Genomic DNA, 46,327 nt, shown 5'->3' with positions numbered 1-46,327 from the left:
GGGGGGGGGGGGGGGGGGGGGGGGGGGGGGGGGGGGGGGGGGGGCGGGGGGGGGGGGGGGGGGGGGGGGGGGGCGCCTGCGGCGGGCCTTCACCCCACCCCGCCCCTTCCCGAAACCGGGGGCAGGCCCCCGGCCCCCTACGGCCTTCGGCCGGGTCCTCGGACGCCGGGCGGGCTGAGTTTCCCGCCCCGCGGGCGGCAAGCCGACCGCGGGGGAAACCCGGCCCCGCCGGCGTCGGAGGACCCGGGGGCCCGGGGGCGGAGCCCCCAATTCCAGCCCCGCCGGCGCTTGAGGCGCGGGGTTCGGGGCGGAGCCCCGGTTACGGGAAGGGGCGGGGTGGGGAAGGAGCCCCGCAGGGCAACCCGCACCCGCACCCGGCCGGCCACACCCCACCGGCTTCCGACCCCGTACCCCTGGCGCTACTCCTGCTTCTTGCGCCGCGTACCGAAGACGATCTCGTCCCAGCTGGGAACCGCCGCCCGCCGCCCCGGCCGTACCCCGTCCGCCTCGGCCTGCCGGTCCGTCGCCCCGTGCAGCCGGTCCCGGTGACCGGACACCGCCCGCGGCATCAGCACATCGGCGTACGCCGCCCCCGCCCCCGCCGAAGCGGCCGGCGCCGGCGGCTCCTCCACCTCGGCCTCGTCGGTCGGCTCCGTCTCCGGAGCCTCGGGGACGACCATGTCGCCGCGGAAGCTCGGCACGGCCTCCAGGAGGCTCGTGAGCGAGTCCCGTTCCTCCTCCGGTTCCGGGGAGGGCGCCGGCGCGGGGGCCAGACGGTCGAGCTGGCGGTCGAGGGCCCGGTCGAGCGGCCTGTCCCGGGGCAGCCGGGCGATCCGCGGCACGAACGGGAAGCTCGGCTCCGGCGACGCGGCGATCGTGTCGTCGGTCTCGCCGATCAGCGCCCGCGCCTCGTCGTCCACGGCCTGCACGAGCCGGCGGGGCGGGTCGTACGTCCAGCTGGCGGTGTGGACCTCGCCCGCGACGCGATAGACGAGCAGCACCTCCCAGGTGCCGTCGTCGCGCCGCCAGGAGTCCCACTGCACGGTGTCCTTGTCGGCGCCGCGCAGCAGCAGCCGTTCCTGCACGGCCTCGCCGAGCGGGGGGCCGCTGTTCTCCCCGGGCCTGCGGACGGAGGTCTTGCGGGCCCGCTCGGCCATGAAGGCGCGCTCCGCGAGCACGGGACCCTCGAAGCGGCGGACGCGGTCGACGGGGATGCCGGCGAGCTGGGCGACCTCCTCGGCGGAGGCACCGGCTCGTATCCGCGCCTGGATGTCACGGGGGCGGAGGTGGCTCTCGACCTCGATCTCGATCTGTCCGAGGCGCGCGCGGTCGTTGCGCACGGCGGCGCGGAGCCGCTCGTCGATCGGAAGTGTGTACTCCGTGCTGTCAGCAGCCTTGAGCACCAGTCGTGTGCCGTCGTTGGAGACGGCCACGACACGCAGTTCGGGCATGGGGACCTCCCGGGTGGTGCCTGCCGACGTCACGTGCGTCGCTGCTTCCGCTAGTCGAGTGTGGCCTGCCCGGGTGCAGCCTGCCACTACCTTGCCGAGTTGCCCGGCGTGTCGGGCATGGACCCTGGGGCGCCGTTATGGCACGGTTACCAGTTCGCCACTCAGAGTGACCGAAGGTCACGCTGTGCGACGGGTTCCCGCGCGCTGCCGTGGCGCCGCCGGTTCGAGCGCCGTGTTCGGCCCCCTCCCCGATCCCGGGCACCCGTGAGGGCGTCCGGACCCAGGGTTCGCCAATGTACTCCATTCGGGCCACTTGGGTGGACCGGCGCGCCGCCCAACTTCTCGGGCGGTACGGGAGTTGAGTCTCCGCGATCTTGGCCCTCGCGTGTCCCTCTTCACAGAACCGGCGGAAGCGGAACTATTCCCTTCGCCCATTTGTCCCTTCTGTGTGCAAGGCGAACGGATGAACCATCAGGGGTTGGCGATGCGGCACACGCCGGAGACCGGCACGGGGACCGTCACGGAGCACGGCGCGGTACCCGTCACGGAGGACGACGACACGAAGGGAGGCGACGGGGGCAGGAGAAGGATCGACCTGAGCGTGGCCCAGGTCTCGGGCAGTGCCGTGGCCGCGGTCATCGCCGCCAAGCTCGCCTCCAGCCTCGGCGTGTACGGCACGATCCTCGGCGCCGGCGTGATCAGCGTCATCGCCACCTGCGGGGGCCCGCTCTTCCAGTACTTCTTCAAGCGCACCGGCGAGCAGATGCGGGACGCGACCGCCGCCGCCAAGCCGAAGGCCCGTCAGGTGCCGCTCCCGGCCGCACGCCAGGAGCAGGGCGGCGACCGGCACACGATGATGCTCGGGACGGTCTCCTACGCCGTCCCGGACGGCTCGCACCCGTACGACGAGGCGTTCGGCGAGGCGACCACCCACGGCAGGAGCGTGCGCGGCTGGAAGCGGTGGAAGCGCCCGGTCGTCGCGGCCGCGCTCGTCTTCGGCGTCACGATGGGCGGCATCACCGCGTACGAGCTGGTCGCGGGCAAGGACTTCAGCGGCACCCGGGGGACCACGACCTTCGGCTCGGTGGTCCGGGGCGAGGGCGATTCCGGGAAGCGGACGCCCGACGGGGGCGAGAGCCCCGCTCCCGCGACCTCCGAGGGGCAGGAGCAGGGCGAGGAGCGGAAGCAGGGCGACGGGACCGGGACCCGGGACCCGGAGAAGAGCGGCTCCTCGGACTCCTCCGACGGCGGCTCGACGACGGCGCCCACGCCGACGCCGAGCGGCGACCCGACGACGGGGCCGACGACGGGGCCGACGACCGACCCGACCACCGGTCCGACGACGGAGCCCACCACGGAGCCCACGACGGAGCCCACCACGGAGCCGACGACCGGGCCGACCGAGGGGCCGGCCAAGGAGCCGACGCAGGCCCCGAGCACCGGCGTCGCCGAGCCGCCGGCCCAGGCCCCGACCCCGGCGACGGCCGGCGCGGGCACGGGCGGCGGCACCGAGTGACCCTCAGCCGGCCGACCCTCGGCCGAGCGGCCGTCAGCCGACCGACCCTCAGCCGAGCGGCCGTCAGTCGCCGAGCACCCGCCGGAGGTAGTCGTTCGCGAACCGCCGGTCCGGGTCGAGCCGGTCGCGCAGCGCCGTGAACTCGGCGAAGCGCGGGTAGGCCTCGGCGAAGTAGGCGGCGTCACGGGTGTGGACCTTGCCCCAGTGGGGGCGCCCCCCGTGCGCCGTCATGATGCGCTCCACCGCCGTGAAGTAGGCCTGGTGGGGCGTGCCCTTGTAGAGGTGGACGGCGATGTACACCGTCTCGCGCCCCGAGGCCGTGGACAGCGCGATGTCGTCGGCGGGCGCGGTGCGCACCTCCACGGGGAAGCTCACCTTGAGCGGCGAGCGCTCCACCATCGCCTTGAGCTCCCGCAGCGCGTCGACGGCGGCCCCGCGCGGCAGCGCGTACTCCATCTCCAGGAAGCGGACCCGGCGCGGCGAGGTGAAGACCTTGTACGGGATGTCGGTGTACGTGCGGGCCGACAGGGCCCGGCTGGAGACCTTGGCGATCGAGGGGATGAACGGCGGCACGGCCCTGCCCAGTGAGCAGGCCACCTGGAAGATCCCGTTGGAGAGGAGCTCGTCCTCGATCCAGCCGCTGACCTTCCCGGGCGGGGCGGCGGGGCCCGCGCTCCGGTTGTTGCGCTTGGTGTTGCAGTTGTCCGTGTGGGGGAACCAGTAGAACTCGAAGTGCTCGTTCTCGGCGTGGAGCGCGTCGAAGTCCGAGACGACCCGGTCGAAGGTCATCGGCTCCTCGCGCGCGGTGAGCAGGAAGACCGGCTCCACGGCGAAGGTGATCGCCGTGACGACGCCGAGCGCGCCCAGGCCGATCCGGGCCGCCGCGAAGACCTCGGGGTTCTCCTTCTCGGAGCAGACGAGGAGCTGTCCTTCGGCGGTCACGAGCTCCAGCTCGCGGATCTGCGCGGCGATCGAGGCCGAGTCGCGGCCCGTGCCGTGCGTGCCGGTCGAGGTGGCCCCCGCGACGGTCTGCTCCATGATGTCGCCCATGTTCGTGAGCGACAGGCCCTCCCGGGCCAGCGCCACGTTGAGCCGCTTCAACGGGGTGCCCGACTCGACCGTGACCGTCATGGCCGCGCGGTCGATCCGCCGGATCCCGGTCAGCAGGTGCGGCCGGACGAGGACGCCGTCCGTGGCCGCGATCGAGGTGAAGGAGTGCCCGGTGCCGACCGTCTTCACCCGGAGCCCGTCCTCGGCCGCCCGGCGTATGACCTCGGCGAGCTCCTCGGCCGAGGCCGGGCTCGCCTCCCGTACGGGACGGGAGGTGACGTTCCCCGCCCAGTTACGCCACGGGCTGTTCGCCGTCCCGCTGCTCGCCGACCCCGCTGCCGTCGTACCGCTCGTCCCGCTCACGCTGCCCCTCCCGGTTGGTCTCCGGCCTGCGCAGCCGGCGGTGTCCGAGGAGACCCACCACGACCGCGAGCGCGCCCGAGACGACGGGCACCACGTACCCCGCCTCGGCCCCGGACGCGTCGACCACCCAGCCGGCGGCCGAGGAGCCGAGCGCCACGCCGATCGCGAGCCCGGTACCCGTCCAGGTCATGCCCTCGGTCAGCTTGGTGCGCGGTACGTGCGCTTCGACGAGGGCCATCGTGGTCACCATCGTCGGTGCGATGGACAGGCCCGCGACAAAGAGCGCCACGGCCAGCAACGGCAGGTTCCCGGCCAGTAGGAGGGGGATCATACTCACGGCCATGGCGCAAACGCCCAGCAGCCAGCGGCGGGACGGCTCGCCCTTGAGGTGCAGGAGTCCGAAGACGGCGCCGGCGAGGCAGGAGCCGAGCGCGTAGACGGCGAGGACGAGACTGGCGGCGGCCTTGTGGCCCCGCTCGTCCGCGAAGGCGACGGTCACGACGTCCACCGAGCCGAAGATCGCACCGGTCGCGACGAAGGCGAGGGTGAGGATCTGGAGGCCGCGGGAGCGGAGCGCGGAGGCACTCTTCTCGCCGTGCTCCTGCGGGTGCGGAGCGGGCTCCGTCGCGCGCTGGGAGGTCAGCCAGAAGACGCCGACGGCGAGGAACATCCCGGCGAAGAGCGGACCGGCCTCGGGGAACCAGGCCGTCGACAGGCCGATGGAGAGGATCGGGCCGAAGATGAAGCACACCTCGTCGACGATCGACTCCCAGCTGTAGGCGGTGTGCAGCCGCCGCTCGTCGCCCCGGTAGAGGGCCGCCCAGCGGGACCGGGTCATCGCCCCGATGCTGGGCACGCAGCCGATGGCCGCCGTGAAGACGAAGTACGTCCAGTCCGGCGCGTCCTGCTGCACGCACAGCAGGAGCCCGGCGGCGGCCACGAGCGAGACGAGGGTGAACGGCCGCAGCACCTTGCGCTGGCCGTGGCGGTCGACGAGGCGCGAGACGAGCGGGCCGAGGACGGCGGCGGACATCGCGAGCGTGGCCGAGAGGGCGCCGGCGAGTCCGTACCGGCCGGTGACCTGGGAGATCATCGTGACGACGCCGATGCCCATCATGGACAACGGCATGCGGCCGAGGAATCCGGCGACGGAGAACGCGGTGGTTCCGGGCGCGTTGAAGATCGCGCGGTAGGGGCTGGGCAAGAGGTTCTCCGGGCAGGTGACGTGGCGGGGGGCACGTGTAATTAACAGCTAAAGCCTACGGTGTTGAAGTCGATAGGTCATCCCCCTTTTTCCGGACGCCGCGGCACGGGCCGGTCACCGGCGGACCGTGATCCGCGCCGCCTCCCGCGAGTGGGAGGATCGGGCCATGTCCGATCAGCACGATCCCGCCCCGTACGACGCCCTGCTGCTGCTCTCCTTCGGCGGCCCCGAGGGTCCGGACGACGTGGTCCCGTTCCTGGAGAACGTGACGCGCGGCCGCGGCATCCCGAAGGAACGGCTGAAGGAAGTGGGGCAGCACTACTTCCTCTTCGGCGGCGTCTCCCCGATCAACGACCAGAACCGCGCGCTGCTCGACGCGCTCCGCACGGACTTCGCGGACGCCGGCCTCCGCCTCCCCGTCCACTGGGGCAACCGGAACTGGGCGCCGTACCTCACCGACACCCTCCGCGAGATGATCACCGACGGCCGACGCCACATCGCCGTCCTCACCACCAGCGCGTACGCCTCCTACTCGGGCTGCCGCCAGTACCGAGAGAACCTCGCCGACGCGCTCGCCACCCTGGAAGCGGAAGGGCTTCCGCTGCCCCGCGTCGACAAGCTCCGGCACTACTTCAACCACCCCGGCTTCGTCGAACCCATGATCGAGGGCGTACTCGCCTCCCTCGCCGACCTCGACCCGGCCGAACGCGAGGGCGCCCACCTCGCCTTCACCACCCACTCCATCCCCGACTCCGCCGCCGACAGCTCGGGGCCGGTCGCCGAGCACGGCGAGGGCGGGGCGTACGTGCGCCAGCACCTCGACGTCGCGGAGACGATCGTCGAGGCCGTCCGCGAGCGCACCGGCGTCGCGTACCCCTGGAAACTCGTCTACCAGTCCCGCAGCGGCGCCCCGCACATCCCGTGGCTCGAACCCGACATCTGCGACCACCTGGAGGAGCTGCACGGCGCCGGGGCCACCGCCGCCGTGATGGTCCCCATCGGCTTCGTCTCCGACCACATGGAGGTCCTGTACGACCTCGACACGGAGGCCACCGCCAAGGCCGCCGAGCTCGGCCTGCCCGTCCGCCGCTCCGCGACCGTCGGCGCCGACCCGCGCTTCGCCGCCGCCGTCCGCGAGCTCCTCCTGGAGCGCGCGGCCAACGAGCGGGGGACCCGGGTGGAGCGCTGCGCCCTCGGGGCCCTCGGACCCTCGCACGACCTGTGCCCGATCGGCTGCTGCCCGGCCAGGGCGGAACGGCCCGCCGCGGCCGGCGCCGACAGCCCGTACGCGTGAAGGAGCCCCGCGTGACCGACCCCCTGCTCGCAGAGCTGCTCGACCTCGCCCTGGAGGCCGCCCGGCGGGCCGGAGCGCTGCTGCGCGACGGCCGCCCCGACGACCTCGCCGTGGCCACGACCAAGTCGAGCCCCATCGACGTCGTCACCGAGATGGACATCGCCGCCGAGAAGCTGATCACCGGCTTCCTCGCCGAACACCGCCCGCAGGACGGCTTCCTCGGCGAGGAGGGCGCCTCCAGCCCCGGCACCAGCGGGATCCGCTGGGTCATCGACCCCCTCGACGGCACGGTGAACTACCTCTACGGCCTTCCCACCTGGGCCGTCTCCATCGCCGCCGAGCGTGACGGCGAGACCGTCGTCGGCGTCGTCGACGCCCCCATGCGGGGCGAGACCTACCGCGCGGTCCTCGGCGGAGGCGCGTACGCGGGGGAGCGGCGGCTCGCCGTGCGGCAGCCCTCGCCGCCGCTCGACCAGGCCCTCGTGGGGACCGGCTTCGGGTACGTCCAGGCCCGCCGCGCCCACCAGGCGGACGTGGCCCAGCGGGTCGTCCCGCTCGTCCGTGACATCCGGAGGGGCGGCTCGGCGGCCATCGACCTGTGCGACGTCGCCGCAGGCCGCCTCGACGCCTACTACGAGCGCGGACTCAACCCCTGGGACCTGGCCGCCGGAGCCCTCATCGCCCGCGAGGCGGGCGCGCTGACCGGCGGACGCCCCGGACAGCCCGAGTCGGGCGAGCTGACCCTGGCGGCCTCACCGGGCCTCTTCCCGCCCGTCCAGGAGCTCCTGGAGGAGCTCGGCGCCTGGCACGACTAGGACCTGGTCCGCCGGGGAGGCCCTGGGGCCTCCCCGCCGGGCAGGCCCTGGGCGCGACCGGGTGCCCCGGTCGTGCGGGGCGCCCGGTCGCGCAAGCCGACGAGCCCCGGAGCCGCCTGCAGGCTCCGGGGCTCGTCGTACGCGGACGGGGTCAGGCTCCCGCGCAGGCGCCTGGTACCGCGATCTGGACGCCGTGCTCGGCGGCCAGGCGGTGCAGGTCCTCCAGCTCCGCCTGCTCGACGTCCGCGAGGAAGTCGTCGCCCGTCTCACGAGCGCGCGTGAGGTCGGTCTGGGCGGCCTTGATCCGGTGCAGCAGTCCTGCGGTGAAAGCGTCCATCGTGCGCCCCCTCGTCGTGGGTCAGGTGGCACGGGGTGTGCCGGGGGTGGGTGGATCACACACGGGAGCCTCTGCGTGACAGAGGACGGTATGCGGCGCGCCGCATACAGGCGTGATCTCGGGGTGTGCAGACGTCCTCCCCACCCCGTTCCTCACAGAAACCTCAACTGGCCCGTGAATCAGGTGAATTCTTTGGCGGCCCCGCCCGCCGCCCCTTCCCGGGGCCCCCGCGCAGGGCCGTCTTACAGCCGGTTTACGCGCGTTCGGGGCAGGATGGACACGCACAGTCAGTGCTCAGGCTTTCGACCGGTCCCCCACGGACCGGGGCTCAAGGGAAGGACTACGACGTGCGCGTACTCGTCGTCGAGGACGAGCAGCTGCTCGCCGATGCGGTGGCCACCGGACTGCGCCGGGAGGCCATGGCCGTCGACGTCGTGTACGACGGCGCGGCGGCCCTGGAGCGCGTCGGGGTGAACGACTACGACGTCGTCGTCCTCGACCGCGACCTGCCCCTGGTCCACGGGGACGACGTCTGCCGCAAGATCGTCGAGCTCGGCATGCCCACGCGCGTGCTGATGCTGACCGCCTCCGGCGACGTCAGCGACCGCGTCGAGGGCCTGGAGCTCGGCGCCGACGACTACCTCCCCAAGCCCTTCGCCTTCACCGAGCTCACCGCGCGCGTGCGCGCCCTCGGCCGGCGCACCACCGTGCCGCTCCCGCCCGTCCTGGAGCGCGCGGGCATCAAGCTCGACCCGAACCGTCGCGAGGTCTTCCGCGAGGGCAAGGAGGTCCAGCTCGCGCCGAAGGAGTTCGCCGTCCTGGAGGTCCTCATGCGCAGCGAGGGCGCCGTCGTCTCGGCCGAGCAGCTCCTGGAGAAGGCCTGGGACGAGAACACCGACCCGTTCACCAACGTCGTCCGCGTCACCGTCATGACCCTGCGCCGCAAGCTCGGCGAGCCCCCGGTCATCGTCACCGTGCCCGGCTCCGGGTACCGGATCTGACCCCGATGCCCACGACCCCGCCGCACCCCCAGGCGCCCCCGAAACCGACCTGGGACCCCCGGGACCCGGTCAGGCCGCTGCTGCGCCCGACCATCCGCATACGGCTCACGCTGCTGTACGGCGGCATGTTCCTGATCGCCGGCATCCTGCTGCTCTCGATCATCTACCTCTTCACGGCGCAGACGCTGGGGGAGAGCGCGGCCCACCTGCCGTTCAAGATCGTCGAGGGCAAGGTGCAGCCCACCACCTCCTGGTGCGAGCTGCCCGTCCAGGGCACCGGCGAGCAGTTCAACGACGCCGTCTCGGTCTGTCTGCGCTACCAGAGCGACCAGGCCCTGGAAGACCTCCTCCGCCGCTCGCTCTTCGCCCTGCTCGGCCTCAGCATCATCGCCTTCGCCTTCGGCTACGCCATGGCGGGCCGCGTGCTCTCGCCGCTCGGCCGGATCACCCGGACCGCCCGCCAGGTGGCCGGCTCCGACCTGGCCCGCCGCATCGAGCTGGACGGCCCGGACGACGAGCTCAAGGAGCTCGCCGACACCTTCGACGAGATGCTGGACCGCCTGGAGCGCGCCTTCACCGCCCAGCAGCGCTTCGTCGCCAACGCCTCGCACGAGCTCCGCACCCCGCTCGCGATCAACCGCACCCTCCTGGAGGTCCACCTCTCGGACCCCGGGGCGCCGGTCGAGCTCCAGCAGCTCGGCAAGACCCTGCTCGCCACCAACGAGCGCAGCGAGCAGCTCGTGGAGGGCCTGCTGCTGCTCGCCCGCAGCGACAACCAGATCGTCGAGCGCAAGCCCGTCGACCTCGCTGAGGTCGCGTCCCGGGCGATCGACCAGACGCACGCCGAGGCCGTGGCCAAGGGCGTCGAGATCCGGGGCGAGCGCGCGCCCGCCGTCGTCAAGGGCAACGGCGTCCTGCTCGAACGGATCGCCCTGAACCTCCTCCAGAACGCCGTCCGGTACAACGTGCCGGAGGAGGGCTGGGTCTCGGTCAGCACCGAGGTCAGGGACGGTCAGGCGGTGCTCCTCGTGTCGAACACGGGACCGGTGGTCCCCGCGTACGAGATCGACAACCTCTTCGAGCCGTTCCGGCGGCTCCGCCAGGAGCGCACGGGCAGCGACAAGGGTGTCGGCCTCGGCCTGTCGATCGCCAGATCCGTGGCCCGCGCCCACGGCGGCCGTATCATCGCGGAGCCCCGCGAGGGCGGCGGTCTCGTGATGCGCGTCACTCTGCCGATCTGACACACTGCACGAGCCGACCGGTTCCGTTCGCTTTGCGCGGAATTCCGGGGCCCCGATCCTGAGATTCCCGTGTGTGATCGATCACAGGAGCGGGTGTCCGGATCTCCACTCTCCGTGACCGGGAAATCCCTCGGAAAACCTGGAAAAGTCCGGGTTTCCGGGGCCCTGGTTGACGGGAAGTACACGGGGTGGCACCCGCGAGGAGTGCCCCGCGGACCGTGTACGGTCCGGTTCGCCACCCGAAGCCGAGCACTCGCGAGAGGGCACGACGGGTGTCGATTGAGTAACAGACCTTGATGTGAGGCAAAATCTCCGCCTCAGGTCGGGCACAAGTCCGACCTCTCACGCGTTACGTGCGCTGAGACACCCGCAACTACCCAGAGGGGGAGAGCGACATGGCAACGGATTACGACACCCCACGCAAGACCGACGACGACGTCGACTCGGACAGCCTTGAGGAACTGAAGGCCCGCCGGAACGACAAGTCGACCTCGACGGTCGACGTCGACGAGTTCGAGGCCGCCGAAGGCCTGGAGCTCCCGGGCGCCGACCTCTCGAACGAGGAGCTGGCCGTCCGGGTCCTGCCCAAGCAGGCCGACGAGTTCACCTGCATGAGCTGCTTCCTCGTGCACCACCGCAGCCAGCTGGCCCGCGAGAAGAACGGTCAGCCGATCTGCCGCGACTGCGACTAGGCAGTCCGGCCGTGGCAGGCAGCGACACACCGTCCCGGAAGCGGCGTCTGCGGCTTCCCGGGAGCTCGGAGACGCGCAAGGGCGGCAAGAGCCCGGCAGAGGGCGCCCAGGAGGCCCCTGACGCCGTGCGGGCCGCCCCTCTGCCCTCCCTCGGCGCACGTGACGACGAGCGGGGCCCCTCGGCCTCGCTCGAAGCGGTCGTCGCCGACATCGAGGCGGCCACCGGGACACAGCTCCCCGCCGAGCGTGACGAGCCCACGGGCGAGTCCACCGACGTGGCGCGCCAGGGGCGCTTCGGCGCCGTCAAGCGGCTGGCCAACCCCGCACGGGCCCAGCTGGACAAGATCAGGATCGACACCGAGCGGATCGAGGCCGTCCGGCGTGGCGTGACGCGCGGCGTCAGGGACGGCATGCGGCGCGGCGGCGACGGGGCCAAGGCCGGCATCGGCTACCTGGCCGACCGGCTCATCGACCTCGCCCCGCGGATCCCCGTCCGCGACCTGGCGACCCTGCGCAAGCAGTTCCCGGGGCTCGGCCCCGAGGAGATCGCCGACAAACTCGTCGCCGGCGCGGCGAACGCCAGCTCGACCGTGGGCGCGGGCGTCGGAGCCGCCGCCATGCTTCCCGTACCGCCGGCCATGCCGGCCGAACTGGCGGCCGAGATCACCGGCGTCGCCGCGGTGGAACTCAAACTCGTCGCCGAACTGCACGAGGTGTACGGGCTGCGCCCCCCGGGCCGCATCACCCAGCGCTCGACGGCCTACCTGACCTCGTGGTCCGAGGAGCGCGGCATCGACCCCACCAAGCCCACCACGGTCAACGCGGCCCTCGGCGGGCAGCTCAAGCGCGAACTGCGCCAGCAGATCATGAAGCGCATGGTGCGCAACATGCCGAACCTCATGCCCTTCATGATCGGCGCCGCCGTCGGCGCGGTCATGAACCGGCGCGACACCAAGAAACTCGCGGCGCACATCCGCAAGGACCTCCGCGCCCGCCAGGTCCCCTGGGACGCCCTCAAGGCGCTGCCCCCGCTGGAGCAGCCCGAGAACCCCGCGACCCGCGAGGAACTGGGCCTCTGACCCGCGAGGAACCGGGCCTCTGAGAGGCCCGTCCCCGGGGGTGTTCGTGGGACCCCCGGGCCCGGCCCGCCGGACCTCCACCCGCCGGGCCTCCGCTCGTCGGACGCCAGGCTGTCAGAACCCCGCCCGTCGGACCTCCACCCGCCGGGCCTCCGCTCGTCAGACCTCCGCGCGCGCGGCCTCCACGGCCGCCGCCAGGGCCTCGGGCTCGCGGGTCGAGAGGTACACGTACGGGGTCGGGTCGGCCGGGTCCGTGACCTCGATCCGCACCGCGCGCGGCACGTAGCTGCGCATCAGCATGAAGGCGCGCGGGTCGGCCTTGTGCGTGCGCCAGGCGCGCGCCTCCTCCGCGTCCAGCGCCTCGGGCGCCCCCAGCGCCGTGACCGGGATCCGCGCGTCGCCCGCCACGAGCGAGCCCGCCACCACCCGGATGCGGGCGGAGCCGTACGAGGACACGGCCGCGCCCGCGAGGACCGCGGCGCCGATCAGGCCGCCGAGCATCGGCACCGTACCCAGCGGGAACATGATCAGCCCGCCGGACAGCCCGAGCAGGCCCGTGATCAGCCACCACGAGCGGGGCGCCGTCAGTCGCTCGTCGTGGCGCGGCGCGGCCGGCGTCGCGGACGAGGGCTCGGAGGAGGGAGCGGGGGACGAGGCGGAAGGCTGCATGAGTCCAAGCTTGGCACGGCGCGACGAGGACCTTTCCGGCGGATCGGGGTCGGACCGGTCGCGGGGTCCGGTGCGGTGCACCGCGAGGCGCCGGAGCGTCTCGCACGGGGTCTCCCCTGCTCCAGCGAAGCCGAGAGCCCGGGGAAGGAGCTGTCGGGGCGTTTCGGCGACGCCGCGAGGTGCCGTGCCGGACCCCGCGCCCCCGGCCCCGATCCGCCGGACAGGTCCTCCGGCCTTCCGCGCGGGTAAGGTCTGCGCCTGTGACCGCAACATCTCCCGCCCTCACCCCGCCGCCCTCGGCCATACCGCCGGTACGCCATCCCGATGCCCCGGCCCCCGGCGAACTGCTCGGTTCGCACTACGAGCACTGCTTCGGGTGCGGCGGCGGACAGTCCCACGGCCTGCACCTGGAGGCCAGGGCGGGCGAGGGCGTGACCGTCACCGCCGAGTTCACCGTGACCCCCGACCACCAGGGCGCTCCCGGTCTCGCGCACGGCGGCGTGCTCGCCACCGCGCTCGACGAGACCATCGGCTCCCTGAACTGGCTGCTGCGGGTCATCGCCGTGACCGGACGCCTGGAGACCGACTTCGCCCGGCCCGTCCCGGTCGGCACCGTCCTCCATCTGGAGGCCGAGGTCACCGCCGTCCACGGCCGCAAGATCTTCTCGACCGCCGTCGGCCGGATCGGCGGGCCCGACGGCCCCGTCGCCGTCCGCGCCGACGCCCTCTTCATCGAGGTCAAGGTCGACCACTTCATCGACAACGGCCGGCCGGAGGAGATCCAGGCCGCCATGTCCGACCCCGACCAGGTCCGGCGCGCCCGCGCCTTCGAGGTGAACCCCTGATGCGCAACCCTGTCGACGTACTCATCCGGCGAGTGGACCCGGAGGTGCCGATCCCCGCGTACGGGCACCCCGGCGACGCGGGCGCCGACCTCGTCACCACCGAGGCGGCCGTCCTCGCCCCCGGCGAGCGCGCGGTGCTGCCCACCGGCGTCTCCATCGCGCTGCCCGACGGCTACGCGGCCTTCGTGCACCCGCGCTCGGGTCTCGCCGCCCGGTGCGGAGTCGCCCTCGTGAATGCCCCGGGGACGGTGGATGCCGGGTACCGTGGAGAGATCAAAGTGATCGTGGTCAATCTCGACCCGCGCGAGAGCGTGCGGTTCGAGCGGTTCGACCGGATTGCCCAACTGGTCGTCCAGCAGGTCGAGAAAGTGCGCTTCCACGAGGTGGAAGAGCTTCCCGGCTCGGCACGGGCCGAGGGGGGCTTCGGGTCCACCGGCGGCCATGCCGCCGTGGACGGCGGGGCGGGTGGGAATCGATACGCTTCGGTCGTATCCGACCGGGAAGGACAGTGACGTGTTCGGACGTCGCAAGAAGAGCGGTGCCGCCGAGGACGTGGCGGGCGCGGACGAGCAGGTCGTCGACGAGGTCGGCACCGACGAGGAGGCGGAGGCGCCGCGTCGCGTGAACCTTCCGCCGGCGCCCCGGCCCGACGGACCGTGGGACATCTCCGAGGTGAGCGAGCCCGAGGAGGGCCGCGTCGACCTCGGCGGCATCTACGTCCCCGGAGTCGAGGGCATGGAGCTGCGGGTCGAGGTGGCCGGTGACGCGATCGTCGCCGCCACCGTCGTCCTGCGCGACAGCGCCGTCCAGCTCCAGGCCTTCGCCGCCCCCAAGAAGGAGGGCATCTGGGGCGAGGTCCGTGACGAGATCGCCACGGGCATCGTCCAGCAGGGCGGGGCCATCGACGAGGTCGAGGGCCCCCTCGGCTGGGAGCTGCGCGCGCAGGTCCCGGTCCAGCTGCCGGACGGCAACCGCGGCGTGCAGCTCGTGCGCTTCGTCGGCGTCGACGGCCCGCGCTGGTTCCTGCGCGGAGTGATCTCCGGCCAGGGCGCGGTGCAGCCGGAGGCCGCCGGCGTCCTGGAGCAGATCGTGCGGGACACCGTGGTCGTCCGCGGCGAGGGCCCGATGGCCCCGCGCGACCCGATCGTCCTCAAGCTGCCGAACGACGCGCAGATGGTGCCGGACGGCGTGCAGCAGGAGGAGCAGGCGAGCTCGCGCTTCTCCGGCGGCATGGGCCAGCTCCAGCGCGGTCCGGAGATCTCCGAGATCCGCTGAGCCGCGACCGCGGGACCGACGGTGGGCCGTTCCCCGTACGACACGTACGGGGAACGGCCCACCGGCCGTTTCCGGGATCCTCGCCCCACCGTGCCCGCCCTCCGTCCCCGCCCGGCTCTGGCCAGCCGCCCGGGGCGCGGACCATACTGGCGGGCGCACATGTTCGAAGAGGGGGAGCACAGGGTGAGTGAGAGCAGCACGCGGTCCGCGGTCGCCGTCGCCGAGGACCCGGCGGGCCCGCCGATGGTCGTGGTCGAGGAGCTCCGGCGCTCGTACGGTACGGGCGAGGCCGCCGTCCACGCCCTGCGCGGGGTCTCCTTCACCATCCCGCGCGGCGAGCTCGTCGCCCTCAAGGGCCGATCGGGCTCCGGCAAGACCACCCTGCTCAACCTCGTGGGCGGCCTCGACAGCGCCGACGGCGGCCGGATCGTCATCGACGGCACCGACCTGTCGACGCTCGGTGAGAGCGGGCTCCTGGAGCTGCGCCGCGACCGGATCGGCTTCATCTTCCAGTCCTTCGGGCTCCTCCCGATCCTCTCCGCCGCCGAGAACGTCGGCGTACCCCTCCGGCTGCGCAAGGCCGACCCGAAGGAGCGGGAGGAGCGGGTCGCCCTGCTGCTCTCCCTCGTGGGCCTCGCCGACCACGCCAACCAGCGGCCCGGCGAGCTCTCCGGCGGCCAGCAGCAGCGCGTCGCCATCGCCCGCGCCCTCGCCAACAAGCCGGCGCTCCTGATCGCCGACGAGCCGACGGGCCAGCTGGACGCCGAGACCGGGCTCGCGGTCATGGAGCTGCTGCGCGCGGTGGTGCGCAGCGAGGGCTGTACGGCCCTGGTCGCCACCCACGACCCGCAGCTCCTCGGCCTCGCGGACCGGGTCCTCGAACTGCGCGACGGCGAGATCGCCGAGTTCTCGGGGAACTGACCCGCTCCCCGAGTTCCCCGGCGACCGACCAGCTCTCCACCCCGCGACCTCCCCGTCAGGATCACGTCAATACCGGGCGGGGGTCCCCGCCCGCGTGCGGAATGTCCGATTGGCTGGACGTATGGTCGTGCCATGGGACGCGGCAAGCTTCGGATCTACCTCGGCGCTGCGCCGGGCGTCGGCAAGACGTACGCGATGCTCTCCGAGGCGCACCGCCGGGTGGAGCGCGGCACCGACTGCGTCGTGGCCTTCGTCGAGCACCACGGCCGGCCGCGCACCGAGCTGATGCTGCACGGCCTCGAACAGGTCCCGCGCCGGACCCTCGAGTACCGGGGCTCGGTCTTCACCGAGATGGACGTGGACGCGCTCCTCGCCCGCAGGCCCGCCGTCGCCCTCGTCGACGAGCTCGCCCACACCAACGTCCCCGGCTCCCGGAACCCGAAGCGCTGGCAGGACGTCGCCGAGCTGCTCGCCGCGGGCATCGACGTCGTCTCGACCGTCAACATCCAGCACCTGGAGTCACTCGGCGACGTCGTCGAGGCGATCACCGGCGTACGGCAGCGGGAGACCGTCCCCGACGAGGTGGTCCGCAGGGCCGACCAGATCGAACTGGTCGACATGTCGCCCCAGGCGCTGCGCCGCCGGATGGCCCACGGCAACGTCTACACGCCCGACAAGGTCGACGCGGCCCTCTCCAACTACTTCCGCCCCGGCAACCTCACCGCCCTGCGTGAGCTCGCGCTCCTCTGGACCGCCGACCGGGTCGACGAGTACCTCCAGGAGTACCGGGGCGAGCACAACATCCGCTCGCCCTGGCAGGCCCGCGAGCGGATCGTCGTGGGTCTCACCGGCGGCCCCGAGGGCCGCACGCTCATCCGCCGCGCCACCCGGCTCGCCGAGAAGGGCGCGGGCGGCGAGGTCCTCGCCGTCTACGTCTCCCGCAGCGACGGCCTCACCTCCGCCTCGCCGAAGGAGCTCGCCGTCCAGCGGACGCTCGTCGAGGACCTCGGCGGAACGTTCCACCACGTCATCGGCGACGACATCCCCTCCGCGCTCCTGGAGTTCGCCCGCGGGGTCAACGCCTCCCAGATCGTGCTCGGCTCCAGCCGCCGCCGCACCTGGCAGTACGTGCTCGGCCCCGGCGTCGGCCAGACCGTGGCACGCGACTCCGGCCCCGACCTGGACGTCCACATCGTCACCCACGGCGAGGTCGCCAAGGGCCGCGGCCTGCCCGTCGGCCGTGGCGCGCGCCTCGGCCGCTCCCGCATCCTCGGCGGCTGGCTCGTCGGCGTCGGCGGACCCCTCGCCCTGGCCCTGCTCCTCACGCACGTCGACGCGGACCTCGGCCTCGCCAACGACATGCTGCTCTTCCTCGCGCTGACCGTCGGCTCCGCGCTGCTCGGCGGCTTCCTCCCGGCGCTCGCCTCGGCGGCCGTCGGCTCCTTCCTCCTGAACTGGTTCTTCACCCCGCCGGTCCACCGGCTCACCATCGCCGACCCGAAGAACATCGTCGCCATCGCCGTCTTCTTCGGCGTCGCCATGGCGGTCGCGTCCGTCGTCGACCTCGCGGCCCGCCGCACCCACCAGGCCGCCCGGCTCCGCGCCGAGTCCGAGGTGCTCTCCTACCTCGCGGGCAGCGTCCTGCGCGGCGAGACCAGCCTCGACGCCCTCCTCGAACGCGTCCGCGAGACCTTCTCCATGGAGTCGGTCTCCCTCCTGGAGCGGACCGACGGCGCCGAGCCGTGGACCCAGGCGGCGAGCGTCGGCCCCCACCCGGCCGTACGGCCCGACGACGCCGACGTGGACATGCCGGTCGGCGACCACCTCGCCCTGGCCCTGTCCGGCCGCGTCCTCCCGGCCGAGGACCGGCGCGTCCTCGGCGCCTTCGCCGCGCAGGCCGCCGTCGTCCTCGACCGGCAGCGGCTGGTCGGCGAGGCGGAGGAGGCCCGCAAGCTCGCCGAGGGCAACAAGATCCGCACGGCCCTGCTCGCCGCCGTCAGCCACGACCTGCGCACCCCGCTCGCCGGCATCAAGGCCTCCGTCTCCTCGCTGCGCTCCGACGACGTCGAGTGGTCCGACGAGGACCGTGCCGAACTCCTGGAGGGCATCGAGGCCGGCGCCGACCGGCTCGACCACCTCGTCGGCAACCTCCTCGACATGTCCCGCCTCCAGACCGGCACGGTCACGCCGCTCATCCGCCCGGTGGACCTCGACGAGGTCGTCCCCATGGCCCTCGGAGGCGTACCGGACGGCAGCGCCGAGCTCGACATCCCCGAGAGCCTGCCCATGGTCGAGGTCGACAAGGGGCTCCTGGAGCGGGCCGTCGCCAACATCGTCGAGAACGCCGTCAAGTACAGCCCCGCCGGCGTTCCCGTCGCGGTCGCCGCCAGCACCCTGGGGGAGCGGGTCGAACTGCGCGTCGTCGACCGCGGCCCGGGCGTGCCCGACGAGAGCAAGGACGGCATCTTCGAGCCCTTCCAGCGCCTCGGCGACGCCCCGCGCGGCGCCGGCGTCGGCCTCGGACTCGCGGTCGCCCGCGGCTTCGTCGAGGCCATGGGCGGGACACTCGGCGCCGAGGACACCCCGGGCGGCGGGCTGACCATGGTCCTCACCCTCCGCGCCTCGCCCCGCGGGACGAAAACGGCGCCGGTCCCCGTGACGCACGTCAACCACGCGTGACCCACGCGTGAGGAACACCCGCAGCTCACCCCTGCCGACAGAAGGAAGGTCCCCCGCCATGACCCGGGTCCTCGTGGTCGACGACGAGCCACAGATCGTCCGCGCCCTGGTGATCAACCTCAAGGCGCGGAAGTACGAGGTCGACGCCGCGTCCGACGGCGCCACCGCGCTCCGGCTCGCCGCCGACCGCCACCCCGACGTCGTCGTACTCGACCTCGGCCTCCCCGACATGGACGGCGTCGAGGTCATCAAGGGCCTCCGCGGCTGGACGAGGGTCCCGATCCTCGTCCTCTCCGCCCGGCAGACCTCCGACGAGAAGGTCGAGGCCCTCGACGCGGGCGCCGACGACTACGTCACCAAGCCCTTCGGCATGGACGAGCTCCTCGCCCGGCTGCGCGCCGCCGTGCGCCGCGCCGAGCCGGTCGGCGGCGCCGACGACGGCGTCGTGGTCGTCGAGACCGAGGGCTTCACCGTCGACCTCGCCGCGAAGAAGGTCCACCGCGACGGCCGTGACGTCCGGCTCACCCCCACCGAGTGGCACCTCCTGGAGGTCCTCGTCCGCAACGGCGGCCGGCTCGTCAGCCAGAAGCAGCTGCTCCAGGAGGTCTGGGGACCCTCGTACGGCACGGAGACCAACTACCTCCGCGTCTACATGGCGCAGCTGCGCCGCAAGCTCGAGGCCGACCCCTCGCACCCGCGGCACTTCGTCACCGAACCGGGCATGGGGTACCGCTTCGAACGGTGAGGCGGAGGTCGCGCGTCAGGCCGGTCGGGTGAACCCGTCCCGGTGTCAGGAGGGGCCGGTACGCTTTCTGTATGAGTGCTGCACCGCGTACAGAGAAGCCGGCCGGACGGTTCCGCAGGATGCTCGACCGGCTCTCCTCGACCCCGGAGGACCTGGAGTCGGAGGAGCTCCAGGAGGACGCCGAGGCCTCGGGGTGCACGCGCATCTCTGACTGCTCCGACCGCCAGATAGTCAAGGTGACTGGTACCTTGCGCACGGTCACGCTGCGCCCGCGCGCCGGTGTGCCCGCGCTGGAGGCCGAGCTCTTCGACGGCACGGCACCGCTGGACGTCGTCTGGCTCGGTCGCCGCTCCATCGTGGGCATCGAGCCGGGCCGCAAGCTGATCGCCTCCGGCCGGATCTCCATGAGCCACGGCCGGCGGGTCCTCTTCAACCCCAAATACGAGCTCCGACCGCTCGGACAGGAGTAGCCGGTGACGTCCCTCGACAAGGACCGGTCCGTTCCCGACCAGTCCCTTCAGGACCCGTCGGTCCCGGACCCGTCCCTCCGGGACCCGTCGATCCCGGACCCGTCCATTCCGGACCAGGACGCCCAGGCCGACAAGGCCGTGACCGAGGCCGCGCTGTCCGAGGCCTTCGGCGGTGTCCGGGGCATGATCGAGACGATCGTGCCGGGCCTGCTCTTCGTCACGATCTTCACGATCAACAAGAACCTCCAGGTGTCGGCGATCGCCGCCCTCGCGGTCTCGCTCGTCCTGGTCGTCGTCCGGCTGATCCGCCGCGACACCGTGAAGCACGCCTTCAGCGGCGTCTTCGGCGTCGCCTTCGGCGTCGTCTTCGCGATGATGACGGGCAACGCCAAGGACTTCTACCTGCCGGGCATGCTGTACACCCTGGGCCTCGCCCTGGCGTACATCGTCACGGCCCTCGCGGGCGTCCCGCTGATCGGCCTCATCCTCGGCCCGGTCTTCAAGGAGAACCTCTCCTGGCGCACCCGCAACCCCGGCCGCAAGAAGGCGTACACGAAGGCCAGCCTCGCCTGGGGCCTCATCCTGCTCGGCAAGTGCGCGATTCTCTTCCCGCTGTACTGGTGGGCCGACCCGACCAAGTTCGGCTGGGTCTCCGTCGCGCTGAAGATCCCGCCGTTCCTGCTCGCGGTCTACCTGACCTGGATCTTCCTCGCGAAGGCCCCGGCGCCGATCGACGTCTTCGCCGAGATGGAGGCGGAGGAGCGCGCGGAGAAGGAGCGCAAGGCGGCGGCCGCGCGGACCTCCCCGGAGGCCTGACGGACCCCGCAGGCGGTACGGGAAAGGGCCCGGGACTCGATCGAGTCCCGGGCCCTTCCGCGTACCGGCCTTTCCGCGTACCGGCCCTTCCCCCTGCCACGACGGGCGAGGGCTACGAGTCGGTCGGCTCCCGGCGCACCTGGAGCAGGTCCTCCAGCTGCTCCTCGCGGGCCTGTGCGGCCACGAAGAGGAGCTCGTCGCCGGCCTCCAGGGTCTCCTCGGCGTTCGGCGTCAGCACCCGCGAGCCGCGGATGATCGTGACGAGCGAGGTGTCCTGCGGCCAGGCCACGTCCCCGACGGCGGTGCCGGCGACGGCCGACTCCGGCGGGAGCGTCAGCTCGACGAGGTTCGCGTCACCGTGGCTGAAGCGGAGCAGCCGGACCAGGTCGCCGACGCTCACCGCCTCCTCGACCAGGGCCGACATCAGGCGCGGGGTCGAGACGGCGACGTCCACGCCCCAGGCCTCGTTGAAGAGCCACTCGTTCTTCGGGTTGTTCACCCGGGCGACGACGCGCGGCACGCCGTACTCGGTCTTGGCGAGCAGCGAGACGACGAGGTTCACCTTGTCGTCACCGGTCGCCGCGATCACCACGTTGCAGCGCTGGAGCGCCGCCTCGTCGAGGGACGTGATCTCGCAGGCGTCGGCGAGCAGCCACTCCGCCTGCGGCACCCGCTCCACCGAGATGGCGGTCGGCGCCTTGTCGATCAGCAGGACCTCGTGCCCGTTCTCCAGGAGCTCGCCCGCGATGGAACGGCCCACCGCACCCGCGCCCGCAATAGCGACACGCATCAGTGACCGCCCTCCTCGGGACCCTCGGCGAAGGCCTCCTCGACCTTCGCGATCTCCTCCGTACGCATCATCACGTGCACCAGATCGCCTTCCTGGAGCACCGTCTGCGAGGTCGGCAGAATCGCTTCGCCCAGTCGGGTGAGGAACGCGACACGCACCCCGGTCTCCTCCTGGAGACGGCTCACCTTGTGACCGATCCACGCCGGGGAGGTGTGCACCTCGGCGAGCTGCACGCCGCCGCTCGGGTCACGCCACAGGGGCTCCGCGCCGGACGGCAGCAGGCGGCGCAGCATCTGGTCGGCGGTCCAGCGGACCGTCGCGACCGTCGGGATGCCGAGGCGCTGGTAGACCTCGGCGCGACGCGGGTCGTAGATCCGCGCCGCCACGTTCTCGATGCCGAACATCTCGCGGGCGACCCGCGCCGCGATGATGTTCGAGTTGTCGCCGCTGCTCACCGCGGCGAAGGCGCCGGCCTCTTCGATGCCGGCCTCACGCAGCGTGTCCTGGTCGAAGCCCACGCCCGTGACCCGGCGCCCACCGAAGCCGGAGCCCAGACGGCGGAAAGCCGTGGGGTCCTGGTCGATGACGGCGACGGTGTGCCCCTGCTGTTCGAGGGTCTGCGCGAGAGCGGCTCCCACTCGCCCGCAGCCCATGATGACGATGTGCACGTCCCCTTACCCCGCACTCCTGATCGCCTTGCTGACCTGCGAAAACACGCTGCTCACAACTTTCCTCGCCCGTTGGGCCCGGGCCGTGGCGGGCAACGCCCTGCCGGGTTGCCCGGTCCGAGCTTATGCGGCAACGGTGGCGGGGACCGCATCCGAGGTGGTACTCAGGGAGATTCGGTGCCGATCGGGGGTGCCGGTGGGCGTGGCGGTTTTCGAACGCTTACGATCCTCTCCGTGTCCAAACTGACCGACGTGCCCAAACGGATCCTGATCGGGCGGGCCCTGCGCAGCGACAAGCTCGGGGAGACCCTCCTCCCGAAGCGGATCGCCCTCCCCGTCTTCGCCTCCGACCCGCTGTCCTCGGTGGCGTACGCCCCGGGCGAGGTCCTCCTGGTCCTCTCCGTCGCGGGCCTGTCGGCCTACCACTTCAGCCCCTGGATCGCGCTCGCGGTCGTCGTCCTGATGTTCACGGTCGTCGCCTCGTACCGCCAGAACGTGCACGCGTACCCGAGCGGCGGCGGCGACTACGAGGTCGCCAACACCAACCTGGGGCCGAAGGCCGGACTCACCGTCGCGAGCGCCCTGCTCGTCGACTACGTCCTCACCGTCGCCGTGTCGATCTCCTCGGGCATCGAGAACCTCGGCTCGGCGATCCCCTTCGTGGTCGAGCACAAGGTCGCCTGCGCCGTCGCCGTCATCGTCCTCCTCACGCTGATGAACCTGCGCGGGGTCAAGGAGTCGGGCAGCCTCTTCGCCATCCCGACGTACGTCTTCGTCGCCGGCGTCTTCATCATGATCATCTGGGGTGCCTACAAGGGCATCGTCCTCGACGAGACCATGAAGGCCCCGACGGCCGACTTCGAGATCAAGCCGGAACACGAGGGCCTGGCCGGCTTCGCCCTGGTCTTCCTCCTTCTCCGCGCCTTCTCCTCCGGCTGTGCCGCCCTCACCGGCGTCGAGGCGATCTCCAACGGCGTCCCCGCCTTCCGCAAGCCGAAGTCGAAGAACGCCGCCACGACCCTGACGCTCATGGGCGCCCTCGCGGTCACCATGTTCTGCGGCATCATCTTCCTGGCCATGGCCACCGACGTGCGGATGGCCGAGAAGCCCGCCGAGGACCTCATCCACAACGGCGTACCGGTCGGCGAGGGCTACGTCCAGGACCCGGTGATCTCCCAGGTCGCCGCCGCCGTCTTCGGCGACGGGACGTTCTTCTTCGTCGTCCTCGCCGCCGCGACCGCGCTCGTCCTCTTCCTGGCCGCGAACACCGCGTACAACGGCTTCCCGCTCCTCGGCTCGATCCTCGCCCAGGACCGCTACCTCCCGCGCCAGCTGCACACCCGCGGCGACCGCCTCACCTTCTCCAACGGCATCGTGCTCCTCGCCGGCGCCGCCGCCCTGCTCGTCGTGATCTACGGCGCCGACTCGACGAAGCTGATCCAGCTCTACATCGTCGGCGTCTTCGTCTCCTTCACGCTGAGCCAGATCGGCATGGTCCGGCACTGGAACCGCCACCTGCGGACCGAGCGGGACCCGGCCAAGCGCCGCCACATGATCCGCTCGCGCGCGATCAACGCCTTCGGCGCCTTCTTCACCGGCCTCGTCCTCGTCGTCGTCCTCGCCACCAAGTTCACGCACGGCGCCTGGGTCGCCCTGCTCGGCATGGTGATCTTCTACGGCACGATGACCGCGATCCGTAAGCACTACGACTCCGTCGCGGCCGAGATCGCCGCCGCCGAGGAACGCCCCGACGAGTACGTGCGCCCCTCCCGGGTCCGCTCCATCGTCCTGGTCTCCAAGCTCCACAAGCCCACCCTCCGCGCCCTCGCGTACGCCAAGCTCATGCACGCGAACGAGCTGGAGGCGCTGACCGTCAACGTCGACCCGGCCGAGACGAAGGCCCTCAGGGACGAGTGGGAGCGGCGCGGCATCAACGTACCGCTGAAGATCCTCGACTCGCCGTACCGCGAGATCACCCGCCCGGTGATCGACTACGTGAAGAGCATCCGCCGCGAGAGCCCGCGCGACGCCGTCTCGGTCTACATCCCCGAGTACGTCGTCGGCCACTGGTACGAGCACCTGCTCCACAACCAGAGCGCCCTGCGCCTCAAGGGCCGCCTGCTCTTCACCCCCGGCGTGATGGTGACGTCCGTCCCCTACCAGCTCCAGTCCAGCGAGGCCGCGAAGAAGCGGGCCCGCAAGCGCCAGGAGTGGAACGCGCCGGGCTCGGTGCGCCGCGGCCCGGTGGAGAAGGGCCAGAAGGAAACGGCCGGAAAGAGCAACTAGACTGGTGGGCTGCCGTCGGAAAAACGACGGCAGCCCCCTTTCGCTCTGGAGCCCTGACTCATGCAGAACACCCCCGTTACGTCTCTGGTCGGGGCGGAGTACGAGGTCGAGGTCGGCCCGGTCGCCCACGGCGGCCACTGCATCGCGCGTACGGAGGCGGGCCGGGTCCTCTTCGTCCGCCACGCGCTGCCGGGCGAGCGGGTCCGGGTCCGGGTCACCGAGGGCGAGGAGACGTCCCGCTTCCTGCGCGCGGACGCCGTCGAGATCCTGGACGCGTCCAAGGACCGCGTCCCGGCCCCCTGCCCCTTCGCGGGCCCCGGCAAGTGCGGCGGCTGCGACTGGCAGCACGCGAAGCCGGGCGCGCAGCGCCGCCTCAAGGGCGAGGTTATCGCGGAGCAGCTGCTGCGCCTGGCCGGCCTGACCCCCGAGGAGGCGGGCTGGGACGGCACCGTCATGCCGGCGGAGGGCGACAAGCTCCCGGCGGGCGAGGTCCCGCAGTGGCGCACCCGCGTCCAGTACGCGATCGACGCGGAGGGCCACGCGGGCCTGCGCCGCCACCGCTCCCACGAGGTCGAGGTCGTCGACCACTGCATGATCGCGGCGGCCGGCGTCTCCGAGCTGGGCATCGAGAAGCGCACCTGGGAGGGCATGGAGTCCGTCGAGGCCATCGCCGCCTCCGGCTCCCACGACCGCCAGGTCATCCTGACCCCCCGCCCCGGCGCCCGCCTCCCGCTCGTCGAACTCGACAAGCCGGTCTCGGTGATGCGCGTCGACGAGAAGGACGGCGGCGTCCACCGCGTCCACGGCCGCGCCTTCGTCCGCGAGCGCGCCGACGACCGCACCCACCGCGTCGGCAGCGGCGGCTTCTGGCAGGTCCACCCGAAGGCCGCCCAGACCCTCATGCTCGCCGTCATGCAGGGCCTCACCCCCCGCAAGGGCGAGACCGCCCTCGACCTCTACTGCGGCGTCGGCCTCTTCGCGGGCGCCCTCGCCGACCGCGTCGGCGAGACGGGCGCGGTGCTCGGCATCGAATCCGGCAAGCGCGCCGTCGAGGACGCCCGCCACAACCTGGCCGACTTCCCGCGCGTCCGCATCGAACAGGGCAAGGTCGAACAGGTCTTGCCGCGCACCGGCATCACCGAGGTCGACCTCATCGTCCTCGACCCCCCGCGCGCGGGCGCCGGCAAGCAGACCGTCCACCACCTCGCCGCCCTCGGCGCCCGCCGCATCGCCTACGTGGCCTGCGACCCGGCCGCCCTGGCCCGCGACCTCTCCTACTTCATGGAACGCGGCTACCGCGTCCGCACCCTCCGCGCCTTCGACCTCTTTCCGATGACGCACCATGTGGAGTGCGTGGCGATCCTGGAGCCGGTCAGGCAAGGGTCCTGATCCGCGGTTTCTTGGCCTTCACTCCTTGCTCGACGTGTTTCCAGCCAAGCGAGGAGTAGAGCGGTCCGGAGACTGCTGAAAGCTGCTGGACCTGCGGATTCAGCAGGAAACGCCTTCGCCCTTCGCTGACAGCACCTATGCAGTCTTCGGATGCTGACGCTCAAATGACGCTCTGAAACCCCGTCACATCGGCCCGGCATGTCCGCTGTGTAGAGCCATGACGAAGTTGCCCAGACCGATGATGTGCAGGCGGTTGCGTACTACGTTCAGCGCCGCGCCCTTCTCGCTGACGGAGAGCAATCTGCGGCCCGGTGACACCATCTTGAGGTCCTGGTGTGCCGGAAGTTCAGCAGCCGGTTGCGCTCGCCCATGTTCAGCAGGGACTTCTCCATTCCTCGAGGACGGCCTGCAGGCGGACGAGGCTGGGATCGCCGCCACGGGTGGATGGCGTGCGGAACTGGGCGGGCATACGGTGAGTAACTCCTCAGCTGGGCGCGCAGGGCGATGTCGCGGTGACCCCGGAGGTATCCGCATATCAGTTCACATCGTCCGATGAGCGTCGGCGATCAACACTGAGGGATTCGGTATGGGGCCCTGAAGGGTCGTGCGCGCTTCGTCGAAGTCCGCCAGTCGTGCGGCAACGGTGGCCATCGCGAGTCGGTGAGGTAGCGCTGCTGAGAACTTCAGGCTGTGTACCGGATCGGCCTTTGGACGGGGACGCTGATCGACGGAACTGTGGCGGCGAGCGTCGCGTTAGCCCGGTATCCGGCCCACGTCCACCACAGAACGTCCGTCCCCAGTCGAGTGATCAGAGAGCCGTCGGAATGGGTGATGTGAGACGCATCCTCCTCACGCCACTCGGTCAGGCACGTCTGGGCCCGACGAGTGAGAGAAACCAGGGGGTCTGCTCCGAGCAGTACGTCGCGCATTGAGCGGGTCAGAGCGTGCGAGCGACCGGCGAGCGACCGCCCGTCCATTTGGCGACGCCGCAGCCATCAGTTGGCTCGACGAAGGCCCGCTTGCGCCCCCAGCCGATGAACGTCACCTGCCAACTGCGCCCGCCGAGCAGCAATAGACGAGGTCCCGGCCGTTCCTCCGTCAACACGGAAGGGTCCGTCTGCACGATTTCATCACGGCCGGACGGCACTGTGAACTGCGGGGGTGCGGTGAACGAAGCAGTCAACTCGGTGAAGTGACGCCGGCCGGTGCTCCGCCTCGGGACCGATGAAGAGCATGCCGCCGTCCCCATCGAGAAACCCCTCGTTCACCAAGTGGCGAAGGATGGGGGAAGCCGATCTGTCGAAGGCAGCCAGTCCGTTCCACATGCCTTGCCACACTGGTCGCCGATGCGGTGCTGCTGAAGCGTGGCGGCGAGCAACTGCTGCGCCACGAGGTGTCGAGGCTCCGGAGGGGGTGTGCCCGGTTCGACCCAGCCGCGCCCCCAGAGGAGCAGCAGGGCGGCGGCTTGCAGCAGGGTGTCCTCGTCTCACGGGAGTCGATAGCGGTGATCCGCCGGCGCTCGTCGCGCGGGGCTGGTTCAGCACCGCGACCAGCTCGGTGATCGTGTAGACGCCGTTCTCGCTGCTCAGGGAGCCGTGCCAGTTCTTGAGCTCGATCATGCAGACGCCGCCGGGGGCGACGACGAGGAGATCGATCTCGCAGACGTGTCCGGTGTTCCCGGTGAAGGTGAAGTTCGACCAGGCCCGCCAGGGATCCGCGTCGGGCAGGTTCTCGCGGATGGACTCCAAGCCGCGGTGTTCGTGCTCGTGCTCGGACTCGGACTCGGTGACCGTGGTCCACCGGCCTTCCCGCATGTGCGGCCCAAGCTTCGTCGCTTCCTGCTGAGAGCTGACCGGCTCGGCCATCCGGCGTAGGGGGAAGCTCTCGGGAGATCCTAACGGCGGGCAGCGGCCCCCGGGGCAGTGCGACGAAGCGGGCAGGGGAGCTGCCGGGCAGTGGCCGCGTGCGATCCGGCCACCATGGCCGTGGTTCCGGCCGCGGGCCGGGGCGGTGCCACGCCGCAGCCGATGCCTTCTTTAAGATCACCGAACAGATTGCGGCCCGACGGGCTTCCCCGCGAGGACATGCTCCCACCCGCACGAGCTACTCGTGCCCTGGGGGAACCACATCGTGTCCATGCTCCTGCTGAAGCTTTCGGCGCAGGATCTGCTCACCCTGCATGCTCGCCGCCACATGGTGCCGCACCTCGCTGCGCGCTGGCGGTACTTCCGCGGCTCGGACGCCTCGCTCACGGAGCGCTCGGCCTGGGCGGAGAGTCTGATCAGTCTTGCGAACGATCTGGTCGCTGCCGACCGCGGGAACGTGGAGATGGTCGTCGAGTGCGCCGCCACCATGGACGAGTCCGACCGGCCGCAACCCCGGCTCATCGACGTCGTGCTGGTCGGCCGGCATCCGCACGAGCACCGGCCCTCCGTGCAGATCGTCGAATTGAAGCGCTGGTCGACGGTGACCAGGATCGAACAGGCAACCGCGGACTGGGTTCACGTGTCGGGCATGGGGGCGAAGAAGCATCCCGCGCTGCAGTTGCGTGAGTACTACGAGGCGTTCACGAGCGACAGGGGTCCCTTCAGGAACACCGAATTCGAGTGCGGGGGATTCGCCTACCTGCACAACGCCACGGACGAATCGGTGCGTCCGCTGATCGGGGTGGATGCGCCCACGGGTGCGTACGCGCGCGTGTACACGGCTGATCGGCGGGCACAGTTCCTCGATGACATCAGGGCGAGCTTCGACGCCGAGGGCGGCGCGGCCGAGGCTGTGACCATGTTGGAGACCATGGGGCTGCGAAACACACCGCTGCTCGATGCGATGAACTGGTCCCGAGGCGATGACACTGTCTTCGTCCTCCGCGGGCGCCAGAAGGTGGTCGCGGACCAGATTCTCGAAGCGGCGGCCAAGGTACTGCCCGACCCGGAGCATCCCGCTCTGATCCCCGATGAGAGGCGTGTGATCTTCCTGGTCACAGGTGGTGCCGGCACAGGCAAGAGCGCCATCGGCCTGCAGGTCAAGGCGCAGCTCGAGGCGCAGGGGCGCACCGTGAAGTACGCCAGCGGGAGCAGGGCCTTCAACGCGGCCATCCAGGAGCACGTCGGATACGGGGACAAGCAGTTCAGGGAGACGTTCACCTACTTCAGCAACTTCGTGGACACCTCGGTGCCCCCGGTGGACGTGCTGATCTGCGACGAGGCGCATCGACTGAGGGATCGCTCGACGAACCGGTTCTGGACGCCGGAGCAGCGGGAGATCTGGGGGAAGGGACCGCAGGTGGACGAGCTGCTTGATGCGTCACGCCTGACGGTGTTCTTCCTGGACGAAAGCCAGTCCGTGCGTCCGAAGGAAGTCGGAACCGTCGCGCTGATCAGGGATGCGGCCGTGCGTCGCGGTGCTGACCTGCTCGAATACGGACTGCGCGAGCAGTACCGCTGTGGTGGCAGTGGCTCGTACATCAGCTGGGTGCGCGAAGTCCTGGGCGTGACGGACAAGAAGCCGGAGCCCTGGAGGCCGGACGGGCTGATGCACGTCGAGGTGGCGGAGACCCCGGAGGAGCTCGAGCGGATCATCCTGACGGAAGCCGGGGCCGGCGCGTCCGCGCGCATGGTGGCGGGGTACTGCTGGCCGTGGACGGAGCCCGCGGGCGAGGAGAAGCGCCTGGAGGCCGATGTCCGTATCGGGGGCTGGCACCGGCCGTGGAACGCGAAGAGCGAGAGCTATTGCGCGGGCGGCGTGCCGCCGTCGGACATCTGGTCCGTCCACCCCAAGGGCCTCGGCCAGATCGGCTGCGTCTACACGGCCCAGGGCCTGGAATGGGACTGGTGCGGGGTGATCATGGGCGATGACATGGTGCGCCGTGGCGATCAGTGGGTCTTCCAGCGCGGAAAGGAGCGGAAGGAAGGCCCGGATTCGGACATCAAGCGTGTCGATGTGCCGGGTTCGCTGGATCCGAAGGTCAGCGCGTCGAGTGTGGCCGACGACGACTTCGCGCGACTGGTCCGACAGGCATACCACGTGCTGTTGACCCGGGCGAGCCGTGCGACCGTGCTGTACTCCACGGACGAGGAAACCCGCAGGTATCTGAAGAAGCTTGTGGGTCAGGTGGAGATCCACGGGCTTCGACCCACCTGGTTCAACCTTCCGAAGGAAGCTCGCACACCGCATCTGCCGCGCGCCAACGGGAGAGGGAAGCATAAGCGGAGGAAGTCGTCGGGCCCTGATCTCCGGCTGTTCTGACAGCGGATCGGGCTGTGGGGTGGCGGGCTCTCCGGGCCCGCCACGTACCTGCTCAGAAGAACAGGTCTGCCACCGCGGACAGTGCCGTCACCAGAATGCTGGAGACGGCTCCGGCAGCGATGTCGATCAGGATTCCGCGAATCCGCTCACGACGCGCAGGCTTGCACTCGACGGGGTTCATACGGCCACTCCAGGCTGTGAGTTCGGAATGGCAGGGGGCGCCCTACCGGGCAGCCACGCTCGCGTCGTGTGTCGCCACACGACGGGCACAACCATTCGTTACCGAAAGCCTGTTCGGTCTCTTGCATGAACCGCAGCCTCGTACCCTCCGGGAAGGTGCGCAGCGGGATCATGGTATCCGCTGACCGTGGCCGTGGCTCAGGGAACAAGCGAACGGAGCTTCTCGCGGGTTTCAGGGTCCGTCGAGTAGACGACCGTTCCGATCATGCCGCGGGTCAGGAGCACCTTGTACGTGTTGCGGATCAGGCGGTCGATGTCCTCGTCAGGCGTCGCCTTCGTGAAGGAGGGGTCCTTCGAGGCGGTGCGGTCGACCACCCAGCGATCTGTCCGCCAGACCAGATCCGGGCCCATGATCACGCCCGACCAGTCGTACTCGAAGCCCTGGGCGGTGTAGACACAGCCGACCTGGCCAAAGCCCGCGGGATCGGTGGCCCAGAGCGGAGCTGGCGGTGCGCCCAGCAGGGATCGGTCCCCGTACAGGTTCCACGGCTTCGACCAGTCGCCGATGACCACGTCCGCGGGCAGCGCCGCCATCGCCGGAGTGATCTTGGTGGTCCACTTCCAGCAGTAGCCGGCGGAAAGCCGGGCGCCGTACCCCTGGGCACGCTTGTCGCCGAGGAAGTCCTCCAGTTCCTGAGGGCTGTCCGCCGTCAGCAGCTGCACCTTGCCGTCGGGCTCCCACGTGATCGGTCCTTCACTCTCCAAGCCCAGGAGACTGGTCACCCAAAGCAAGTAAGCGTCGCTGCCTCCGCACCGGAACTGGCTGTCCAGCTCCACCAGTGTGAAGTCCACCTCCTGCTCTGCCGCGGCCCGCCTGATCTGCTCGACGGTGCCCATCTCGCCGGGTCGCACCACCTGGTGCTGGTCGAGGAGGAACACCGGGACCCGGGCCGCGTCGATCAGCTCCGCCACCTGTGGGCGTCCGGTGCGCAAGGCGGCCTTGGTGTAGCGGTTGGCGGAGGTCCGGCGGAGCCGGTGTGCCTCGTCGCACACGAGCACGTCGATGTCGTTGGGCTCGGCCTCCATGAAGCTGTTGAAGTAGCGGAACAGGCGCTGGACCTCGGGCTTGCGGGCGCCCGCGACCTTGCGCATGGTCTTCGTGAACGACTGCGAGCCGGTGGCGTGGAGGGCAGACACACCGCGCCGGTAAAGGTCACCGAGCACGGACAGGGCGATCACGCTCTTGCCGGACCCGGGCCCGCCGGTCACAACGACCACCTGCTTGCGGTTGGACCGGTGGGCCTTGCGGACTGCGGCCATCACCGTCTCATAGGCGAGCCGCTGCTCGTCCAGCAGCACGAACTGTTCCCGGTCGCGGACCTCGTCGGCGGCCACGGCCATCAGCTGCCTGGACGGTCGAACCCTGCCCTGCAGGAGGTCGTCGGCGGCGGCAGTGCCCGGCTTGGCGGCCAGCCTTGAGCGCAGGTAGTCGAGGAACGCACCGCGCTGATCGGCGGTGTACATGCGACCGCGGTGGTTTTCTTCGACCTCGCGCAGCCCGGCGACCCTGGCCTCGGCTGCATTGTGCAGGAAGGCCACTCCCGTGACGGAGTCGGGGTTCTGTTCGAGAGCCCCGTTGAACGAGACGAGGTAGTCGCAGTAGCCCCGTACCTGCTCGATGGGGTTCAGTACCGGATCGCGGTAGGAGGGCACGCTGCACCGCAGCGGATCGTCGTCCACTGGTTGGGCTTCGGTCCACTGTTTGAGTTCCACGACGACGTACGACGGCTCGCCGGAAACCGGATGCACACCGGCCAGTATCACGTCCGCGCGCTTGCTCGTCAGCGGCAGCCCGTACTCCAGCAGCATCTCGACTTCACCAAGACCCGCCTCGACCAGGGCGTGGGTGAGCGCGGGGATGCTCCGCTCCCAGGAGCGAACCTCCGCAGCGTGCGGCTTGTGGCCGTGCCTGTGGAGGAAGTTCTCGCTCAGCAGCTCCGCCAGCCGCCCCTCGAGGCGAGTGCGGTTGGCCAAGGACGCCGCGGACTCACGGAACAGCAAGAAATCGCCCCCAGGCAGCACGGAGTGGCTCGTGCGGGTGGGGGCATGTCCTTCGGTTCCACGTGAAGTGGGGCGGAAGCCCGGCGGGCCGCTGAGATTGTCCCTGTCATCTTATGACAGCGCGTGATCAAGCTGCGGCAGTCTTTGGGGGTTCTCGCGCAGGGCTGCCGCAGCGCGCTCGCGCGCCTGCGTCTCCCGTTGCCTTCAGGACGTCCGTGCATTCGGGCAGGGAAACGTACGTGGCGTGGCTCAGGTCGCTCGGGAAGTGATCCACCAGCCAGTCGGCGGTCAGCGCCGGGGCGGGGTGGGCTACCAGGCATGCTTCGAGATGGGCTGCGGCCAGCCCGGCCGCCACATCGCCGGTGATCCGGTCCGAGCCGTCGATCTTCCCGTACGCCCGGGCGGGCGCTTGACCGCGGACCCTGCCAGCCACGACGGCTTCCGCCGCCCTCCCGGTCTCCGCCAGCGTGCGCAGTGCGGATGCCGCCTCTGCGGCCTGGCGAACGGTCACTGTTGGCTCTTCGTCCGGCAGTAGGTTCAGCTGCTGGTGAGGGTCACGGCCGGCCACGGAGAAGCGGCGGTGACTCGTGACGCTCGTATGACGCTCAGGGCCCGGACGAGGTTGTCCGGGGAGTTGGTGAACCGCCCCTGACCAGCAGATCTTCTTGGGTCGCTCCCTGTGACGGGTAAACGATGACCCATCATGTCGAGTGCGTCGCGATCCTTGAGCCTGCCGAAAAGGGCCGCTGACCTGCTGTTTCTCCGATTGCGCGTTATGGGCGTTACATGCGTTGGGCGCGATATCTCGACGCATGTTCGACGCACGTGACGCACGTTTGCATTGTTTGATAGGTCGTCACGCATGGTTCGGGGCTGCCGGACGGGTGTGACGTTCCGTGATGCTGGGACGGGTGCTGGGGCTGATGGCGTCTCAGGGACCCGGGGGCTCCAACGCCCGAGGAAGGTCTTCAGGTCGTCGGCTCGCCGTTCGGGGGTGACGGGCAGTCGGGGTGGTGTGCTCAGCGGGTCGAGGCGCTCGACGGTGGCTGCCGCCGAGTCGATACATGCATCGGATTCGGTTCGTTCCTGCCCCGGCAGCATGGTCTCGACTCGTCGCCCAGGTGACGGCAGCCCTCCTGTGACATCGATGCCGCCTGGCAGGCCGCCGGCGAGTACGAGGCCCACGGCGGCCAGTGGCTCACCCTCGCCGACGAGTCCCGCCCCGGCACGCCCTCACCGTCTACGTCCGCGTGGCCGCCAGGGATGAACGCGGCCTGTGAACCAGGGCCGACAGGCTGTTCCGGCGCCGCTCTGTCCCATGGGCCGACGACCTCAGGCGGTGACCCGCTAGGGGAGGAAAGGGCTCGGAACGCCGTGCCAGGAGACGCGCAAGGCGTCCCTTGCCCGCGTGCAGGCGACGAACAGCAGACTCAGTTCGCCCATGAGGTCCTCCCCGCGTTGCTGGGGGTCGGCCTTCTCCGGCTTGGTGGCTGCGCCTCCGAGTTCCGTCCTGGCGCCCCGGTAGCCGACGAGTGAGTCCTGCCCGCCGTCCAATGTCGTCGACGCCTGCGTATGCGAGGAGGCGGGTCGACCAGGTCAGAATCTCCTTCGTCGTGCGGTAGTTGATGCGCAGCCGGGTGGACCGGCCGGCCACCGAGATGCCGAGACCGCGCAAGGACACCCGGTTCCGGTAGATCCGTTGGTGGGTGTCGCCCGCGATGAACAGGTCGTCCGGCCCCGGGGCGACCAGAGCGCGCAGCATGCGCCACTGGGCAGGGTGGAGATCCTGCGCCTCATCGATTACCACATGGCGGAAGGGGGGGCTCCCCGCCTCGGTCCTGGAGGATGCGCGCGGCCTCCGCGCACACCTGGAGGAAGGTCCATTCGTCGGCCCGGCGCAGCTCCTGGGTGAACGCTTCGACGACGCGCCGCACTTGGGCCCGCTTGAGAGGGCTGAGGGCGGTTCCGCGCCCGGAGCGGGAAGCCCTCAGGTACATCTCCGGCGACCGGAGGTCCTGGGCAAGGATGACGTGGCGCCATTCCTGGTCGAGGAAGACGTCGGTGAAGTCGATCTCCAGCCTCTGGGTCGTCCTGCTCCAGCGGGCGAGGATCTCCTTCTGCGCGGCCACCAGCGCCAGCGGTTCGAGGTTGCTGCGCAGGTCGGCCGCGAGGTCGCGGGTGAAGGCGGTCAGGAGGATCGGCTCGTCGGGTGTCTGCCGGCAGTCGTTGGGCGAGGTGCAGGGCGCGGTGCAGCGCGACCACGGTCTTCCCTGTGCCGGGACCGCCGGCGACGCGTGCAGGACCCGTGTACGAGTAACGGTAGGCGAGCTTGCGCTGGTTGGGATGGAGGAAGATCCGCCAGGCGTCGAAGGGCCCGGACAGGATGTCCGTCAACTCGTCGGGGCCGGAGGCGAGCGCGACCCGCCCCTGGGACCGTGCCATGGCCGCGGAGAATTCGTCCTGCTCGACCGGGGGCGCGGGCGGCTCGGTACGTGGAGCCCGGGCTTCGCGCGGGGTCGCGGAGCGCTGCTCCAGGTGTACGGCGACGACTTCGCGCCATACGTCCTCCGGCGTCATGCCCGCCGCAAGCCCGGCCAGCGCGCCGTACTGTTGTTCGGGAAGGACCTTGTGCAGGGCGTCGAGACGGGTTTCGGTGCCGAGATGCCGGACCAGGGGAAGCAGGTCCGCGTCGATGCCCAGCTTGATCAAGTCCTTGCCGGCAACCCCTTCGAGCAGTCGTTCGGTGCCTGCCGTTGAATCGGGCTGGTCGCCGGGAGAGGCGTTGACGCCGGCCGTCGCGTGTTCCAGCGCGACGTCGTCGCGCAACTCGATACCTCGGGTGGCCGAGTTGACGGTCGCTCGGTGCTTGACCGCCCAGGCGATGGCATCGTCGTGTGGCATGACCTTGAGCAGGAGGAAGCTGTCCCCCACCTCCGGAGCCGGCACCAGGCTTATCCAACTTGGCGAATTCCAGGAGGAAGTCCTTGTGGATCCCAGTGACGCACTGGTGCGCCCCCGGTCGTACGGTTGCCGATTCCGCTGATCACCGTACCCGGGTACGGCACAATGGCGGGCCGACGGGGCAAGAGTCGGGGAGGGGATGGGCGTGCACGCGCAGGAGACGACGTTCAGCAAACTGGTCCACGGTGAGACGCAGTTCCAGGTCCCGCTGTATCAGCGCACCTACACCTGGCAGCGGGACGAGCTGCGGCAGCTGTGGGACGACGTGCTGGAACTCGTCGAGGACAAGCTGGAGGACAGGGAGCCGGCGGCTCACTTCCTCGGGTCGGTGGTGCTCGCGCCGGAGCGTGTCGCGGCGGGCGGCATGCAGCGCTGGCTCGTCGTGGACGGCCAGCAGCGTCTGACCACGCTCATGCTCGCCTTCACCGCCCTGCGGGATCACCACCGCGCTCGCGAGCGGGAGAAGAAGGCCGCCCGCATCCACGACCTCATCCTGGTCAACGGCTACCAGGACGGGAACGACCACTACCGTCTCCTGCCGACGCAGGCCGACCGTGAGGCGTTTGTCGCCTGCGTGGAGTCGCTCCCCACAGCCGGCGGTCCGGGCAACATCGGTGGCGCGTACCGCTTCTTCCTGGCGGCTCTGACCGAGGGCGAGGAGCGCGCAGGCGAGGAATGGACCGGCGCCGTGGAGTCCGTGCTCAGGGACTTCCTCTCCATCGTCTCGATCACCGCCGCCGAGGGCGACAACGTGTACCGGATCTTCGAGTCCATCAACAACACGGGTGTCGGCCTCAGCCAGAGCGATCTCCTGCGCAACTACCTCTTCATGTGCCTTCCCAAGCGTGGCGAGACCGTCTACCGCACCCTGTGGCTGCCGATGCAGGAGCTGCTCGGCCCGGCCAGGCTGGAGCTGCTCGTCTGGCTCGACCTGGTCGTCGACGGGGACAACCGGGCCAAGCAGAGCGAGATCTACCGGGACCAGAAGAAGCGCCTCGAACCGATCAGCTCGGACGAGCACGCGCTGGAGGCAGAGGTCTCGCGGCTGTACGTGCGGGCCGGTCGCCTCATGCGGATCGTCGAGCCGTCGCGGGAGAGCGACCCCGGTCTTCGCGAGGTCCTGGAACGGCTTGCCCGCTGGGGCGGCCAGACCCACTATCCGCTCGCGCTCCAGCTGCTCGACCGGCTGGACGAGGGGGACTGCGACCCCAAGGAGGCGACCGCCGCTCTCGCTTACGCCGAGAGTTACATGGTGCGTCGTCTGTTCGCCGGCAACTCCACCACGGGCAACAACCGCACCTTCATGGAACTGCCCAAGGAGGTGGAGAAGGAGCTGGAGAACGGGCGCTCGCTCGCGGACGCGGTACGACGCGCTCTGTCCGCCAAGACGGGGACGCGCGTCTGGCCCTCCGACGCGGTGACGCGGGAGTCGATCCGGAGCCGCCCCTTCTACAAGTCGGGGCGTTCGCACCAGCGCTTCGAGATCCTGCGCCGCTTCGAGGAGAGCTACGCCGCCAGCGAGCCCGTCGACTACGGCAAGGCGAAGCTCACCGTGGAGCACGTGCTGCCGCAGCACCCCGCCCAGCAGTGGTTCGACCTCCTCGCGGAGGAGGCCGGAGAGACCGAGAGCCCGGAGGAGCTGCACACCCAGCTGGTGCACACCCTCGGCAACCTCACGCTCTCCGGCGACAACACCCGTCTCTCCAACCACCCTTTCCACCGCAAGCAGCAGATCCTCGACTCCAGCGCCCTGCGCATGAACCAGCACATCGCGGCTCAGGAGCGCTGGGGGAGGACGGAGATCCTCGCGCGCGCCGAGGAAATGAGCGACCGGGCCGTGGAACTGTGGCCCGGGCCCATCGACGGGGTGGTCCACGCCGACGCCGAGTGGGCCGGCTGGGGAGAACTCCGCCAGGCACTGATGAACATGCCGGCGGGTACGTGGACGACGTACGGCGACCTCGCCGCTCTCATCGGCACCCATGCCGTTGCGGTAGGCAGTCACATCAGCACGCGTCCCGCGCTGCACGGTGCCTATCGCGTGCTGATGGCCGACGGCAAGATCTCACCCGGTTTCCGCTGGTCCGAGGGACAGGAGGACAGGCCCGATCCGCAGAGCGTTCTGGAGTCCGAGGGGGTCCCGTTCGACGAGTGGGGTCGCGCTCGCCGGGCCCATCGGCTCACGGCGGCGGACCTGGCCGCTCTGGTGGGCAAGGACGAGTTCGAGGACGAGACGCCGGTTCGAACCGCCGAGGGGGTGGGAGACTCCCGAGGCATCGGCGACGGGGAGACCGCGGCGGCGCGATTCGAGACGCTGTTGCGCGACAACCAGACGCCCGGCACGGCGGAGGGAGTGCTCGCGACCCTGCGGTTCTGGGAGGAGCAGGGCGGCTCTTTCGACTACGGGAAGAAGAGCGAGACCAGCTGCTTCCCGATGCTGTCCCTGGGCGGCGCTCGCGCCCGATCGCTCTGGCCCCTGGCCCTGTATCCGGTGACGGGCACCGCCGAGGTGGTCTTCCAGCACCTGAAGCGCCGGCCGCCCTTCGACGACGAGGCCCTGCGGCGCGAGCTGATGGCGCGACTGAACCAGGTGGACGGCATCGTGCTCGCGGAAGCGAAGCTGGACCTGCGTCCCTCGTTCCCGCTGGAGGTCTTCGCCGACCGAGGCGAGGAACTGCGTGGTGTCCTGGAGTGGTTCGTCCACACGGTCGCGCTCGCGGAGGACCGTCGGCCTGTCGATGACGCTCCCGAAGGCGCTGCGTGAACCCGCTCGACACGACCTGACGCAGTCGCGGGGCCCTGGCCGGATATGTCCTTAACGCAAGATCACTGCTCGGTTGCTCTGCCGGGCAGTGATCGGTGTCACTCCGGGCGTGGGCGCGTGGCGGGTGGCCTGCGACCGGAGCGCGGGGGCGGGGGCGGGGGCGGATGGAGCACAACAACCACCAGGGGTGGTACGGGGAGACCTTCGTGCCCGCCATTGCTGCCGCGGCGGGTTTCCAGGTGGCCGTGCCCTACCCGGACATCGGCAAGGACATGATCCTCGGGCGGGACCACGAGGACCCCGAGCTCGACGTCCAGATCGCCCTTCAGGTGAAGACCCGGAGGATCGGCGAAATAGTCGGTGGGGTCTCTCGGTACCAGGACGATCACCGGGTAGCAGGGCACCAGCCGACGGCCCCGCAGGCGCTTGAACTGGTCGATCGGCAGAGTGATTCCGATCCCGGACAGCCTCAGCCCCAGCCCTCGGCCCGTCCAGAGCCGCCGTACCCTCCCACCGGCCCCGCCGCCGACCTCCTCGCCCGCCTCCGCCTCGCCGACCCCCGCCTGCTGCTCTCCGCCGGAGACGTCCAGCGCCTCGCGCCCGCCGTCGGGACCTGGCTCTCCCGTGCCGCGACGCCCGCCCAGATCACGCGGCCCCTGACCGCGAACCTCCCGCCCGAGCCCGTACCGATCCACCACCCGTACCGATCCACCACCCGGTCCGTTTCCTGGAGTTCCGGCTCGGCCATCTCCTCCCGCCACCCCTCCCGCGGAGGAGTCACGGCAGCCCGGCCCGGCGCCCCTCGTCACCCGCGACGGCTGTGAGCGGGCCTTCCGCAGCCACGACCCGGACGCGTCCTGCGGGGAGTGCCGCGAGGCCGTCGCCGCGCGAATCAGGCCTCGTCCACGACCGCCAGGTGATGTCGCAGTTCATCGGCTACTCGCGCCGCATCGCCCGCACCCGGCAGGCGCCAGTCCGCCTCGATGCCCTGGTCCACGGCCGCCTCGCTGCTGAAGCGGATCAGCTCGGGAGCGGGCAGGTGGTTGTCCCGCAGCCAGATGAGGAAGGGTGCGGCCTCACCGGCCGTCGTGTCGGCCAGCACCACGCAGTCCCGCCCGTGGACGGTGGCGGTGCCGTCGTACTCGGTGCCGTCGTCGGTGGCAGCCCAGAAGGAGAGGTACGGCTCGCCCTGGTGGCTGTGGTCCTGGCGGACCTTGTAGCGGGCTTCGGTGAACGACTGCCGCAGCGCTTCGCCCAGGCCGGCGAGGTCCAGGGACCAGGCGTGCGGCTGCCGCTCCGGCGCGTAGAAGAGAAAGGTGGTCCGGTTGTCGTCATCGGGCGCCACGGGCAAGTCCTTGGGGGAGGTGGGCTGGAAGGGGAAACGGGAAGGGGAACGGGGCGGGCTCGGGGTCGGGGTCGGCGAACCCGGCGTCACTTCACATAGCGGGCCGTGCCAGGCACCTGCTGGAGGGCCATGAGCGTCTGCCAGTACGGCACGGCCTCCTTGTCGTTGGTGACGATCTCCAGACCCCGGATCTGGTCGTGCTCGTTCACCGCCTGGCGGTACTTCTCGAGTTCACCCTCGTCCTTGCCGATGAGGACGTCCTTCTTGTTCCAATTCTTGGTCCCGTCCTCCTTGTACTCGTCCTCGATCTCGAACGTGGACTGGCGACGCCACGTGCTCTTCCGGCAGTCGTCGTCGGCGTCCTTGACGTACTTGGCATCCACCATCATCCCGTCGGCGGGCCGCATGCCGTCCGCGCCGATCGCGGGCTTCTCGTAGTCGGCGGGCAGGGGGATGATCCGCTCGGGGTATCCGGCGATCCGCAGCTGGTAGGCGTTCTCCGGACTGGTGGCATCCGGCTTGCCCCCGAAGCCGGCCGGCTTCAGGCCGTTGACCCAGCTGACGAAGTCCTTCCGCTCCTCCGGCGTGAGCAACCGTGGCGGAGGCGCCGCGGCCGGCGGAATCGGATCCCGCCACGGGATGCCCGGATCGGGGTCCCGGTAGACCCGCGGGCACGATCCCCGGCATCCCGCCGGTGTACGAGGCGAGGACGAGCGGCACAGGTGCCGGTACCGGCACGGGGACAGGGATCAATGGAGGCAGGAACGGCAGACCTGGTGCTCTCGGCCCCCTACCGCCGCCCTCTGGCAGCCGTACCCGCTTCTCGGCCGAGTCCAGGGCATGTCCCACCTCGCCCAGGCGCCGGATCCATGGGTCGCCCATGCCGGCGGTCAGGTCGGCCTGCCTGCCGAGGAGTGCGGCCACGACCGCGCTCTCCTGGCCGCCACCGGCGTCCTCGGCCTCGCCACCGTCGTCGCCAGCCACGAACTCGCCGAGGTCCTCGTCACCGGCAACGGCATCCGCGCTGGCCGCAGGAAGCGCCTGCCCAGCCACCCCGCACTCCGCACGGCACGCAAGCCCGCCACGCCCGTCCGCCCCGGGGCCCCGACGACCGCCGCCGTCCCCGCCGACACGATCGCGATCACCCAGGCCCCCAGGATCGCGATCACGCCGGCCCCCAAGACGCTGCTTCCCCCGACCACCGCACCCACGCAGGGCGCCGGGACGAGGACCGGTGGGGGCTGCTGCGACGGCTGCCGCGACTGAACTCCTGCGCCCGTGGCTCTCGCCTGCCCGTCCGGCCCGGGCCTGTGACCGGGTGGCCGGACCAGGCTGTCGGTCCTCCGCCCTCCGCCGGTGGTGACCATGGGCTGCGGGGTGCGGGACCTTCGCCCGCTGGATGTCGCTGTGCGCCGTTCCTTGAATGGAACGGGGCATCCGAGAGCGGGAGGCGGCCGTGTCCGAGGAGAAGAGAGGGTTCTGCACCCTCTGCAAGTCACGCTGCGGAGCGGTCTTCACGGTCGAGGACGGCCGGCTGACCGGTGTGCGGCCAGATCCTGACCATCCGACCGGCGCGGCGATGTGCCCCAAGGGCCGTTCCGCCCCGGAGATCGCCCACAGCACCCGGCGGCTGACCACACCCCTGCGCCGCACCCGGCCCAAGTCCGACCCGGATCCGGGATGGGTGCCCGTTTCGTGGGACGAGGCGATGGAGGAGATCGCTTCCAAGCTCTCCGCCATCTCGGCGGAGAGCGGCCCCGAGGCCGTGGCTTTCGCCGTGGCCACGCCGTCGGGGACCATGATCTCCGACGCCACCGAGTGGATCGAGCGATTCGTTCGCATGTTCGGTAGTCCGAACACCGTCTACAGCGCCGAGATCTGCAACTGGCACAAGGACGTCGCGCACGCCTTCACCTTCGGCACCCCGCTCCCTCCTCCCGACTACGCGAACGCGGACCTCGCGCTGCTGTGGGGTTTCAATCCGGCCAAGACCTGGCTCTCCCAGTCCGCCGCCCTCTCCGCCGCTCGGGCCAGGGGCACCAGGCTGGCCGTCGTCGACCCGCGCCGCTCCACCAGCGCCCTGGGCGCCGAACGATGGCTGCGCGTCCGCCCGGGAACCGACGCGGCCCTGGCGCTGGGCCTCGCGCAGCTCCTCATCGCCGACGAGCGCTACGACGAGGCCTTCGTACGGGCCTGGACCAACGCCCCCCTCCTCGTCCGCGGCGACAACGGGCGTTTCCTCCGTGCGGACGACCTGCCCGACGCCGACGGTGTGACGGCACGCGCCGCGTACGTCGTCCTCGACGAGGAGACGGGACGGCCGGAGGTCTGTGACACCACGCGCGCCGCCGTCCGACCCGAGCGCTTCGCACTGCGCGGCACCAGGGAGGTCACCCTCCGGGACGGTTCGGTCGTCGCCTGCGCGCCGGCCTTCGAGCGGTACGCCGACGCCTGCGCCGCCTGGACGCCGGACCGGGTCGCCGCCACGACCTGGATACCCGAGCGGGAGATCCGCGCCCTCGCCGACGACATCGCGACCGCGTCCTCGGTCACGTACTACGGATGGACCGGTGTCGGGCAGAGCGCGAACGCCACGCAGACGGAGCGGGCACTCGCCACCCTGTACGCGCTCACCGGCAGCTACGACAGCCCGGGCGGCAACCATGTCGTCCCCGCCCCCGCGTACAACGCGGCCTCCTCCCCCCAGCAGATCGATCCCGCCCAGCGCGCCAAGGCCCTGGGTCTCGCCGAGCACCCCCTCGGCCCGCAGGCCGGCGGCTACATCAACTCCGGGGACCTGTGCACGGCCATCGAGACGGGCCGCCCGTACCCGGTCCGCGCCCTGATCGGCTTCGGCTCCAACCTCGTCGTCTCCCAGCCGGACTCCGACCGCACCGCCCGGGCCCTGGCGGCCCTCGACTTCCAGGTGCACCTCGACCTCTTCCCGAACCCGACCAGCCACACCGCCGACCTCGTCCTGCCGGTCAGCAGCGCGTACGAGCGGGAGGCCCTGCGCTTCGGGTTCGAGGTCAGCCACCGCGCCCAGGAGCACGTCCAGCTCCGACCCCGCCTGGTCGACCCGCAGGGCGAGTGCCGCAGTGACACCGAGGTCGTCTTCGACCTCGCCCGCCGCCTGGGAATGGGTGCGGACTTCTTCGACGGCGACATCGAGGCGGCGTGGAACTGGCAGCTCGAACCGCTCGGCCTCACCGTCGAGGAACTCCGCCGGCGCCCGGGCGGCGTGCGCGTACCCATGGAGGAGACGTACCGGAGGTACGCCGCCCCGGCGACGAGCTCCGAGGGCCACGGTCCGGACGGCGACGCCGTGACGGGTTTCGCCACCCCGACCCGGCGCGTGGAGCTCTACTCCGAGCGGCTGCTCGGGTACGGGTACCCACCCGTGCCCGAACACCGCGACCCCGTCCCCACGGACGCCGCGTACCCGCTCGTTCTCACCTGCGCCAAACACGGCTACTTCGTCCACAGCCAGCACCGGTCCCTGACCTCGCTGCGGCGCCGCGCCACCGACCCCTCGGTCGACATCCACCCCGACACGGCGGCCGCGCACGGCATCGGCGTGGGGGAGTGGGTCGAGGTCGCCACCCGTCTGGGTTCCATCCGGCTGCGTGCGCGCTTCGACGAATCCCTGCACCCCTCCGTCGTCGTCGGCGAGTACGGCTGGTGGCAGGAGGCGCCCGACCTCGCGCTGCCGGGCGCCGCCCCGACCGACGCGACGGGCAGCAACTTCAACCGGCTCGTCGGCCACGCCGTGACCGACCCGCTCAGCGGCTCCGCCCCGCTGCGATCGGCCGCCTGCCGGATCTCCCCCGCCGCCGGAACCGCGGCCTGGGCCGGCACCCGTGCCTTCACCGTCACCGCCGTGACCGAGGTCAGCCCCGGTGTCCGCGGCCTGCGGATGGCCCCGCTGGACGGCGGACCGCTGCCGGACCACAGGCCGGGCCAGCACCTGACCGTGCGGGCGGAGAACAAGGACGGCACCGTCCAGGATCCTTCCCAGGGGCGCAGCTACTCCCTCGTCGGACCCGCCCTCGAAGCGGAACGCGGCGAGTACGCGCTCGCCGTCCGGAAGATCCCCGGCGGCGCGTTCTCCACCTGGCTCCACGAGGAAGCCACCGTCGGCGACCGGTTGCACGTGACGAGCCCCGGCGGCGTCTTCGCCCTCCCCACGCACACCGCCGATCCGGTGGTGCTGCTCGCCGGGGGCATCGGCGTCACCCCGTTCCTCGGCTACCTCGAAACCCTCGCCGCCACCGGCGGCACCGTGCCCGAAGTGGTTCTGCATTTCGGCAACGCCAACAGCGCCGACCATCCGTACCGGGACCGACTGCGAGAACTGGCCCGCCTCGTCCCGGCCCTCACGGTCGTCACCCACTACGCCGCTCCCGGCGCGACGGACAAGCGGGGACGTGACTACGACCGCCAGGGGTTCATCGGCGTCGCCGACATCGACCCCCGTCTCTTCGAGCGCCGGGCGCGCTTCTACCTGTGCGGTCCCCAGCCCATGACGGACGCGCTCACCGATGCCCTGATCGCACGGGGAGTCCCGCCGTTCGAGGTGTTCAGCGAGAGGTTCCGCCCGGTCCGGGCGGAGGTGACGGTGCCCGACGGCGCCGAGTACGCCGTCACGTTCGCGCGCACCGGCCGGAGCGTGCGCTGGCGCAAGGGCGACGGGACGCTCCTCGCCCTCGGCGAGGCAGCGGGCGTGGACATGCCGAGCGGCTGCCGTGTCGGCCAGTGCGAGAGCTGTGCGTGCACAGTGCTGAAGGGGGCGGCGGCCCATCTGGTGCCGCCTCCCGCGGACTTCCCGGATTCCGACGTCCTCACCTGCCAGTCCCTGCCGGCATCGGACCTGATCCTGGACGTATGACCAGGATCTTCGGCTAATGTGACGCAGTCTCCGGTGGGGGCCGGTCTCAGGCCACCCAACCGCCTGCGGCGCGAAAGGCCTTCATGTCATCGAGCTCCCCCGCTTCCACCCCCTCTTCGGCTCTGACCCCTTCGCTCGACCACTCCGAGGCCGCCCTCGCCTCCCGTCTCCGCGCCGCCGGCTGCGTGTTCGCCGAGGACGAGGCGCTGATGATCATGTCCGCCGCCCGGGACGCCGCCGAGCTGGAGGAGATGGTCCGGCGCCGGGTCGTCGGCCTGCCGCTGGAGCACGTCGTCGGGTACGCGGAGTTCTGCGGGCTGCGCGTCGAGGTCGACGCCGAGGTGTTCGTGCCCCGCCGACGTACCGAGGCGCTCGTCCAGGAGGCCGCGCGGTGCGCTCCCGCGCGGGCGGTGGTCGTCGACCTGTGCTGCGGCTCCGGCGCTCTGGGCGTCGCGCTCGCCGCGTCCCTGGACGAGGTCGAGCTGCACGCCGCCGACGTCGACCCGGCGGCCGTCCGCTGCGCGCGGCGGAACGTCACCGCGGCCGGCGGGCACGTCTACGAGGGCGACCTCTTCGACGCGCTGCCCGAGGGGCTGAAGGGGCGGGTGGACGTCCTGCTCTCCAACGTTCCGTACGTCCCCACCGAGGAGGTCGAGCTCCTGCCGTCCGAGGCACGCGACCACGAGGCCCGGGTCGCGCTCGACGGAGGTACCGACGGGCTCCACGTCCTGCGCCGGGTCGTCGCCGAGGCCGCGACGTGGCTGGCGCCGGGCGGGGTCCTGCTCTTCGAGACGAGCGAGCGGCAGTCCGGTCAGGCCGTGGCCGCCGTCACCGCCGCCGGTCTGCACGCGCGCGTGGCGACGGACGACGAACTGGACGCCACCGTGATCGTTGCCAGTGCCAGTGCCAGTGCCAGTGCCAGTGCCAGTGCCAGTGCCAGTGCCAGTGCCAGTGCCAGTGCCAGTGCCAGTACGGTGCCGGCGTCGGTGCCGCCTGAGGCGGCGACGTCGGTCGACGCCTTCTGAGAGGTTCCCCGGGGTTCCGAGCGTCCCCGCGGGGCTCCCAGGAGTGTCGTTTCTTGTGGCCTCTTGTGGCTACCAGAAGGGCAATGGTGAAATGTCACACACCATTCGAGGGAGACCCTTCATGACCCGCGAGCATGTCCCGGCGCACCGCGCCCACCCCTGGCACGGCATCATGGTCGCCACCGCCCTCCCTCTCCGTGAGGACCTCTCCGTCGACCACGACGCCTATGCCGAGCACGTCGCCTGGCTGATCGCCAACGGTTGCGACGGCGTCGTCCCCAACGGCTCCCTCGGTGAGTACCAGACCCTCACCGACGCCGAGCGCGCCCAGGTCGTCCGTACCGCCGTCGCCGCCGGTGACGGTGCCCGTGTCATGCCCGGCGTCGCCGCCTACGGCTCCGCCGAGTCGCGCCGCTGGGCCGAGCAGGCCGCCGAGGCCGGTGCCGGCTCCGTCCTGCTCCTGCCCCCGAACGCCTACCGCGCCGACGCCGACGCCGTCCGCGCCCACTACGCCGAGGTCGCCCGAGTCGGCCTGCCCGTCGTCGCGTACAACAACCCGATCGACACCAAGGTCGATCTGACCCCCGCGCTGCTCGCGAGCCTGTACGAGGACGGCTCCATCGTCGCCGTCAAGGAGTTCAGCGGCGACGTCCGCCGCGCCTACGAGATCGCCGAGCTCGCCCCCGAGCTCGACCTCCTCGTCGGCGCCGACGACGTCCTCCTCGAACTCGCCCTGGCCGGGGCCGTCGGCTGGATCGCCGGCTACCCCAACGCCCTCCCCGACAGCTGCGCCACGCTCTACCGCGCGGCCGTCGCGGGCGACCTGAAGACGGCTCTGCCGCTCTACAAGTCCCTGCACCCGCTGCTCCGTTGGGACTCCAAGACCGAGTTCGTCCAGGCGATCAAGCTGTCCATGGACCTCGCGGGACGTCACGGAGGTGCCACCCGGCCGCCCCGCGCGCCGCTGGCCTCGGAGCAGTACGCCGTCGTGCGTGCCGCGACGGAGAAGGTCATCGCCGAAGGTCACCACTGACGGTCATCGCCGAAGGTCACCACTGGCGGACGTCACCGAAGGTCACCACTGACGGTCATCGCCGAAGGTCACCACTGACGGACGTCACCGAAGGCCATTGTCGAGCAATCCACTCACCAGGAACAGGAAAGGGACGTCCGTGCGTACGCGTCATGTCTTCCACGCCGTCGATTCGCACACCGAGGGCATGCCCACGCGCGTGATCACCGGTGGTGTCGGGGTGATC

The 46,327-nt window shown here is 71.1% G+C and carries 39 protein-coding genes and 2 pseudogenes; 25 read left to right on the top strand and 16 right to left on the bottom strand.

The window, feature by feature from the left end; genetic code table 11:
• Window positions 1-419: 419 nt before the first annotated feature.
• Complete coding sequence (gene sepH, locus AB0G79_RS32655) at window positions 420-1,484, bottom strand: septation protein SepH (protein WP_360812982.1); 1,065 nt, start codon at window positions 1,482-1,484, stop codon at window positions 420-422.
• Between the two features lie 451 nt (window positions 1,485-1,935).
• Between sepH and AB0G79_RS32650 the strand changes: the two genes are divergently transcribed.
• Window positions 1,936-2,967: a hypothetical protein gene (locus AB0G79_RS32650; RefSeq protein ID WP_360812980.1), complete on the top strand. Its 1,032-nt coding sequence runs from the start codon at window positions 1,936-1,938 to the stop codon at window positions 2,965-2,967.
• 63 nt (window positions 2,968-3,030) lie between these two features.
• Here AB0G79_RS32650 and AB0G79_RS32645 read toward each other — a convergent pair whose 3' ends face one another.
• Both AB0G79_RS32645 and AB0G79_RS32640 read right to left on the bottom strand, forming a co-directional pair.
• Complete coding sequence (locus AB0G79_RS32645) at window positions 3,031-4,380, bottom strand: D-arabinono-1,4-lactone oxidase (protein WP_360812978.1); 1,350 nt, start codon at window positions 4,378-4,380, stop codon at window positions 3,031-3,033.
• The gene (locus tag AB0G79_RS32640) at window positions 4,310-5,584 is read right to left on the bottom strand and encodes an MFS transporter (protein WP_360812976.1); all 1,275 of its coding nucleotides are present in this window, start codon (window positions 5,582-5,584) and stop codon (window positions 4,310-4,312) included. The genes AB0G79_RS32645 and AB0G79_RS32640 overlap by 71 nt, the downstream gene beginning before the upstream one ends.
• Before the next feature lie 166 nt (window positions 5,585-5,750).
• On the opposite strand from AB0G79_RS32640, the gene AB0G79_RS32635 reads away from it, so the two are divergent.
• Window positions 5,751-6,878, top strand: a complete 1,128-nt coding sequence (locus tag AB0G79_RS32635; RefSeq protein WP_360812974.1) for a ferrochelatase — start codon at window positions 5,751-5,753, stop codon at window positions 6,876-6,878.
• 11 nt (window positions 6,879-6,889) lie between these two features.
• The gene (locus AB0G79_RS32630; protein ID WP_360812972.1) at window positions 6,890-7,693 is read left to right on the top strand and encodes an inositol monophosphatase family protein; all 804 of its coding nucleotides are present in this window, start codon (window positions 6,890-6,892) and stop codon (window positions 7,691-7,693) included.
• Between the two features lie 151 nt (window positions 7,694-7,844).
• Here the strand turns inward: AB0G79_RS32630 and AB0G79_RS32625 are convergent, their stop codons facing one another.
• Entirely contained in the window at window positions 7,845-8,030 is a 186-nt protein-coding gene (locus AB0G79_RS32625) for a hypothetical protein (RefSeq protein ID WP_360812970.1), read from the bottom strand.
• A 347-nt stretch (window positions 8,031-8,377) separates the two neighbouring features.
• Here AB0G79_RS32625 and AB0G79_RS32620 point away from each other — a divergent pair, with 347 nt between their 5' ends.
• From AB0G79_RS32620 to AB0G79_RS32605, 4 genes are all read left to right on the top strand, one after another.
• Window positions 8,378-9,031 (top strand): response regulator transcription factor, encoded by a 654-nt coding sequence (locus AB0G79_RS32620; protein ID WP_017237674.1) that lies wholly within the window; start codon window positions 8,378-8,380, stop codon window positions 9,029-9,031.
• A gap of 5 nt (window positions 9,032-9,036) precedes the next feature.
• On the top strand, window positions 9,037-10,272 hold the full coding sequence (locus AB0G79_RS32615; RefSeq protein WP_360812968.1) for a HAMP domain-containing sensor histidine kinase: 1,236 nt from the start codon (window positions 9,037-9,039) through the stop codon (window positions 10,270-10,272).
• A gap of 395 nt (window positions 10,273-10,667) precedes the next feature.
• Window positions 10,668-10,964 (top strand): DUF4193 domain-containing protein, encoded by a 297-nt coding sequence (locus tag AB0G79_RS32610; protein ID WP_003955561.1) that lies wholly within the window; start codon window positions 10,668-10,670, stop codon window positions 10,962-10,964.
• A gap of 11 nt (window positions 10,965-10,975) precedes the next feature.
• Complete coding sequence (locus AB0G79_RS32605) at window positions 10,976-12,043, top strand: hypothetical protein (protein WP_360812965.1); 1,068 nt, start codon at window positions 10,976-10,978, stop codon at window positions 12,041-12,043.
• 159 nt (window positions 12,044-12,202) lie between these two features.
• Here the strand turns inward: AB0G79_RS32605 and AB0G79_RS32600 are convergent, their stop codons facing one another.
• Window positions 12,203-12,712 (bottom strand): DUF3093 domain-containing protein, encoded by a 510-nt coding sequence (locus tag AB0G79_RS32600; RefSeq protein WP_360812963.1) that lies wholly within the window; start codon window positions 12,710-12,712, stop codon window positions 12,203-12,205.
• A gap of 260 nt (window positions 12,713-12,972) precedes the next feature.
• Here AB0G79_RS32600 and AB0G79_RS32595 point away from each other — a divergent pair, with 260 nt between their 5' ends.
• From AB0G79_RS32595 to AB0G79_RS32560, 8 genes are all read left to right on the top strand, one after another.
• Window positions 12,973-13,557 carry a PaaI family thioesterase gene (locus AB0G79_RS32595; RefSeq protein ID WP_360812961.1) on the top strand — a complete coding sequence of 195 codons (585 nt, stop codon included), beginning with the start codon at window positions 12,973-12,975 and terminating at the stop codon, window positions 13,555-13,557.
• Complete coding sequence (dut, locus tag AB0G79_RS32590) at window positions 13,557-14,069, top strand: dUTP diphosphatase (RefSeq protein WP_360812959.1); 513 nt, start codon at window positions 13,557-13,559, stop codon at window positions 14,067-14,069. The genes AB0G79_RS32595 and dut overlap by 1 nt, the downstream gene beginning before the upstream one ends.
• 1 nt (window position 14,070) lies before the next feature.
• Window positions 14,071-14,832 carry a DUF3710 domain-containing protein gene (locus AB0G79_RS32585; protein WP_360812957.1) on the top strand — a complete coding sequence of 254 codons (762 nt, stop codon included), beginning with the start codon at window positions 14,071-14,073 and terminating at the stop codon, window positions 14,830-14,832.
• A 243-nt stretch (window positions 14,833-15,075) separates the two neighbouring features.
• Window positions 15,076-15,753, top strand: coding sequence for an ABC transporter ATP-binding protein (locus AB0G79_RS32580; RefSeq protein ID WP_360812987.1), 678 nt, complete (start codon window positions 15,076-15,078; stop codon window positions 15,751-15,753).
• A gap of 132 nt (window positions 15,754-15,885) precedes the next feature.
• Complete coding sequence (locus AB0G79_RS32575; RefSeq protein ID WP_360812955.1) at window positions 15,886-18,432, top strand: sensor histidine kinase KdpD; 2,547 nt, start codon at window positions 15,886-15,888, stop codon at window positions 18,430-18,432.
• A 58-nt stretch (window positions 18,433-18,490) separates the two neighbouring features.
• Window positions 18,491-19,177: a response regulator gene (locus AB0G79_RS32570; protein WP_360812953.1), complete on the top strand. Its 687-nt coding sequence runs from the start codon at window positions 18,491-18,493 to the stop codon at window positions 19,175-19,177.
• 71 nt (window positions 19,178-19,248) lie between these two features.
• Window positions 19,249-19,647, top strand: a complete 399-nt coding sequence (locus AB0G79_RS32565; protein ID WP_360812951.1) for an OB-fold nucleic acid binding domain-containing protein — start codon at window positions 19,249-19,251, stop codon at window positions 19,645-19,647.
• Window positions 19,648-19,737: 90 nt separating this feature from the next.
• Complete coding sequence (locus tag AB0G79_RS32560; RefSeq protein WP_360812986.1) at window positions 19,738-20,463, top strand: DUF3159 domain-containing protein; 726 nt, start codon at window positions 19,738-19,740, stop codon at window positions 20,461-20,463.
• A gap of 112 nt (window positions 20,464-20,575) precedes the next feature.
• Here the strand turns inward: AB0G79_RS32560 and AB0G79_RS32555 are convergent, their stop codons facing one another.
• Both AB0G79_RS32555 and AB0G79_RS32550 read right to left on the bottom strand, forming a co-directional pair.
• A complete protein-coding gene (locus AB0G79_RS32555; protein ID WP_360812949.1) occupies window positions 20,576-21,253 on the bottom strand; it encodes a TrkA family potassium uptake protein in 678 nt (225 codons plus the stop codon).
• Window positions 21,253-21,921 (bottom strand): TrkA family potassium uptake protein, encoded by a 669-nt coding sequence (locus tag AB0G79_RS32550; protein WP_360812947.1) that lies wholly within the window; start codon window positions 21,919-21,921, stop codon window positions 21,253-21,255. Before AB0G79_RS32550 ends, AB0G79_RS32555 begins: the two co-directional genes overlap by 1 nt.
• A gap of 234 nt (window positions 21,922-22,155) precedes the next feature.
• On the opposite strand from AB0G79_RS32550, the gene AB0G79_RS32545 reads away from it, so the two are divergent.
• Entirely contained in the window at window positions 22,156-24,207 is a 2,052-nt protein-coding gene (locus tag AB0G79_RS32545; RefSeq protein WP_360812945.1) for an APC family permease, read from the top strand.
• A 60-nt stretch (window positions 24,208-24,267) separates the two neighbouring features.
• Window positions 24,268-25,596 (top strand): TRAM domain-containing protein, encoded by a 1,329-nt coding sequence (locus AB0G79_RS32540; protein WP_360812943.1) that lies wholly within the window; start codon window positions 24,268-24,270, stop codon window positions 25,594-25,596.
• A gap of 540 nt (window positions 25,597-26,136) precedes the next feature.
• On the opposite strand, the pseudogene AB0G79_RS32535 reads toward AB0G79_RS32540, so the two are convergent.
• Window positions 26,137-27,076 (bottom strand): annotated as a pseudogene (locus tag AB0G79_RS32535) (ATP-dependent helicase); the annotation flags it as partial.
• 91 nt (window positions 27,077-27,167) lie between these two features.
• Window positions 27,168-27,410 (bottom strand): annotated as a pseudogene (locus AB0G79_RS32530) (NERD domain-containing protein); the annotation flags it as partial.
• Window positions 27,411-27,732: 322 nt separating this feature from the next.
• Here AB0G79_RS32530 and AB0G79_RS32525 point away from each other — a divergent pair.
• A complete protein-coding gene (locus tag AB0G79_RS32525; protein WP_360812984.1) occupies window positions 27,733-29,844 on the top strand; it encodes a DUF2075 domain-containing protein in 2,112 nt (703 codons plus the stop codon).
• 52 nt (window positions 29,845-29,896) lie between these two features.
• On the opposite strand, the gene AB0G79_RS32520 is transcribed toward AB0G79_RS32525, so the two are convergent.
• The 5 genes from AB0G79_RS32520 to AB0G79_RS32500 form a co-directional block, all read right to left on the bottom strand.
• Complete coding sequence (locus tag AB0G79_RS32520) at window positions 29,897-30,025, bottom strand: DUF6408 family protein (protein ID WP_360812941.1); 129 nt, start codon at window positions 30,023-30,025, stop codon at window positions 29,897-29,899.
• A gap of 197 nt (window positions 30,026-30,222) precedes the next feature.
• On the bottom strand, window positions 30,223-32,085 hold the full coding sequence (locus AB0G79_RS32515) for a DUF2075 domain-containing protein (RefSeq protein ID WP_360812939.1): 1,863 nt from the start codon (window positions 32,083-32,085) through the stop codon (window positions 30,223-30,225).
• Between the two features lie 127 nt (window positions 32,086-32,212).
• Complete coding sequence (locus AB0G79_RS32510; RefSeq protein ID WP_360812937.1) at window positions 32,213-32,596, bottom strand: hypothetical protein; 384 nt, start codon at window positions 32,594-32,596, stop codon at window positions 32,213-32,215.
• Window positions 32,597-33,325: 729 nt separating this feature from the next.
• Entirely contained in the window at window positions 33,326-33,847 is a 522-nt protein-coding gene (locus AB0G79_RS32505; RefSeq protein WP_360812935.1) for a hypothetical protein, read from the bottom strand.
• Window positions 33,848-33,878: 31 nt separating this feature from the next.
• Window positions 33,879-34,214: a hypothetical protein gene (locus tag AB0G79_RS32500; protein WP_360812933.1), complete on the bottom strand. Its 336-nt coding sequence runs from the start codon at window positions 34,212-34,214 to the stop codon at window positions 33,879-33,881.
• Window positions 34,215-34,620: 406 nt separating this feature from the next.
• Between AB0G79_RS32500 and AB0G79_RS32495 the strand changes: the two genes are divergently transcribed.
• The 3 genes from AB0G79_RS32495 to AB0G79_RS32485 all read left to right on the top strand — a co-directional run bounded on the left by AB0G79_RS32495 (window position 34,621) and on the right by AB0G79_RS32485 (window position 38,634).
• Entirely contained in the window at window positions 34,621-34,842 is a 222-nt protein-coding gene (locus AB0G79_RS32495; protein WP_360812932.1) for a hypothetical protein, read from the top strand.
• 343 nt (window positions 34,843-35,185) lie between these two features.
• Entirely contained in the window at window positions 35,186-37,810 is a 2,625-nt protein-coding gene (locus tag AB0G79_RS32490) for a DUF262 domain-containing protein (RefSeq protein WP_360812930.1), read from the top strand.
• A gap of 206 nt (window positions 37,811-38,016) precedes the next feature.
• The gene (locus AB0G79_RS32485) at window positions 38,017-38,634 is read left to right on the top strand and encodes a hypothetical protein (protein ID WP_360812928.1); all 618 of its coding nucleotides are present in this window, start codon (window positions 38,017-38,019) and stop codon (window positions 38,632-38,634) included.
• Window positions 38,635-38,702: 68 nt separating this feature from the next.
• Here AB0G79_RS32485 and AB0G79_RS32480 read toward each other — a convergent pair whose 3' ends face one another.
• Both AB0G79_RS32480 and AB0G79_RS32475 read right to left on the bottom strand, forming a co-directional pair.
• Window positions 38,703-39,155: a hypothetical protein gene (locus AB0G79_RS32480; protein WP_360812926.1), complete on the bottom strand. Its 453-nt coding sequence runs from the start codon at window positions 39,153-39,155 to the stop codon at window positions 38,703-38,705.
• An 86-nt stretch (window positions 39,156-39,241) separates the two neighbouring features.
• Window positions 39,242-39,748 (bottom strand): restriction endonuclease fold toxin-2 domain-containing protein, encoded by a 507-nt coding sequence (locus AB0G79_RS32475; protein ID WP_360812924.1) that lies wholly within the window; start codon window positions 39,746-39,748, stop codon window positions 39,242-39,244.
• Between the two features lie 247 nt (window positions 39,749-39,995).
• Between AB0G79_RS32475 and AB0G79_RS32470 the strand changes: the two genes are divergently transcribed.
• The 4 genes from AB0G79_RS32470 to AB0G79_RS32455 all read left to right on the top strand — a co-directional run bounded on the left by AB0G79_RS32470 (window position 39,996) and on the right by AB0G79_RS32455 (window position 46,101).
• Window positions 39,996-40,421 carry a hypothetical protein gene (locus AB0G79_RS32470; protein ID WP_360812922.1) on the top strand — a complete coding sequence of 142 codons (426 nt, stop codon included), beginning with the start codon at window positions 39,996-39,998 and terminating at the stop codon, window positions 40,419-40,421.
• Window positions 40,422-40,611: 190 nt separating this feature from the next.
• Window positions 40,612-44,043 (top strand): molybdopterin-dependent oxidoreductase, encoded by a 3,432-nt coding sequence (locus tag AB0G79_RS32465; RefSeq protein WP_360812920.1) that lies wholly within the window; start codon window positions 40,612-40,614, stop codon window positions 44,041-44,043.
• 83 nt (window positions 44,044-44,126) lie between these two features.
• Entirely contained in the window at window positions 44,127-45,068 is a 942-nt protein-coding gene (locus AB0G79_RS32460; protein ID WP_360812918.1) for a putative protein N(5)-glutamine methyltransferase, read from the top strand.
• Window positions 45,069-45,189: 121 nt separating this feature from the next.
• Entirely contained in the window at window positions 45,190-46,101 is a 912-nt protein-coding gene (locus AB0G79_RS32455) for a dihydrodipicolinate synthase family protein (RefSeq protein WP_360812916.1), read from the top strand.
• The last annotated feature ends 226 nt before the right edge of the window (window positions 46,102-46,327 follow it).

The organism is Streptomyces sp. NPDC020807, assembly GCF_040641575.1.
Taxonomy (GTDB): domain Bacteria; phylum Actinomycetota; class Actinomycetes; order Streptomycetales; family Streptomycetaceae; genus Streptomyces.
The sequence above is the reverse complement of the archived record's forward strand: the minus strand, read 5'-3'. Positions and strand labels throughout refer to the sequence as shown.

What these genes read in the sequence shown, in the direction of transcription:
- AB0G79_RS32525 (WP_360812984.1), top strand. Translation starts at nt 27,733, where the DNA reads ATGCTCCTGCTGAAGCTTTCGGCGCAGGATCTGCTCACCCTGCATGCT.
- AB0G79_RS32625 (WP_360812970.1), bottom strand. Translation starts at nt 8,030, where the DNA reads ATGGACGCTTTCACCGCAGGACTGCTGCACCGGATCAAGGCCGCCCAG.
- AB0G79_RS32610 (WP_003955561.1), top strand. Translation starts at nt 10,668, where the DNA reads ATGGCAACGGATTACGACACCCCACGCAAGACCGACGACGACGTCGAC.
- AB0G79_RS32470 (WP_360812922.1), top strand. Translation starts at nt 39,996, where the DNA reads ATGTCCCACCTCGCCCAGGCGCCGGATCCATGGGTCGCCCATGCCGGC.
- AB0G79_RS32520 (WP_360812941.1), bottom strand. Translation starts at nt 30,025, where the DNA reads ATGAACCCCGTCGAGTGCAAGCCTGCGCGTCGTGAGCGGATTCGCGGA.
- AB0G79_RS32635 (WP_360812974.1), top strand. Translation starts at nt 5,751, where the DNA reads ATGTCCGATCAGCACGATCCCGCCCCGTACGACGCCCTGCTGCTGCTC.
- AB0G79_RS32570 (WP_360812953.1), top strand. Translation starts at nt 18,491, where the DNA reads ATGACCCGGGTCCTCGTGGTCGACGACGAGCCACAGATCGTCCGCGCC.
- AB0G79_RS32565 (WP_360812951.1), top strand. Translation starts at nt 19,249, where the DNA reads ATGAGTGCTGCACCGCGTACAGAGAAGCCGGCCGGACGGTTCCGCAGG.
- AB0G79_RS32490 (WP_360812930.1), top strand. Translation starts at nt 35,186, where the DNA reads ATGGGCGTGCACGCGCAGGAGACGACGTTCAGCAAACTGGTCCACGGT.
- AB0G79_RS32505 (WP_360812935.1), bottom strand. Translation starts at nt 33,847, where the DNA reads ATGCTGCGCGCTCTGGTCGCCCCGGGGCCGGACGACCTGTTCATCGCG.
- AB0G79_RS32650 (WP_360812980.1), top strand. Translation starts at nt 1,936, where the DNA reads ATGCGGCACACGCCGGAGACCGGCACGGGGACCGTCACGGAGCACGGC.
- AB0G79_RS32580 (WP_360812987.1), top strand. Translation starts at nt 15,076, where the DNA reads ATGGTCGTGGTCGAGGAGCTCCGGCGCTCGTACGGTACGGGCGAGGCC.
- AB0G79_RS32540 (WP_360812943.1), top strand. Translation starts at nt 24,268, where the DNA reads ATGCAGAACACCCCCGTTACGTCTCTGGTCGGGGCGGAGTACGAGGTC.
- AB0G79_RS32600 (WP_360812963.1), bottom strand. Translation starts at nt 12,712, where the DNA reads ATGCAGCCTTCCGCCTCGTCCCCCGCTCCCTCCTCCGAGCCCTCGTCC.
- AB0G79_RS32555 (WP_360812949.1), bottom strand. Translation starts at nt 21,253, where the DNA reads ATGCGTGTCGCTATTGCGGGCGCGGGTGCGGTGGGCCGTTCCATCGCG.
- AB0G79_RS32460 (WP_360812918.1), top strand. Translation starts at nt 44,127, where the DNA reads ATGTCATCGAGCTCCCCCGCTTCCACCCCCTCTTCGGCTCTGACCCCT.
- AB0G79_RS32575 (WP_360812955.1), top strand. Translation starts at nt 15,886, where the DNA reads ATGGGACGCGGCAAGCTTCGGATCTACCTCGGCGCTGCGCCGGGCGTC.
- AB0G79_RS32615 (WP_360812968.1), top strand. Translation starts at nt 9,037, where the DNA reads ATGCCCACGACCCCGCCGCACCCCCAGGCGCCCCCGAAACCGACCTGG.
- dut (WP_360812959.1), top strand. Translation starts at nt 13,557, where the DNA reads ATGCGCAACCCTGTCGACGTACTCATCCGGCGAGTGGACCCGGAGGTG.
- AB0G79_RS32455 (WP_360812916.1), top strand. Translation starts at nt 45,190, where the DNA reads ATGACCCGCGAGCATGTCCCGGCGCACCGCGCCCACCCCTGGCACGGC.